Origin of the sequence: Bacillus sp. EB600 (assembly GCF_024494385.1) — a bacterium.
Taxonomy (GTDB): Bacteria; Bacillota; Bacilli; order Bacillales; family Cytobacillaceae; genus JAEVLT01.
The window spans coordinates 1-57,671 of sequence record NZ_JAEVLT010000026.1 but is presented as its reverse complement, the minus strand read 5'-3'; the positions used below and the strand labels follow the sequence as shown (position 1 = coordinate 57,671).

Annotated in this window: 55 protein-coding genes and 1 tRNA gene (1 of these 56 running past the window's edge); 4 read left to right on the top strand and 52 right to left on the bottom strand. The window is 38.0% G+C overall.

Annotated features, from left to right (window positions below; genetic code table 11):
- The 31 genes from JN080_RS20745 to groES form a co-directional block, all read right to left on the bottom strand.
- On the bottom strand, window positions 1-342 hold the 5' portion of the coding sequence (locus JN080_RS20745; RefSeq protein ID WP_256237885.1) for a Na-translocating system protein MpsC family protein. 24 nt of this gene lie to the left of the window's left edge; only the first 342 of its 366 coding nucleotides appear in the window; its start codon is at window positions 340-342; its stop codon lies off the left edge, out of view.
- Window positions 343-393: 51 nt separating this feature from the next.
- On the bottom strand, window positions 394-549 hold the full coding sequence (locus JN080_RS20740) for an FbpB family small basic protein (RefSeq protein ID WP_256237884.1): 156 nt from the start codon (window positions 547-549) through the stop codon (window positions 394-396).
- 135 nt (window positions 550-684) lie between these two features.
- A complete protein-coding gene (locus JN080_RS20735; protein WP_256237883.1) occupies window positions 685-1,524 on the bottom strand; it encodes an FAD synthetase family protein in 840 nt (279 codons plus the stop codon).
- Window positions 1,525-1,638: 114 nt separating this feature from the next.
- Entirely contained in the window at window positions 1,639-1,770 is a 132-nt protein-coding gene (sda, locus tag JN080_RS20730; protein WP_256237882.1) for a sporulation histidine kinase inhibitor Sda, read from the bottom strand.
- Window positions 1,771-2,248: 478 nt separating this feature from the next.
- On the bottom strand, window positions 2,249-4,003 hold the full coding sequence (locus JN080_RS20725) for an adenine deaminase C-terminal domain-containing protein (protein ID WP_256237881.1): 1,755 nt from the start codon (window positions 4,001-4,003) through the stop codon (window positions 2,249-2,251).
- Window positions 4,004-4,118: 115 nt separating this feature from the next.
- Window positions 4,119-4,220, bottom strand: a complete 102-nt coding sequence (gene sda, locus JN080_RS29955) for a sporulation histidine kinase inhibitor Sda (protein ID WP_375141718.1) — start codon at window positions 4,218-4,220, stop codon at window positions 4,119-4,121.
- Window positions 4,221-4,338: 118 nt separating this feature from the next.
- Complete coding sequence (locus tag JN080_RS20720; protein ID WP_256237880.1) at window positions 4,339-4,872, bottom strand: acyl-CoA thioesterase; 534 nt, start codon at window positions 4,870-4,872, stop codon at window positions 4,339-4,341.
- Window positions 4,873-5,392: 520 nt separating this feature from the next.
- Entirely contained in the window at window positions 5,393-6,334 is a 942-nt protein-coding gene (gene glaH / locus JN080_RS20715) for a glutarate dioxygenase GlaH (protein WP_375141717.1), read from the bottom strand.
- A gap of 381 nt (window positions 6,335-6,715) precedes the next feature.
- Window positions 6,716-7,936, bottom strand: a complete 1,221-nt coding sequence (gene lhgO / locus JN080_RS20710) for an L-2-hydroxyglutarate oxidase (RefSeq protein WP_256237879.1) — start codon at window positions 7,934-7,936, stop codon at window positions 6,716-6,718.
- Between the two features lie 274 nt (window positions 7,937-8,210).
- Window positions 8,211-10,163 (bottom strand): AMP-binding protein, encoded by a 1,953-nt coding sequence (locus JN080_RS20705; protein ID WP_256237878.1) that lies wholly within the window; start codon window positions 10,161-10,163, stop codon window positions 8,211-8,213.
- A 389-nt stretch (window positions 10,164-10,552) separates the two neighbouring features.
- A complete protein-coding gene (locus JN080_RS20700; protein ID WP_256237877.1) occupies window positions 10,553-10,888 on the bottom strand; it encodes a DUF3870 domain-containing protein in 336 nt (111 codons plus the stop codon).
- Between the two features lie 126 nt (window positions 10,889-11,014).
- A complete protein-coding gene (locus tag JN080_RS20695; protein ID WP_256237876.1) occupies window positions 11,015-11,773 on the bottom strand; it encodes an SDR family NAD(P)-dependent oxidoreductase in 759 nt (252 codons plus the stop codon).
- A gap of 111 nt (window positions 11,774-11,884) precedes the next feature.
- On the bottom strand, window positions 11,885-13,033 hold the full coding sequence (locus JN080_RS20690; RefSeq protein ID WP_256237875.1) for an acyl-CoA dehydrogenase family protein: 1,149 nt from the start codon (window positions 13,031-13,033) through the stop codon (window positions 11,885-11,887).
- 42 nt (window positions 13,034-13,075) lie between these two features.
- Window positions 13,076-13,927, bottom strand: a complete 852-nt coding sequence (locus JN080_RS20685; RefSeq protein ID WP_256237874.1) for a 3-hydroxyacyl-CoA dehydrogenase — start codon at window positions 13,925-13,927, stop codon at window positions 13,076-13,078.
- A gap of 15 nt (window positions 13,928-13,942) precedes the next feature.
- A complete protein-coding gene (locus JN080_RS20680) occupies window positions 13,943-15,136 on the bottom strand; it encodes a thiolase family protein (protein ID WP_256237873.1) in 1,194 nt (397 codons plus the stop codon).
- Between the two features lie 126 nt (window positions 15,137-15,262).
- Window positions 15,263-16,444, bottom strand: coding sequence for an acyl-CoA dehydrogenase family protein (locus JN080_RS20675; protein ID WP_256237872.1), 1,182 nt, complete (start codon window positions 16,442-16,444; stop codon window positions 15,263-15,265).
- A 216-nt stretch (window positions 16,445-16,660) separates the two neighbouring features.
- Complete coding sequence (locus JN080_RS20670; RefSeq protein ID WP_256237871.1) at window positions 16,661-18,739, bottom strand: (Fe-S)-binding protein; 2,079 nt, start codon at window positions 18,737-18,739, stop codon at window positions 16,661-16,663.
- Window positions 18,740-18,869: 130 nt separating this feature from the next.
- On the bottom strand, window positions 18,870-19,301 hold the full coding sequence (locus JN080_RS20665) for a MaoC family dehydratase (protein ID WP_256237870.1): 432 nt from the start codon (window positions 19,299-19,301) through the stop codon (window positions 18,870-18,872).
- 78 nt (window positions 19,302-19,379) lie between these two features.
- Window positions 19,380-20,135 carry an SDR family NAD(P)-dependent oxidoreductase gene (locus JN080_RS20660; RefSeq protein WP_256237869.1) on the bottom strand — a complete coding sequence of 252 codons (756 nt, stop codon included), beginning with the start codon at window positions 20,133-20,135 and terminating at the stop codon, window positions 19,380-19,382.
- Between the two features lie 72 nt (window positions 20,136-20,207).
- Window positions 20,208-20,987, bottom strand: a complete 780-nt coding sequence (locus tag JN080_RS20655; protein ID WP_256237868.1) for an enoyl-CoA hydratase/isomerase family protein — start codon at window positions 20,985-20,987, stop codon at window positions 20,208-20,210.
- 218 nt (window positions 20,988-21,205) lie between these two features.
- Complete coding sequence (locus JN080_RS20650; protein WP_256237867.1) at window positions 21,206-21,952, bottom strand: SDR family NAD(P)-dependent oxidoreductase; 747 nt, start codon at window positions 21,950-21,952, stop codon at window positions 21,206-21,208.
- Window positions 21,953-22,017: 65 nt separating this feature from the next.
- The gene (locus tag JN080_RS20645) at window positions 22,018-23,661 is read right to left on the bottom strand and encodes an AMP-binding protein (protein WP_256237866.1); all 1,644 of its coding nucleotides are present in this window, start codon (window positions 23,659-23,661) and stop codon (window positions 22,018-22,020) included.
- A gap of 19 nt (window positions 23,662-23,680) precedes the next feature.
- On the bottom strand, window positions 23,681-24,481 hold the full coding sequence (gene menB / locus JN080_RS20640) for a 1,4-dihydroxy-2-naphthoyl-CoA synthase (RefSeq protein WP_256237865.1): 801 nt from the start codon (window positions 24,479-24,481) through the stop codon (window positions 23,681-23,683).
- Window positions 24,482-25,043: 562 nt separating this feature from the next.
- Complete coding sequence (locus JN080_RS20635) at window positions 25,044-26,504, bottom strand: GntP family permease (protein ID WP_256237864.1); 1,461 nt, start codon at window positions 26,502-26,504, stop codon at window positions 25,044-25,046.
- 542 nt (window positions 26,505-27,046) lie between these two features.
- Window positions 27,047-28,351, bottom strand: a complete 1,305-nt coding sequence (locus JN080_RS20630; RefSeq protein WP_256237863.1) for a sigma-54 interaction domain-containing protein — start codon at window positions 28,349-28,351, stop codon at window positions 27,047-27,049.
- A gap of 1 nt (window position 28,352) precedes the next feature.
- Window positions 28,353-28,775, bottom strand: coding sequence for a hotdog family protein (locus tag JN080_RS20625; RefSeq protein WP_256237862.1), 423 nt, complete (start codon window positions 28,773-28,775; stop codon window positions 28,353-28,355).
- Between the two features lie 255 nt (window positions 28,776-29,030).
- Window positions 29,031-30,239, bottom strand: a complete 1,209-nt coding sequence (locus tag JN080_RS20620) for an acyl-CoA dehydrogenase family protein (protein WP_256237889.1) — start codon at window positions 30,237-30,239, stop codon at window positions 29,031-29,033.
- A 58-nt stretch (window positions 30,240-30,297) separates the two neighbouring features.
- Window positions 30,298-31,272 carry an electron transfer flavoprotein subunit alpha/FixB family protein gene (locus JN080_RS20615; protein WP_256237861.1) on the bottom strand — a complete coding sequence of 325 codons (975 nt, stop codon included), beginning with the start codon at window positions 31,270-31,272 and terminating at the stop codon, window positions 30,298-30,300.
- Window positions 31,273-31,288: 16 nt separating this feature from the next.
- A complete protein-coding gene (locus JN080_RS20610) occupies window positions 31,289-32,059 on the bottom strand; it encodes an electron transfer flavoprotein subunit beta/FixA family protein (protein WP_256237860.1) in 771 nt (256 codons plus the stop codon).
- A 482-nt stretch (window positions 32,060-32,541) separates the two neighbouring features.
- Complete coding sequence (gene groL, locus JN080_RS20605) at window positions 32,542-34,179, bottom strand: chaperonin GroEL (RefSeq protein ID WP_256237859.1); 1,638 nt, start codon at window positions 34,177-34,179, stop codon at window positions 32,542-32,544.
- Window positions 34,180-34,228: 49 nt separating this feature from the next.
- Window positions 34,229-34,516: a co-chaperone GroES gene (groES, locus tag JN080_RS20600; RefSeq protein WP_256237858.1), complete on the bottom strand. Its 288-nt coding sequence runs from the start codon at window positions 34,514-34,516 to the stop codon at window positions 34,229-34,231.
- A 297-nt stretch (window positions 34,517-34,813) separates the two neighbouring features.
- On the opposite strand from groES, the gene JN080_RS20595 reads away from it, so the two are divergent.
- Window positions 34,814-35,536, top strand: a complete 723-nt coding sequence (locus JN080_RS20595) for a CPBP family intramembrane glutamic endopeptidase (RefSeq protein ID WP_256237857.1) — start codon at window positions 34,814-34,816, stop codon at window positions 35,534-35,536.
- Window positions 35,533-35,733: a YdiK family protein gene (locus JN080_RS20590; protein ID WP_256237856.1), complete on the top strand. Its 201-nt coding sequence runs from the start codon at window positions 35,533-35,535 to the stop codon at window positions 35,731-35,733. The genes JN080_RS20595 and JN080_RS20590 overlap by 4 nt, the downstream gene beginning before the upstream one ends.
- Before the next feature lie 55 nt (window positions 35,734-35,788).
- Here JN080_RS20590 and JN080_RS20585 read toward each other — a convergent pair whose 3' ends face one another.
- The 5 genes from JN080_RS20585 to moaC form a co-directional block, all read right to left on the bottom strand.
- Complete coding sequence (locus JN080_RS20585; RefSeq protein WP_256237855.1) at window positions 35,789-36,499, bottom strand: cytoplasmic protein; 711 nt, start codon at window positions 36,497-36,499, stop codon at window positions 35,789-35,791.
- A gap of 16 nt (window positions 36,500-36,515) precedes the next feature.
- A complete protein-coding gene (locus JN080_RS20580; RefSeq protein WP_256237854.1) occupies window positions 36,516-37,235 on the bottom strand; it encodes a polymer-forming cytoskeletal protein in 720 nt (239 codons plus the stop codon).
- 17 nt (window positions 37,236-37,252) lie between these two features.
- Window positions 37,253-37,879: a YhbD family protein gene (locus JN080_RS20575; protein ID WP_256237853.1), complete on the bottom strand. Its 627-nt coding sequence runs from the start codon at window positions 37,877-37,879 to the stop codon at window positions 37,253-37,255.
- Between the two features lie 168 nt (window positions 37,880-38,047).
- Window positions 38,048-38,752 carry a redox-sensing transcriptional repressor Rex gene (locus tag JN080_RS20570; RefSeq protein ID WP_256237852.1) on the bottom strand — a complete coding sequence of 235 codons (705 nt, stop codon included), beginning with the start codon at window positions 38,750-38,752 and terminating at the stop codon, window positions 38,048-38,050.
- A gap of 40 nt (window positions 38,753-38,792) precedes the next feature.
- The gene (gene moaC / locus JN080_RS20565; protein ID WP_256237851.1) at window positions 38,793-39,287 is read right to left on the bottom strand and encodes a cyclic pyranopterin monophosphate synthase MoaC; all 495 of its coding nucleotides are present in this window, start codon (window positions 39,285-39,287) and stop codon (window positions 38,793-38,795) included.
- A gap of 176 nt (window positions 39,288-39,463) precedes the next feature.
- Here moaC and JN080_RS20560 point away from each other — a divergent pair, with 176 nt between their 5' ends.
- Window positions 39,464-41,383 (top strand): ABC-F family ATP-binding cassette domain-containing protein, encoded by a 1,920-nt coding sequence (locus JN080_RS20560; protein ID WP_256237850.1) that lies wholly within the window; start codon window positions 39,464-39,466, stop codon window positions 41,381-41,383.
- Between the two features lie 390 nt (window positions 41,384-41,773).
- Here JN080_RS20560 and tsaD read toward each other — a convergent pair whose 3' ends face one another.
- Genes tsaD through tsaE form a run of 4 tightly spaced genes read right to left on the bottom strand, consistent with a single transcriptional unit; the run spans window position 41,774 to window position 44,418 of the window.
- On the bottom strand, window positions 41,774-42,799 hold the full coding sequence (tsaD, locus tag JN080_RS20555; RefSeq protein ID WP_256237849.1) for a tRNA (adenosine(37)-N6)-threonylcarbamoyltransferase complex transferase subunit TsaD: 1,026 nt from the start codon (window positions 42,797-42,799) through the stop codon (window positions 41,774-41,776).
- A complete protein-coding gene (rimI, locus tag JN080_RS20550) occupies window positions 42,796-43,245 on the bottom strand; it encodes a ribosomal protein S18-alanine N-acetyltransferase (protein ID WP_256237848.1) in 450 nt (149 codons plus the stop codon). The genes tsaD and rimI overlap by 4 nt, the downstream gene beginning before the upstream one ends.
- A gap of 22 nt (window positions 43,246-43,267) precedes the next feature.
- Entirely contained in the window at window positions 43,268-43,966 is a 699-nt protein-coding gene (gene tsaB / locus JN080_RS20545) for a tRNA (adenosine(37)-N6)-threonylcarbamoyltransferase complex dimerization subunit type 1 TsaB (RefSeq protein WP_256237847.1), read from the bottom strand.
- Complete coding sequence (tsaE, locus tag JN080_RS20540; protein ID WP_256237846.1) at window positions 43,963-44,418, bottom strand: tRNA (adenosine(37)-N6)-threonylcarbamoyltransferase complex ATPase subunit type 1 TsaE; 456 nt, start codon at window positions 44,416-44,418, stop codon at window positions 43,963-43,965. Before tsaE ends, tsaB begins: the two co-directional genes overlap by 4 nt.
- Window positions 44,419-44,836: 418 nt before the next feature.
- On the opposite strand from tsaE, the gene JN080_RS20535 reads away from it, so the two are divergent.
- Entirely contained in the window at window positions 44,837-45,949 is a 1,113-nt protein-coding gene (locus JN080_RS20535) for an ABC transporter ATP-binding protein (protein WP_256237845.1), read from the top strand.
- A gap of 143 nt (window positions 45,950-46,092) precedes the next feature.
- Here JN080_RS20535 and nagB read toward each other — a convergent pair whose 3' ends face one another.
- From nagB to JN080_RS20475, 12 genes are all read right to left on the bottom strand, one after another.
- Window positions 46,093-46,830, bottom strand: a complete 738-nt coding sequence (gene nagB / locus JN080_RS20530) for a glucosamine-6-phosphate deaminase (protein WP_256237844.1) — start codon at window positions 46,828-46,830, stop codon at window positions 46,093-46,095.
- Between the two features lies 1 nt (window position 46,831).
- A complete protein-coding gene (nagA, locus tag JN080_RS20525) occupies window positions 46,832-48,025 on the bottom strand; it encodes an N-acetylglucosamine-6-phosphate deacetylase (RefSeq protein ID WP_256237843.1) in 1,194 nt (397 codons plus the stop codon).
- Between the two features lie 84 nt (window positions 48,026-48,109).
- Window positions 48,110-48,964 carry a MurR/RpiR family transcriptional regulator gene (locus JN080_RS20520; protein ID WP_256237842.1) on the bottom strand — a complete coding sequence of 285 codons (855 nt, stop codon included), beginning with the start codon at window positions 48,962-48,964 and terminating at the stop codon, window positions 48,110-48,112.
- Window positions 48,965-48,979: 15 nt separating this feature from the next.
- The gene (locus tag JN080_RS20515) at window positions 48,980-49,861 is read right to left on the bottom strand and encodes an ROK family protein (protein ID WP_256237841.1); all 882 of its coding nucleotides are present in this window, start codon (window positions 49,859-49,861) and stop codon (window positions 48,980-48,982) included.
- A 106-nt stretch (window positions 49,862-49,967) separates the two neighbouring features.
- Window positions 49,968-50,657, bottom strand: a complete 690-nt coding sequence (locus tag JN080_RS20510) for an N-acetylmannosamine-6-phosphate 2-epimerase (RefSeq protein ID WP_256237840.1) — start codon at window positions 50,655-50,657, stop codon at window positions 49,968-49,970.
- A gap of 24 nt (window positions 50,658-50,681) precedes the next feature.
- Window positions 50,682-51,524: a carbohydrate ABC transporter permease gene (locus tag JN080_RS20505; protein ID WP_256237839.1), complete on the bottom strand. Its 843-nt coding sequence runs from the start codon at window positions 51,522-51,524 to the stop codon at window positions 50,682-50,684.
- A gap of 12 nt (window positions 51,525-51,536) precedes the next feature.
- Window positions 51,537-52,412 (bottom strand): carbohydrate ABC transporter permease, encoded by an 876-nt coding sequence (locus JN080_RS20500; RefSeq protein ID WP_256237838.1) that lies wholly within the window; start codon window positions 52,410-52,412, stop codon window positions 51,537-51,539.
- Between the two features lie 73 nt (window positions 52,413-52,485).
- Window positions 52,486-53,883: an ABC transporter substrate-binding protein gene (locus JN080_RS20495; RefSeq protein WP_256237837.1), complete on the bottom strand. Its 1,398-nt coding sequence runs from the start codon at window positions 53,881-53,883 to the stop codon at window positions 52,486-52,488.
- Between the two features lie 101 nt (window positions 53,884-53,984).
- The gene (locus tag JN080_RS20490) at window positions 53,985-54,896 is read right to left on the bottom strand and encodes a dihydrodipicolinate synthase family protein (protein ID WP_256237836.1); all 912 of its coding nucleotides are present in this window, start codon (window positions 54,894-54,896) and stop codon (window positions 53,985-53,987) included.
- Between the two features lie 223 nt (window positions 54,897-55,119).
- Window positions 55,120-56,787: an FAD-binding protein gene (locus JN080_RS20485; RefSeq protein ID WP_256237835.1), complete on the bottom strand. Its 1,668-nt coding sequence runs from the start codon at window positions 56,785-56,787 to the stop codon at window positions 55,120-55,122.
- A 10-nt stretch (window positions 56,788-56,797) separates the two neighbouring features.
- A complete protein-coding gene (locus JN080_RS20480; RefSeq protein WP_256237834.1) occupies window positions 56,798-57,250 on the bottom strand; it encodes a NanQ anomerase/TabA/YiaL family protein in 453 nt (150 codons plus the stop codon).
- Between the two features lie 248 nt (window positions 57,251-57,498).
- Window positions 57,499-57,572: transfer RNA gene (locus JN080_RS20475), tRNA-Met, on the bottom strand.
- Between the last annotated feature and the right edge of the window lie 99 nt (window positions 57,573-57,671).

Here is a 57,671-nt window from a genome sequence, read left to right as displayed (position 1 = left end):
ACTTGAAAGTTTAAAGACCATAACTCGTTCTCCTGAGGTTGTACTAATATCTGTGTGAAAACTCACTACCTCTTGATTTGTTAGAGTAAAGATAATCTTCTTTAAGTCTTCCGCACCTGATTCTACCAAACTATTTCGGTTCCTTTTTAGGGATAACAATCCCTCTTTATCTCTACATAGTGAATATACAGCAGGAGTTAGTATACGATGTAATGTAACTATAACCATGTCTCGTAAGATATCTGATTTAACTGATATTGATCCGCGTCCAAGATAGTTTTTCTCCCAATGAGTTAAAGTCTTACTTATTTCGGCTTCAAGAATTCCTTTTGACCTATCCAAAATGATTCCCCTCTCTTATTAAAAGTTAGTTAACTACCTAATAGACAACACTCATTTCACCGTTTTCATTTCTTTAGATAATTTTTCAATATGCTTTATTTCAATTCTTTTTTCAATCTGCTCAAGTAATTTCGGATTGTTTTCTAAATTTTTTATATTACTCTTTATTAATTCATCTAGATTTCTTCTATTTAAAGATTTTCTCATCAGATAACCTCCTTAAAAAATTTTCCTATTTTCTCTTTACAGCGGTAGCTTCTAAGGGCAGTAAATGATAAATAATAATTCAAAAAGAAGCTGTTTGATCTCTTGGCGACCATTTGTGTAATTAATAGTTATTCACTAGGATATTAATATTTTTTCATTATAGTGTTGTACATTGTCTTCCACGATGTGGCGATACCAGACAATCGATAACCTCCCTTTCAGGTTAGGTGGAATCTCTGTCGTACATTTTAGTGACGGACCAACCTGTGTTTGGATGACAATCACTTCTGTATCCTTAGCACATGTTTCATTTTTTACCGTAACAGCATAACGCCCTGGTGCAGGAAGTGTATAGTAGGGATGCGGCTTTAAAATCTCCCCATCCCAATCACACTTGACCTCATAGTAGTGACCAAGAAAATGGGGCAGTTCTTCGACATTTCCCGTTAACAGTCTTTCGCGAATACTAGTAGAACTTATTTTCTCCCCGTGGTATCCTACTTTTCCTAAATTTGTAATATTTATACGTCCTTCTGAATCACGATTTAACCGATCCATATTTCCTGAACCCCGGCATCCATAACAAAAATCAAAACCAGCGACTGCATGGACGACACCTAGTTGAATTAAATATTTGGCAACAAACTGTTCTGGGGGAAGAGCAGCAAATTCTTTATCGAATTCAACAATGTAGAATGTATCAACACCTAAGCTTTGCAGCCTCTCCTCTTTTTCGGATAGCGGCATTAAATAGTGCACTTGTTTTTTACCGTTTGTTATTACCGTTTTAGGATGGGGAAAGAAGCTCATCACGGCTAATTGTACATTTTTTTCTTTCGCCTTTTCGTAAGCAGTGTTAATCACTTTACAATGCCCAATGTGGAGACCGTCAAAACAGCCAAGTGCACAAACACACGGTTTTGCTTTTTCCTGCCAAGCTCGTAAGTTTTCTCGATTCAAATAAATCGTTTCCATAAAGTCTCCTTTCAGCCACCTACAATGTGGCAGGCTATTCTTCTATTAATGAACGGTAATGGCCGCTGTAAAAAACAAGTGATTCTGCATCTTCAATTTGATAAAAACAAAACTCTAAAATTTGAAAAATAAACTCCTGTTCATTAATTCTTCTTTTAAAAGGTTAATAAATTCTTTAGCAATATTATCTATTTTTAGTGCTACCATGTATGCCTCGATCAATTCTTTGTCACTAAGTTTCTTCATTTCTTACCCCTTTCTAATTTAATTTCAACAAATTTAAATTTTCCTATGGAAGAAAAATACAATATAAATGGATTCCTAAAGTTAGGAAACTCTGATTAATACTCTTCAAGTCAGAAGTTTTCTAGTATATGACTATTTACATCATTTTGAAATACACGGTTTGTTCGGATAAGATTCCTATCCTATCTCCCTAAATCTATGTTTATTTCTATTTAATTTGATAGTTGCAATTTCCGTACCAACTTTTTATTCTTATAAAACTTTATTTCTTCACCGTGTGGATTCGTAAAGATGATAATATTCGCAAATTTGCGAAACACCCTTGCAAAATTAACAAATTGCAAACATTTTCTATAACGAAATATGCTTTCTAAAAAGTACCTAGTAGTCTATTTGAGGCAGCATCAGGATTTTGACAATTTACCAAGAAAAAAACAAATTCATTTTCCAAACCGAAGTCAGGAAAATGAATTTGTCTTTACTGATTTTTTCTCCTTATTGTTGGAGGTACTAAAACCTTCCTTTTTTTTACATCATATAAACCACTTGGAGTCAATCGAATAAACGGTAAATGCGTTGCTGGAAGAAATAATAGAGTGAAAGCAGGATCTTTATATTTATAGCCTCTGTTTTTTAATAACTGTATCATTTTTTTCTCTTCCTTTATTAAAAGGCCCATTTCTAGATTAGACATAATCCCACATAAAGGTAAAGGAATCTCATGAATAATATGATTGTCTTCCACCAAAACCATTCCCCCGCCAATTGCTTGCATACGTTCGAAAGCCATTCGCATATCCGTTTTATTTTTTCCTATAATGATGATGTTGCCTGCACTCGAATACGAACTGGCAAATCCGCCCAAATATTGGCCAAACCCTTTTAATAATGTATTGACTCTCCATGATCCGTCTCTGGCCACCATCATTAGGAAGCATTCATCATGGTCAAGGGATAATTCTTCACTACTTACATCAATGTTACTTTCATATGGTATGGTAATCACATTATTTCTTAAGAGGATGCCCGTTGTTGTTGAAAAAGTCAAATCATCTTCTTGTAAAGTCCATTTTAAGTCCAGGGGTGAAAGCTGATATGTTTCCCAATCAATGGATGGCGAATCATATTGATCTTTCCCATCCCTCTTAATCCATTTTCCCTTTGCTAATACACTGGCTGGTGTAGGGTTTTCTTTGCTCTCTATAATATTTATATTCGCTATTCTCCCTGTAGCGATGGATCCATGTAAATGTTCCAGATTATAATAACGAGCAATATTATAACTTGCCATCAGATAAGCATCTATTAATGGGATTCCATGATAAATAGCTTTTTTGATTAATTCATCTGTCATTCCGTTTTCATAAAAGGAAGGATGGGATCCATCGTTGGTATAGAAAAACCGATCAAATTTTTGAACACCTAACCCAATTAATTCTTTTAAAAGGATATCTAAATCTGGTCGAATTGATGAATGTCTTAGGGATACCGTATAGCCCTGCAGGAGCCGTGTCATGGCTTCTTTACCTGTCATGGCTTCATGATCACAATCTGCTCCCATTACCATTAATTTTGCTAAAGTCCGTTCGGAGGCGCCTGGGAAATGCCCTTCTACCTTCTTGGTTAACCTCTTTGTTTCTTGTAACCAGGTTAACATGTCGTTATCGCCATTGACTAATTTCGGCCACTCTGTTAGCTCTCCACCTTGCAGCACAGATGGATGTTGGATCCATGGCATGATCTCTTCATGATTAAAAATTTCATGCTGATTCAACAGCTCGGTATTTCCATCAAACCGGCACCACCAGTACATGCTTGATGGTAGGTTATTAAAATCATTTATTAACTCAAAAGCTTCTTCATTCGTGAGCTGAAGAAAAAAGGTTAAATTGTCGCTAATTAACGTCGTTGTCCCAAAGAATCCCGCATGTTTTGCTAATGTAAGAGGGTTGTATAGTTGACAGGGGTGGGCATGTGGTTCAATATATCCAGGAACTAAAAATTGATCCTGACAATCTATTACTTCGCATCCATCAATGTGTTCAGGAAAGTTCTCTCCAACATAAACAATCCGATCTTCATAGATCCAAATATTCGCTACTAACCATTGTTGTAAATACGTATTTAAATAGGTTGCGTTTTTAAAGATTATATGAGGATGGATGACTCCATCAAGGACCCCTACTTGTTTTCTAATTTGATTGTTGCTCCATCTGTAGCTTTTATTATCCATTCTATAACCCCCAAATGGTTACTTAAAATCAGGTTTATTGGTAACATTTTTTCACATCCCGCAATAACTAAAATGATGAATTCCCAGCAATAAAAAGTAAACGTCTATTCATTAATTATTCTCTTAAAAGGTCTACAAAGTCCTTTGACATTTTATCTATTTTAAGTGCGACGGTATATGATTCTATCAAATCTATATCACTTAGTTTCTTTATCATTTTCCTACTCTTTTCATACGAACGGAAAATACAAGGTTTAATGAATTTGTGACGAACCTATGATGGATCCCCTGTAGGATTTGAACTTCCCGTAGGGTTAGGAGATAAATACCGACTATCATAAAGAAATCTCTACAGGATCCACTCCAGGAATCGCTGTTGAATAAAACTTGAACCATTCTTTGCTTTTTTCTTTTCTTTCTATTCGGATTCTAGCTCGCTCTGGTGCGGTTTCATTTAATTTTTTTTCTTCCTCTGTTTCAGGAATAACGTCAGGAACCCTTGCTGGACGTTTATCTCCATCTACTCCGACAAAAGTTAAAAAGGCAGTCGCCGCTATTTTACATTCTCCGCTTTTTAAATCTTCTGCTATTACCTTCACAAATATTTCCATGGATGATGAACCCGCCCAAGTTACATATGATTCATAACAGACTGCATCGGTCGTTCGAATCGGTGTTAAAAAGTCAACAGAATCCGTTGAAGCGGTTACACAATTGGTGCGGCAATGTCGTAATGCCGAAATGGAAGCCACTTCATCAATATCACTCATGACTCGCCCACCGAATAAGGTTTGATGACTATTTACATCACTTTGAAAGACACGGCTTGTTTGGATCACTCTTGATTCTCTACAATACTTTGCATTCATGGTACTAACCTCCTCATCTTAACTCTTAATATCTAATGATTTGCTTCTATGTTTGATCATTTTTACTAGAACGCTATTTTTCGATTTTCGTTTTTAAATTTCTACATACTATGTATAATGCAATTTCCATACCAACTTTTTATCCCTTCTAACGTAACTATTTACACGATGTATTTCGCACAGGAGATAATACTCGCAGAAATGTGAAACATGATTGCAAAATAAGAAAATTCACCTAGAAAATCTTTTTGAAAAGAAGCTTTTAATAAGACCCATAGTCTATATATGGTATGAACAGAATCTTGACCATTAAAATAAGACAAATTCATTTTCCATAGCTGAGTCAGGAAAATGAACTTGTCTTTTATGAATTCCATTATTTTATCAATGGGCTCAGTTAAAGTTTAATGTTGAAAATAAACCATTTGTATGCATGCGAATGGGTTTTATTATAACGAATAACGTAATAAGCATGTGTACGAATGGAGAATTTATTATCAACACTAATGTTTAACACAGCCTATGAATTAAATCGTCCTCGTTGGCGTAACAATTCACGGTTTAAATTCGGATCCTTTTCAAAGGCTGCACGTCCGTGTAACCAAAAAATATTATTAATGACTACAAGATCTCCCACAGGAAGCTCTAATTCGATTACACTTTCATCCTTTTCCATAGAGTTGGAAAGGTCATATAAATATCTAGCTTGTTCAATATTTTCAGGATTGACAAATTGATCAATAAAACAAATTCCTGGCTTGTTATGATGATTAAAGAATGTCAATCTTTCAATTTCTTGACTTACATTTTTACTGCTAGGTGCTTTATAAAGAAATTTATGATGGCCTAATGGATGATTCGCATATTTGTCTAAATCTTTCCAATCGTCAAGATGCAGTAATCTTGATTCTCCACCACGTGCATGTTGTTCTACCATTTTCATCATTAACAGCCAGTCAGTTGGCTCATCTACAAACGTTCCATCCGTATGGAGTGTAAATAAACGATAGGCCTGACGTAAATAAGAATCACTATTATCTGTATCTTTCACAGTGAACCGTGCATAATATTTTCCAGACATTGCATCAAAGTTTGGGCTGCCAATTAAATGAGAAATCGCCGTTGCGAAAATCACATATTCATCGGTATTTTCTGTCACTCCCTGCAAGCCTAGAGTAAAGCCCCCTGTTTCTCTATCATGAAGAATACTGCTAAGCAGCTCTCCAAACTCTTCTCCGACCTGATCTAATAAATAAGAAGCAGTGAGATGGCGTGCATATGGTGTATATTCCAAGTGTTGAACGGAAAAACCCTTCTGACTTACTGTATCTAGAAAATTGGTAATACTCTCTTTTGACAATTCAATGTGATACAAACGATTTGTTTGCGGATGAAAATTAACTTGATAATTTGGTGTAACCTTTTCAAATTTCGCTTTCTGCTTTTCTGCAATACCCATCATTCATTCCTCCCGTTTTTGTAAAAAGTAATGTGGTAAACAGGAAAGATAAAAAGCCAGTTGTAAAAGGATACCTAAAACATTAGGAATCTAGCTTTTACAACTGGCTTATATTCACTTCCCTGCTCTATGGGAATAGAGTCACAGCGAATATGACAGTTTTCTGGTTTTTTACTTTCCCGTTCCTCGTATTTATTCCTGTTTACGATTTTGAAATGGTCTATTTCAAAAGGTAACCATGTAATAAATATTAATTATCCCTAATATAGCACCTATTTATATAGTTGTCAAATTATTTTCACTATTCAATATATTCTATAGATAATTTACGTTATACTAAAAAAATTCATTTACAACATTGAATCTACACCGTTCGAAAATAATTTAAATGACGGTGCTGATTCGATTCGTTAAATTCGACTGAACTGGAATACGTCTTACTACTTCTTTACCTATTTCAATAGAGGCTGTTGCTGCAGGGGACGGTGCATTACAAACATGAATGGAGCGTTTTCCCATAATAATATGAAAATCGTCTACCATATTCCCATCATCCTTCAATGCTTGTGCACGGACACCTGCAGGTGCTGGGATTAGATCATCTTCCTGTATTTCAGGAATTAATTCTTGAAGACTTTTTGTAAATTGCTTTTTGCTAAAAGAACGAACATATTCATCCAAGCCTTCTTTCGCAAATTTACCAGCCATCTTCCATAATCCAGGAAAGCTTAACGATTCCATTAAATCCTTCACATTAATATCAGTCTTTTTATAGCCCTCCCGTTTAAAACTTAATACAGCATTTGGACCTGCATCCACTTCCCCACTAACCATTCGGGTAAAATGAACTCCCAAGAATGGAAATTTAGGATTTGGTACAGGATAGATCAAATGTTTAACAAGATTTCGTTTTTCTGGCTTTAATTTATAATATTCGCCACGGAATGGTAAAATTTTCATATCTATTTTATACCCTGCCTTCGTTGCTACACGATCACTATGCAACCCAGCACAGTTGATGATCATACTGGCTTTTACCGTTCCACGATTCGTTTCAATCGTAACTTGGTCTGATTCTTCATGAATTTTCTCTACTTTTGTGTTTAATAGAATGACACCATCTTGTTCCTTTATAATCTCAGCAAATTTTTCACTAACTTGACGGTAATTCACGATACCTGCCATTGGAACCCGAATGGCACCAAGACCATTAACATGTGGTTCAATTTCCTTTAATTCATCTGAACCAATTCGATGAATGTTTAAACCGTTATCTAAGCCTCGTTTGTATAAATTTTCAAGCAAAGGTATTTCTTCCATTTTTGTTGCCACAATCACTTTCCCGCAAATTTCATGTTGTATCTCGTATGCTTGGCAAAATTCTCTCATTGATTGGCTTCCTTGTTTAGCAAAGCGTGCCTTAAAACTCCCTGGTTTATAATAAATGCCTGAATGAATAACCCCGCTATTATGACCAGTTTGATGTTGAGCAACTGACGACTCCTTTTCAATGACAACAACCTTTGCATTTGGGAACCTCTCATAAATAGCCATTCCTGTTGAAAGACCTACAATTCCTCCCCCTATAATTGCAAAATCATACATAATCATATCCCTCCTTTTATTATAGATGCAGCTAGATTCCACAGAAACTTCACTTATTTATAATTGCAAGTTCCGTGCCAAGCTTTTACTCCTAATAACGTTATTTCTCCACAAAGCAGATTCGCAAAGATGATAATACTCGCATAATTGAGAAACATAATAGCAAAACATCCTCTTAGGAGTACTTTTAGGAGTTTGTCCATTAAATAATTCTTGGATTTGTAAAACTCGTTTATTATCAGCATCTATACGCTGTCTATCAGGTTAAGTATTTTTAATTTTCAACAATAGTAAGGCTTCGAATTTGTTCAAGTGCATTGGGATTTTCCAATGACGACAAATCACCAATATCTGTACTAAGGTACGATGCTCGAATAGCCCGTCGCAAAACCTTTCCATTTTTTGTTTTTGGAAGATCAGACACGAAATGAATCGCTTTCGGACGCATAGATTTTCCCATTTTGATCAAGATTAAATTTAGAAGTTCTTTTTCTAGTACACTACTATCATATTCTTCTATCTTCTTTACTACAAAACAGACTGGTGCTTCCCCTTTCATTTTATCAGGTACACCAATTACGGCTGCCTCTAAAACACATTCATCTTCGATCAAAACCGACTCGATCTCTGATGGTCCTAAGCGCTTTCCTGCCACATTTAATGTATCATCTGAACGGCCTGTAATGGTCCAAAAACCATTTTCATCAATTATCGCCCAGTCACCATGAACCCATGTTTCAGGCCAACGATTCCAATAAGCTTCTTCATACCGCTCAGGCTCTTGCCAGAAACTTTTTGTCATACCAACCCACGGCCTTTTTAACACTAATTCTCCCAATGATTGACGTACTGCTTTTCCATTTTCCGTTAATACCTGTACATCCATACCAGGCACTGGGGAGTTAAACGTGATAGGTGAAATTGGTTTCACTAACACATTCATGAGAATCCCTCCGCCTATTTCTGTCCCTCCTGCATAATTGATAATAGGAATTTTGCCCTTTCCTAGTTGTTCAAAGAGCCATAACCACGGTTCAGGGTTCCAAGGTTCTCCTGTTGAGGATATCACTCTTAGCTTTTCAAGTTGATGATTCTCTAAAACTTCGTCACCGTATCTCATTAGGGAACGGATGAGTGTAGGTGAAACTCCTAAATGTGTCACTCTATGATCACTTGCTAGTTTCCAGATTCGATCATGTGAAGGGAAATCTGGCGCACCTTCATAAAAGACAGCTGTAGCACCGTTTATTAAGGCACCAAATAAAACAACTGGTCCTGTCAACCACCCCATATCGGCAATCCATAAAAACCTATCACTTCGTTTTAAATCCATTCCAATTCCTAAATCCAATGCTGCTTTAAGAGGGAACCCGGAATGAGTGTGCACGGCCCCCTTAGGTTTTCCAGATGTACCCGAAGTATATATCAACATCATAGGATCTTGGCTTTCCATTACTTCAGCTTCAGTTTCAAAATTCCCCACCGTTTCCAAGTCTGTCCATTCCATGTCGACTCCTTCTTTCCATGGAATGTCACGATTCAGTCGACGAACGACGACGACTCTTTCAATCGAAGAGGACGTATAAACGGCTCGGTCTACCTCTTCTTTCATCTTTATTTCTTTCCCTTTTCTTAAGAAACCGTCTGCTGTTATAATCATTTTAGCCTGTGCAGCCTCTAACCGGACTGCTAACGCATCGGCCCCATAGCCTGAAAAAGCTGGAGAAAATATAGCCCCTATTTTGACTGCAGCCAGAATAGCTACAGCTGTCTCTGGAATCATTGGCATATAGATCGCGATTCGATCGCCTTTCTTAATACCATGGTTTCTGAACCCTTGTGCTACTTTATTTACCCAATTATTCAATTCCGAATACGTATATTTCTTAACCTCTCCATCTTCTCCCTCCCATACTAATGCTAGTTGGCAGGAGGTATAAGGATCTTTTGCCCATTTATCGATCATACTGTGAATGATATTAATTTTTCCTTTTGTATACCAATTTGGATGCTTTATACCATTTGAAAGATCAAGGACTTGTTCATAAGGAGTGATCCAATCAATCCCCAGTTCTTGTTCCACCTCTCCCCAATACCATTCAATATCATTTACTGAAGCATTTAAAAAAGTTTCATAATCAGAGAATCCTAGTTTTTTCATCCAATTGTAAAGTCTAGTGGATTCCCTATATTCTTGACTAGGTTCCCATACAACCTGATTATTCATATGTTCACTCCTATTATAGATTTAGTTCTACGCCTTTCAATTCCAGGAATATTAATAAAATAACACTGCAATGATTAGAGCTGGAACGGCTGCTAATAAGCAAATCTGTAAACATGAAATATAAAAAGCCAGTTGAAAAATGCTACCTAATTATTAGGCACCACTATACCAACTGGCTTATATTCACTTCCCTGCTCTTTGAAAATAGAGTCACAGTGAAAATAACAGTCTTCAGGATTTTTTACTTTCCCATTTCTCCTATTTTAACTGTTTACGTTTTTGAAAAGGCTAGTCTTCAAAAGATAAGCACGTTATAATAGTTTACGATTTATACACTATATAAACATCGTTTTTTAGACTATTATTCTTCTTAATAAAATACATATGATCTAGAGAATTTTACTTTCAATTACCTTTATTTTTTGATAATGGAGAGCAAGGTCCTTTAGTGAGGCTACCAATGCATTCGTACCCTTACCTTGATAATAGGTTTGGATCGCATCGATCGCTTCATCCACTCCATCTTTGATACTGAACCCCTTCAATAGCTGTCCAATAAACTGACGTCCATGCTCGGTAGCCAATGTACAAGATGCTTCCAGTATCACTCCATACTTTCTATCTATTTCGGCTGTAATCGTCAAAGTTTCAAAGACACTTTTCGCTGCCATTCCCTGAGGTAGACGTGCATGCCCCGCAATAAACATCGTTTTTTCATTAAACATTGAAATCTACCCCCTCTCTCTAATAATTCCATGATCAACCCGAGCCTATTTGTTAAAAATTTCCTGAACTAGAATACGTCTTACTACCTCTTTTCCAATTTCAATAGACGGTGCTGCCGCATGCGTTTAGAGATGTGGCCAAATTCCACCAGATACAGGCATAATATGTCCTGTGATATAAGCTGACTCATCACTGGCTAAAAATAGCGCCGCATTGGCTATATCTTTTGGATCCCCTAACCTTCCCAATAATGTCTTAGAACGATATTCCTTAAGGGTTTCACTATCCATTCGGTCTACAATGGAGGTTTGAATTAACCCTGGTGCAATACAATTCACATTAATCGTTGGACTTAGCTCCTTAGCAGCCGTTCTAGTAAAGGAGGCTACTCCCGCCTTCGCTGCCCCATAATCAGCGTACCCTTTTTCACCGTCAAAATGAATGGTAGAAATGTTGATCATTTTTCCGTAACCACGCTGAAGCATCATAGGGGCAATTAATTTTGTACAATTAAAAGTTCCCTTTAAATTAAGCTCCATTGTTTGATCCCAGCGCTCTCCCTCTATTTCAAATAGAGATTTAATCATGTTCGCATCACGGATACCTCCCACAACATTCACTAGAATATCGATTTTATCAAACCTTTTATTTGCTTCATCCACGACTTCCTTTACTTCATCAAAATCTAGTACACTTGCTCTTATGGCTAAAATCTGATCAGCATCCATATATTCTAGCAATTTCTCTTTCGTTCGATTTAATCGATTCTCCGAAATATCCGTGATAACTAAGTTAGCACCCTCCTGGGCAAAACGTAACGCGATCGCTTCCCCCATTGGGCCCCCAGCACCGGTTATGAAGGCCACTTTATCTTTAATCCGCAAAAGAATCCCCCTTTTTTAGTTTTAAAGCTTTATAATTGAAACTTCCCACAGCGGGGGTTCCTTTCATTCCCACTGTGGGTTAGTTGATTATGTGAATCTAGTTAGCTTCCCTTATTGATATTTTCGATGCAATTGAGCTGCGATAATATTCTTTTGAATTTCAGATGTCCCTTCGTATATTCTCGTAATTCGGGCATCACGGTAATAACGTTCGATCGGGTATTCTGAAATATAACCCATTCCTCCGTGAATTTGAACGGCTTTATCCGCAACTCGACCATATGTTTCTGAACCAAGCAATTTGACCATTGCCGCTTCTTTAATTACATTCTTACCTTGATCAACCAGATTGGCTACATGATAAGTAAAGGCACGAAGCGCTTCAATTTCTGTCGCCATTTCAGCTAAGTAGTGTTGAATAATTTGTTGTTCAAAAATCGGTTTGCCAAACTGTATGCGCATATGAGCATAATCAAGTGACATATCTAATAATTTATCAGCGGATCCAAGATTTCTTGCCGCCATTGCTGCCCGTCCGTTTGCTAAGATTTTCAGCGCGTTGACATAGCCTTGCCCTTCTTCACCTAACACGTTCTCAACTGGAACTTCACAATCTTCAAAGAAAATCTCCCATGTGTGTGATCCATGAAGACCCATTTTCTTTTCTTTGTTTCCTAACTTAAATCCTGGGAAATCCTTTTCAACGATGAATGACGTAATCCCCTTTGGTCCTTTAGATGAATCTGTAACCGCCATTACTGTGAATACATCTGCAAGTCCAGCATTGGTAATATAGCACTTAGAGCCATTAAGAATGTAATGATCACCCTTTTTTACCGCTGTTGTTTTTAAATTATGTGCGTGAGATCCCGCACTTGGCTCAGTTAAAGCAAAGGCACCAATGTATTCCCCGCTAGCCATTCTCGGTAGATATTTTTGTTTTTGTTCTTCATTTGCCAATTCTACAATACCAACACTACCAATCCCTGTATGACCACCAATGACAGTTGTATATCCATTAATGGTTCTGCCAACTTCCTCTAACACAGCACATTTTCCAAGCATTCCAATCCCTAAGCCGCCATACTCTTCTGGAATACTAAGAGCAAATAAACCCATTTCCTTCGATTTCTCTAAAATGCTTTGAGGAATTTCATCTGTTTCTTCAATTAAATTTGCATGCGGTTCTACTTCATTCTCGATAAAGTCACGAATTCCCTGCTTTAAATATTGAATATCCTTTGATAGAACTTGTTCCATTTGTCTCACGTTCCTTCCATTCAATTATTTTTTTCGTTCTAATTATTGATAAGTGTAAAAACCTTGTCCCGATTTCCTACCTAATCTTCCTGCCTTCACATATTTAACCAGTAATGGAGATGGACGATATTTCTCACCCAGAGCGTGGTAGAGATACTCCATATTGCGAAGTCGGCTGTCCAAACCAACGAGATCAGCCATTTCCAGTGGACCCATTGGATGATTTAAGCCAAGTTTAATGGCTTTATCAATATCTTCAGCTGATGCCACACCTTCCATCAACATATTCATGGCCTCATTTCCGATAATGCAATTCATTCGACTCGTGACAAAGCCTGGAAATTCATTGACCTCAACCGTTTCTTTTCCCATTTTTTCAGAAACTTGACGGACGATCTCTACCGTTTTGTCTGAAGTATCAATTCCGCGAATAATTTCAATTAATTTCATACGGTGAACGGGATTGAAGAAGTGCATCGCTACAAATTGATCTGGTTTTTTCGTTGCCGCCCCAATTTCAGTTGGGCTCATCGTAGACGTGTTGGTTGCTAAAATGGCATGGTCAGGGGCAAATTCCTCAACCCTCTTAAAGGTTTCAATCTTTAATTCCATAATTTCAAGAATGGCCTCAATAACCAAATCCGCACTTTCCACTGCTTCCTGCAACCCTGTTGTATAGGTTAAATTTTGTTGTACATCATCACGTTGTTCACTTGTGATATATCCTTTTTCAACACTTGAATTAGCAAGTGATCCGTTATAATCTTTTGCTCTTTCGAGAGCTTCGGACGATATATCCTGAAGGGATACTTTAAAACCTGATAATGCAGCAGTATAAGCAATCCCACGCCCCATCGTTCCACTACCAATGACCGCAATCTTTTTGACTTCCATTTCGTTTCCTCCTATTTAAACTAAGCAATTTTCAAAAATGGTTGTAATTCCCTGTCCGCCGCCAATACACAATGTCACCAATCCATACTTCACGCCTCTTCGTTCCATTTCATGAAGGAGTTTTGTCGTAAGAACAGATCCGGTTGCTCCTAATGGATGACCTAATGCAATCGCGCCACCGTTTACGTTTACTTTATCTACATTAAGATTTAGTTCTCTGATTACGGCAATCGATTGAGCAGCAAAAGCTTCATTTAACTCAATTAATCCAATCTCTTCCAATGTTAAATGGGCTCTTTGTAAGGCAAGTTTTGTAGATGTAACCGGTCCAATTCCCATAATTTCAGGGGACACACCTGAAACAGCTTGTGAAAGGATCTTGGCCTTTGGCTGTACTCCATATTGATTCACTGCATCTTCAGACATCAACACAACGGCTGATGCTCCATCATTACGACCACTACTGTTACCAGGTGTAACAGATCCATTTTCTTTAAAAACGGGTTTTAAGGTAGCCAACTTTTCTAAACTTGTTAAACGTGGATGCTCATCCACCGCAAACGCTTTCACGCTTTTACGCTCCCGAACTTCATAAGGAACAATTTCTTTTTCAAACTTGCCAGAAGAAATCGCATCATGCGCAAGTTGTTGACTTCTCATCGCAAATTCATCTTGCTCTTCTCGAGAAATCCCATATTGCTCAGCTAAATTTTCCGCTGTTAAGCCCATCGTTAAATTCCCATACTTCTCAAAGGGTTGAGAACGTAATTGGCTTTCCGTATTCGAATCGACAAGAACATTATTTCCTGTACCTACTCCATAACGGGCATTACGAATATAAAATGGCGCTAAACTCATCGATTCCACTCCGCCTGCAACGATGACATCATTCAACCCGCATGATATTTGCAATGCTCCATTATTGATCGCTTGAAGGGACGAACCACACTGTCTATGAACCGTGTACCCTGGGACTTCTACAGGAAGTCCTGCACGCAGCGCAGCAAGCCGGCCAATATTGGGCTGATCTGACGTTTGTTTTGTCTGGCCAAGTATGACTTCTCCAACAGCACTTTTATCTATGTTCGCTCTACTAACGACTTCTTCAATCACTTTTGCGGCAAGAAAATCAGATGGAACATCCTTTAACGTCCCCCCCATTTTCCCAATAGCCGTACGTACTGTTTCAACTACATATACTGGTTTCATTTACTCCTCCTATAGAAATGAATAGATTTAAGGAGCCATAAACTCCTATAAATCTATTACTGTATTTGAATACTTATTTTAACGGATCTACCAATCACTAAATTATTTGAATCGGCATGTTCAGCTTCAATTTTTGGACGTTACTAATTGATGATTCGTAGATTTGTATTCTTTACCGATGATATCCTTCGCGATGACCATCATATTGGCTTGTGCCGTTCCATCCCCGATTTCCAAACCAATGACATCACGTAAACGCTGTTCATGAGGCATTTCCTTTGTATAAGCATAGTGACCGTTAAACAACAGACATTCATGAATCGCGTCTGCACCATATTTTGGACCTAGCCATTTGACAGATGCGGATTCCTTCGAGTGATTTAATCCTTGGTCACGAAGCCAAAGGCCACGATATGCCTGCCATTTGACAAACTCTAATTGCGTATAGTGAGTGACAATTGGGAAGGCTACCCCTTGATAAGTTGCTAGAGGTTTGCCAAAAGAAGTTCTCATTTTGACGTGTTCAATCGTCTCATCGATACTTTGCGAAGCGGCCCCTACACATTGAAGACCAATTAATAGACGGCTGAGATCAAACCCATTCATAACCTGGGAAAACCCTTTGTTTTCAAGGCCAATCAAATTTTCCTCTGGTACCACTACATCGGTTAAATAAACCGAACCACGTCCTACTGGAATGTTCCCCATATCCTCGTAACCTTTACATTCCACGCCTGGAAGATCAGAAGGAACGATAAAGCAACTAATCCCACGGTTCCCCAGTTCAGGATCTGTTTTAGCAAAAATGAGAAACGCATCAGCGACGGTTGCCACACTAATTCCGGACTTTTCACCGTTTAAAACATACCCATTTCCTTGACGGACAGCCGTTGTTTTAATTCCGCCAGCATCTGTTCCTGCAGTAGGCTCTGTAATCGCAATCCCGACGATTCTATCGCCACTTGCGATTTTTGGAAGCCACTCTTGCTTTAATTCCTCAGGTGCATGTTTATTGATAATTTCACCGATTAAAGCGTTCAACATAACGGCATAGGTAAGATTGAAATCGCCTCGACCAATTTCTTCAGCCGCAATCCCAGTGGTGACACAATCAGCACCACTTCCGCCATATTCGACCGGAATTCGAAGACCATTTACACCAAGTTCGCCTAACTTCTTCCACAAATGTCTTGGCGTGATCCCTTCTCTATCCCACTTCGTATAGTTTGGTAACAGCTCCTCTTTTGCAAAGTCTTTTAACATCTTACGAAAAAATTCCTGTTCTTCTGTGAATGAAAAATTTAACATTTTAATTCCCCCTATTGGTTATAGTTATTATTTATATTGCAAATTTCGTGCCAACCTATATCCTCGATATACAAGCACTAAAATCTAAGATTCTCGCAGAATTGATAATTTTTCGCAAAATTAAGAATCAATTTTGCAAGATTAAGAATTTTTCAAATAAGGTATAGCTTTCATCAATTGGGTTTTGATCATACTGATGGTGGTTATTCTTTTTAGTTACAGTGCTTTTTCTACAATTTCAACGATATCAAAGTTTCCTATCGTTTCTTCTAATTCTTTGGCTTTAACACCATCACTGATCATCGTTAAACAATATGGACATCCCGTACCAATCATGGTTGGTTTTGCCTCAAGAAGCTGTTCTGTTCTTGCCACATTAACTCTTTTTCCCGTCTTCTCCTCTGTCCACATCATCCCGCCGCCAGCTCCACAGCACATGCCGTTTTCACGGTTGCGTTCAGCCTCAACCAATTTTACCCCTGGTATTGCTTTTAATATTTCACGAGGTGGATCATAGACCGTATTGTAGCGACCTAAATAACAAGAGTCATGATACGTAATCACTTCATTTAGTTCTTTTGTAAAAGTTATTCTTCCTTCTTTGATCCATTGATACAGCAATTCTGTATGGTGATAGACTTCAGCCTCAAGACCAAATTCCGGATATTCATTTTTAAAGGAGTTATAAGCATGTGGATCAATGGTTACAATTTTCTTCACGTTATGCTTTTGAAAGGTGTCAATATTGGCAGATGCTAATTCCTGGAATAAGAACTCATTTCCAATTCGTCGAGGTGTATCACCTGAATTTTTCTCTTTATTACCAAGGATCGCAAATTTAATTCCTGCTACATTCATCACATGGGCAAATGACTGGGCAATCTTTTGACTGCGGTTATCATAGGATCCCATGGAACCAACGAAGAATAAATATTCGAATTCTTGTTCAGATTTTTCCATTTCTTTAACCGTTGGAACTTGAATATCTTCTCGGCCATCACGCCAATTTTCACGCTCTTTTTTATTAATTCCCCATGGATTTCCTTGTCGCTCGATATTTGTGATCGCGCGCTGAGCATCTGAATTCATTTTCCCCTCAGTTAAGACAAGGTAACGTCGCAAATCGATAATTTTATCGACATGCTCATTCATGACTGGACATTGGTCTTCACAGTTTCGGCAAGTTGTACATGCCCAGATTTCTTCTTCTGTAATGACATCTCCAATTAAGCTAATATTTTCGATTGTCGCTGCAGTTTCGCGAGCTCCGACACCCGCTATTGCCAATTGATATCCCTTTGTGTTTTTAAAGGCAAAGGTAGGTACCCATGGCTGTCTAGAAGTAATCGCTGCTCCTTTTTCTGTCAAATGATCCCTCATTTTCACAATAAGGTCCATTGGAGATAACACTTTTCCGGTTCCTGAAGCTGGACACATATTGGTACATCGTCCACACTCTGCACAGGCATAAAGATCAATTAACTGATTCTGTGCAAAATCCTCAATTTTCCCAACACCAAATGTTTCAGCTGACTCATCCTCAAAGTCAATCTTTTTTAGTTTCCCAACAGGGCCTTGTTTTTTAAAAAAGATATTGACCATGGCAAATAATTCATGAAATTGCTTGGACTGCGGTACAAACACTAGGAATGTGAATACAGTAAACATATGAACCCACCAAAATGCATAAAACAACACAGTGCCAACTGTTGTACCGATTCCAGAGAACAACATCGCAATAGAACCAGAGAATGGAGCATATACAAGGTTTGGTTCATGTCCTACCATAATTGCTTCAAATCCCAATGTAAGCAGGATGGATGAAGTTAAAGTAATTAAGGCGATATAGACAAAAGCTGCTTTGCCATCTCGCTTCCATTGTAATCGCTTTAACTTTTCTCCATAACGGCGGTAAAATCCATATATCACAGCCAACAACATAAGGAATGTAGCCCACTCCTGCAGAAGACTGAAATATTTATGGGCCTCACCAAAAGGAAATTCATACCCTGTAATAAATCCTTTTATGATGAGCTCTATAAGTCCAATTTGAATGATAAAAAAGGTATAAAATAGTATAAGATGCATCAAACCGCTTTTCTTGTCTTTGAATAATTTCTTTTGACCGAAGCCATTGATCAAGATCAGATTAATTCGTTCTTTCAGGTTTGGTTCAAATTCTGCTTTTTTACCAAGCTTTATAAATAAAATCCGGGTATATAGAAGATTGACAAATAAGTACACGGCATATCCTGCCACAGTTAGGTAAGCAAGTAAATTCAGTAATGAGAACATCCTTTTCATCCCCCTTCGATTACATCTATTTCGATATTTTAGTAGAGGAAGTAAACGCAAATATGTATTCATATTTGGGTTCTTTAGCAAGCGGAAATTTCGATTCCTTACCCTATTTCCTCTTTACAACCTATAGTTTCATGACTACCGCTTCCCCATCTACTACTATCTCCATATGTTGATTCATCACATGTGTTTTTAACTTAATGATTTTCTTATCATCCCTCTTTTCCACTACCTCGACATTGGCCTTTATCGTATCTCCAATTTTTACAGGTGCAAGAAACTTAAAGTTTTGGGACAAATAGATCGTGTTCGTCCCAGGAAGCCTCATTCCAAGTACAGTAGAAATAATACTACCTGATAAAATACCATGGGCAATTCTTTCTTTAAAAGGTGTATTTTTAGCATATTCTGGATCAAGGTGTACCGGATTAAAATCACCCGTTAGCCTAGCAAATTGAACAATATCATACTCAGTAATTGTTTTAGTAAATGAATCCGTATCTCCTATTTGAATATCTTCGTATAGGAGTTCTTTTTTAATCAGTCTAACTTCCATTTAGTCAACACCCCTTTTTTTGGTTAAACTTTTTACGAATCGAACTGTTTCTCCTGTAGGCTGCCTCGCAATAAGCAATTATCCTAGCATACTATAGCCGCCATTTACCGGTATCACTTGCCCTGTTATCCAGTCAGCATGATTAGATAGTAAAAATAAAATGATTCCTGTTACATCATCCACTTTTCCAAGCCGCTTCAAAGGATATTGTCTTACCATTTTTTCTAATGTTGCCTCGTTAAAATTTAGTGAACGGCTGTCGACCATTCCAAGTGCTACTGTGTTACATTGGACATTGCTTTTCCCTACATCCTGTGCTAATGATTTGATGAAACTAATGGCACCATTCCTGGCAGCTGCGGATAGAATTAAATGTTTGTCCCCAGTCCGAGCTGAATCACCTACAATATTAATCAACTTCCCTTGCTTCTTTTCCATCATTTCAGGGATAAAAGTATGGACTAAATTCAAAACTCCATAAAAGCAAACATCAACTTCTCGTTTCCACTCATCTGGTTGATATTGAAAAAACGTTCTCATCTGGTCAAAACCAGCATTGTTTACGATACAATCAATCCCGCCTAACCCTTGATACAGTTCCTCCTTCATCCTTATGACATCTTCAATGTTTGCGATATCCCCTTTAACAAGGTGAACGTTCACACCAAAAGCACTTTTGATTTTGTTAGCCGTATGAACGGCTTCCTCTTCAGAGCTAAGATAGTGTAAAGCAATATTCGCTCCCTCAGCAGCTGCTGCGAATGCAATTCCTCTGCCAATCCCTTTAGCTGCACCGGTTATGAAGACATTCTTTCCTTTCAAATCAAGTTCCATCTAACTTCTCCTCCTAAAGTGGAAACTGGACTTCTTATTTACAAAATATTAATAAGAAATCAGTTTCTTCATTTAATTTCCTGAAAAGGATGGCTGTCTTTTTTCAAGAAAAGCTTTCGTTCCTTCTACCTTATCTTCTGTTGTATAAAGAAAAGCTTGTGCCAAGCTTTCAATCAATAATCCAGTATCCATATCCACCTCAAAGCCTCGATTCACCACAAGCTTTGCCATTTGAATAGCAAGAGGGCCTTTAGCTAAGATTTTTTCGGCCTTTTCGATCACAGCATCCATTAATACCTCTAGCGGAACTACATCAGTTACTAGGCCGATCGCCTTTGCCTCACTCGCAGAGATCAATTCTCCTGTTAAAATCATATTCATCGCACGGCCTTTTCCAATGATTCGAGTTAACCGCTGTGTTCCTCCTGCACCAGGAATGACTGCTAAGTTTAACTCAGGCAATCCGAATTTTGCATTGTCGGACGCCATCCGAATATCACAGCTCATTGCCAGTTCAGATCCACCGCCAAGAGCAAACCCATTAATAGCTGCAATCGTTGCTTTTTTACTATTTTCAATGCGGCGATACACATCGCTCATACTTCCCGTTTTAAATGCTTCAGTTGCTTTCCTTGTTGTTAGCTGGTTTATATCTGCTCCTGCTGCAAATGCCTTTTCACCCACTCCGGTAAATACAATCACACCGATTTCCTGATCATTCTCTAACTCTTCAAAAGCAGATAAAATTTCTGTTACTGTTTCATTATTCAAGGCATTTCTCACTTCGGGGCGATTGATTTTAATAAATCCAATGTGATTTCCTTTTTCAACAATTAAATTTTCATAGATCATGATGAACTCCTCCTTTAATGATATTTCCGTTGTAACCTGAGCTGCGATATATTCTTTTGAATGTCAGATAGAATCCGACCTCTTTTTTATGAGCTGCATGGGTAGCATTTTCCAATAAATTGAAGTTAGCTACCTAATGCAGCTTGTGAGAAGAGGGACAAATAATTTTTCCCAAACTATTCATCTATTCGAATATCTATTTTTTTGAATTTTCAAAATTAAACCATCGCTAATCCGCCATTGACTGAAAGGGTTTGACCTGTTACATAATCTGCTTCTTCTGACACAAGGAAAGCGACCCCATTTGCAATATCACTTGGTTGTGCTAAACGTCTAAATGGAATAGCTTTTTCAAGTGCTGTTGCAATCCCTTCATTATAAGAACCAATTTCTTCAAAAAGAGGGGTATTACTAGGTCCTGGGGAAATACAATTTACATTGATCTTATGTCTTGCCATTTCTCGTGCCATCGTTTTGGTAAAAGCAATGACGCCTCCTTTAGCAGCCGAGTAGACTGCCTCACCGCTTGAACCCACTCTACCCGAATCAGAAGCAATATTAACTACCTTGCCGCAACCATTTTCAATCATAATAGGTAAAATTTCTTTACAAGTATGAATTTGCCCCATCAAATTAATATCCATAATCAGCTTCCATGTGGTTGGTTCACTTTTTAAAAATGGTTCAACCTTATCCCATCCTGCATTGTTCACGAGTACATCAATTTTTCCAAAATGGGCAAGTGAGGCTCCTACTGCTTCCTGGACACTCTCAAGCTTTGTTACGTCGCAATAAACTGCAACTGCCTTTCCTCCTTCTTTTTCGACAATAGAGACCGTTTCATTTGCATTATCAATATTGACATCGGTTACAATAATATCCATTCCTCGAGAAGCTAATGTTTTCGCAATCTCTCTTCCTATTCCACGTCCTGCTCCAGTAATAAAGGCTACTTTTTTTGTCATTATATTTCCCTCCGGTTTCTTAGTTAAATGATTAAATTTGAATAAACTATTACTCTATCACTCTATTAATTTAATTTCTGTTCACTTAATTGCTGAAGAATCTTTTCTCTCAAGTGGAACTTTTGAATTTTTCCACTGGCAGTTCTAGGGTATTCCTCAACAATTTCCAGATACTCTGGCCAATATTGCTTAGCAACCCCTTTTAGCTTTAGGTATTCTTGCAATAATGGTAGATTCAGAGGCGTCCTTTCAGGTTTCATGCTAATGACTGCGCACGCCTTCTCTTGCAGCCTTGGATCAGGCAGTGCGATAAGCTGCGCATCCATGATGTCCTCATGTTCGTACAATACATTTTCAACATAGGCAACAGGGATATTTTCACCACCACGAATGATAATATCTTTATTTCGCCCCGTAATTCGAATGTAACCATCTTCATCCATAAACGCACGATCCCCTGTGAGAAACCATCCATCCTGAAACTCAGACATGGTACCTTCGAAATTATTCAAATAGCCAACAAATAGGGCTGGTCCTCTGCTAAGAAGGGCTCCTTCTTGATTAGGTGGACAAGGGTCTCCGTTTGAATCAATGACCTTTACTTCCATACTATCAAGCGCTATACCGTCAGTACCTGTCAGTTTTTCTTCAGAATCTTCAATCTTTGTCAAAGTAACGAGACCACATTCCGTTGAACCCCAACCGGCAAGAATGGCAAAACTCACTTTTTTAGAAGCTTCTTTTACCAACGCCATTGGAATCGGTGCACCCATAGCTGCAAATACTCTTAGTGAATCAATGTTTCGACTTTCAACTCCTTCCAATTGCATGATGTCCTGCAGGAATGGAGTCGCACTGGCTGTAAAAGTAATTCCTTCCTCCTCAATTAGTTCAATAAATTCTAACGGGTTCCAAATATCTTGATAAACACCTGTTCCTCCGATCGTAGTCGGAAGGCGCACACCATACCCAAACCCAGTTTGGTGGGCAAAGGTTGAGGCCATGAACATGACATCGTCAGAGGTTAATTGCAAATGATCAATCCAGTAATTGGTTGAGACACAAATGGTATTATGTGTATGCATAACCCCTTTTGGATTTCCTGTTGTACCAGACGTAAAAATAATTTCGGTTACATCATTTGGATCATGAGTGATTTCATCTAATAGGGCCCGATCGTGAATTTCTTCCCAAGGTTTATCAAACAATGATGCGAGCGGCTTCATGTGAGCAGGTACATTCTCGCCAATGACATACACATGCTCAAGTAACGGCCATTGGTGAGACAATCTATCAATCATGGCTGGATAATCAAATCCGCGAAATTCATCGGGAACGACAATCATCTTCGACTCAGCCATTCCAACCATATAACCAATTTCCCGATCTCGATAAATCGGAATCAATGGATTCGTAATGGCACCAATTCTCGTTGCCGCATAGTGAAGAATAATAAATTCATTCCAGTTTGGCAGTTGAATCGAAATGACATCGCCTTTTCCTAAGCCTAATTCCAGCATTCCTAAGGCAACACGGTCGACCATTTTCCCGAGTTCACGGAACGTATAACGGCTCTTTTTATCGATTATCGCCACTTTGTCTGGAAATTTTGCAATAGCATCATTAAGATAATCGAGAATCGTTTTATTTGGCCAATCGGACTGATATTTTTCAATATATTCAGGACTCAAAATCGTTTCAAATTTCACGAACCTCACCATCTCCTAGTTATTTTCTAAACTTACTAAAATCTGCAGATCTTCTTTCAAGAAACGCATTCATTCCTTCAGCAGACTCGTTTGTGTTGTAGAACATGGCTAGACTGCCCATTGCAAGTTGAGAAATCCCTTGGATGTGGGCGCTATCAGCATTAAATGAATATTTAAGCATTTTAAGCGCTGTCGGACTTTTCGCAAGAATCTTAGTAGCCCATTCTTCTGCAGCCGCTTGAAGCTCTTCCGCTGGAACCACTTTATTCACAAGGCCCATTTCCTTAGCTTCTTGTGCAGTATACTGCTCACATAAGTACCAAATTTCTCTCGCTTTCTTTTCCCCAACTACTCTTGCTAAATAAGTAGATCCGAAACCAGCATCATAGCTTCCTACTTTCGGTCCGGCTTGTCCAAACTTGGCTGTTTCTGAAGCAATCGTCATATCACAAATGACATGTAGGACATGCCCTCCGCCAATCGCATATCCATTTACTGCCGCAATCACAGGCTTTGGAATATTCCGAATGGTTTGATGCAAGGTCTCAATTTCAAGGCCGATGCCACCACCTAATCCTCCGTTATAATCGTAACCCCCCTCATCTCCCTTTTCCTTCTGATCCCCACCTGTACAAAATGCTTTCTCGCCAGCACCCGTTAAAATAACAACACCAACCTGGTTATCATCCCAAGCATCGCGGAAAGACCAAATTAATTCTCTAATCGTACGTCCTGTAAAAGCATTGTAAGCCTGAGGTCGATTAATTGTGATCTTTGCTATTCCATTCGTTTTTTCATACAATACTTCCATTAATTCCATTTTTCATTCCTCCATTTTCTTTGTTTCGTTTTCTTTATTAGTTTTTTTCAGTAATGCTGAGTTTCCACTCTTTGCTTCAAATTACGGTCGTTACTTGTTTTCTGTAAAAGAAAAATTAAATAATGTTTTCCCTCCTTTCACTTATTTAATGTTGCAAGTTCTGTGCCAACGTATATTCTTGTTAAAATAAGCATCATAATCTTATAAATATCGCAAACTTAATAATTTTCTCAAAATTAAGAATCATTTGTGCAAAAATGCAAAAATGAGAGACTTATAAGAGTACTCTTGTAGTAGACCTACTAATTCAGATACAAAAAAATACACACTACTAATGTAATGTGCAAATAGTTTTTGAATCTAATGACAGACTGTTCTGCTATTATCCGTATTTGGTTTAATCGCTCCAATATAGTAACAAACTACTCCGGTAATTGGGTTCATTTTGCAACTTTAACAGTAATACTCTTGATTTTAACCTCTGTCCCCTTAATGTCACCATTTTGTATCATTACATAATCCATATCGCGAATCCTTGGTCAGGTGTCCCTATCATTCATACTTATACAATTCCAGTTAGGCTATAAACCCCGATCACAAAGAAACATGCTAAGATTTTTAACACCGTAATAGCAAAAATATCGCGATAGGCCTGTTTATGGGTTAATCCTGTTACGGCAAGAAGGGTAATAATCCCGCCGTTATGGGGCAAAGTATCCATCCCCCCCGAGGCCATTGAAATAACACGATGCATAACTTCTGGGGGAATATTATACTTCACTGCAGCCTCAAGATATTTTTCAGACATGGCACTTAAGGCAATCCCCATTCCCCCTGAAGCGGAACCCGTAATTCCTGCTAGAACATTGGTTGTAATTGCTCCGTTTACAAGGGGATTGGTAAACGTTTGTGAAATGCCATCACGAACAATGCTAAAACCAGGAAGTGCCGCAATTACTGCTCCAAACCCATACTCCGCACCTGTGTTCATTGCAGCAAGTGTTGCTCCTCCAATGCTGGCGTTTATTCCGGATTGGAATTTTGTAATTACCTCTTTCCAATTAAATGCAATGGCTGATATAATCCCAATTACAAGCGCCATTTCCACTGCCCATATTCCGACGACCCCAGAAAGCTGCACTTTACCAAACGATTCCAACCCAATGATGGAAAAGTCAAAGCCATTTGGATACCACTTCGGAATAGACTTGGTAAAAAGCTTGTTTGTTGCCCCTACAAGAATTAGGGGCAAGAAGGCCAATAATTGACGAACCACACTAGACGGAACTTCCATCGTTCTCTCAGCTTGCAATGTCATTGTTTCCGCAGCCGCAGACATTTCCTTTTCGGCTAAAGCAGCGTCCAACCGAGCGTCCCCAAATCCGTAGTAGTTCTCACCATTTGCTTGCGCTTTCTTTCGACGTGATTCCAAATAAAGCATCCCTACAATAAATACAAATATAGAACCAATGATTCCGAGGGTAGGAGCCGCATAAATATCAGTCTTGAAGAATGTCGTAGGAATGACATTTTGAATTTGCGGTGTTCCAGGTAAAGCATCCATTGTAAAGGAAAAAGCTCCTAAAGCGATCGTTCCTGGAATAAGTCTTTTAGGTATATTCGCTTCTCGGAATAAGTTTACAGAAAATGGATAAACTGCAAACACCACAACGAACACGCTTACTCCACTATAAGTCATGATCGCAGACATCAAGACAATCGCTAATATTGCCTGCTTTTCCCCAACCATTTGCACGATTGTTTTAGCAATAGACTGAGCCACACCAGCCATTTCAACTACTTTTCCAAAAATGGCTCCCAGAAGGAAAACTGGAAAGTAAAGCTTAAGAAAGCCAACCATTTTTTCCATAAATACATTAGAGAAAAAAGGTAAAACGTAATTTGGTTCTGTCAACAAAACAGCAAGCAATGCACAAAGTGGAGCGAATAAAATAACAGAGAAACCGCGATAGGCAATGAGCATAAGAAGCCCTAGAGCTAGTAGTATAACGAGAAGATCCATTGATTAACACCCTCTTAATATTTAAGTAAAATCAAATTTTTTTAACAAATTGGAGGTACTACCTCTATCAATTACACGTTCGCTCTTGATCAATTGATACTTGATCCGAAATCAGTCTTAGTCCACCCCCTTTACATCCTTTGTTAATAAAAAAGAGCCAGTAAAAACAACAATGCTCTCACATTGATTGTTTTACTGACTCCTCCAAGGCTCGTCTTCCTGCTAAGGGGATCGAGTGAACAAAGTCTATTAAATAGAATGATCTTCACCAATTCAAACCGGTCATGCAGCAATGCTGTTGCTGTCATCGGATAATAATATAAGTATAGAATAATAGTTTGAATTTTTCAACAATTTAATTTATCGAAAATAAATCAAAGCCATGATCATCACGTCATTAAGTTAACAGTCAATTTCCTTAATAATTACGAATTATTAGTACGAAAAAGGAAAAATGATTTTACTTTTTTAACCTTACTTTTGTGGTCCTACAAATTCTGATACAAAAAATACACACTACTAAGTAGTGTGTATTTTTTGTATTATTTCAGGTTGTACTTAGCTATTTTTCTATACAAGCTCGCAATATGAATTTTTAGCTTTTGAGCAGCTAGAGATCGATCCCCATCCGCTTCTTGTAATGCTCGTTGAATTGCGTTTATCTCTGCGGCTCTTACTTCTTCCTCTAAACTTTGCAGAGGCACGGTTTTCCTATTTGTTGGATTAGTAGACACCTGAGTTGAAAAATAGAGATCATTCATCGATAGGGTGTCTCCCTCCACAATATTCATTCCCCGTTCAATAACAGCCTTTAATTCACGAACATTTCCAGGCCAATCATAATTCAGCATCCAATTATGAAGCTTGGAATCGATATGTTTCACTTCAAGATCAAACTGCAGATTAAAATAATCGATAAAATAAAAAGCTAATGGAAGAATGTCATCTACCCTTTCACGCAGTGAGGGGATCGTTAAATCAAAGACATATAGACGATAAAATAAATCCTGTCTAAACTTCCCTTCCTCTACAAGTTGTCCTAAGTCACGATTTGTTGCGGCAATAATACGGATATCAATGTGTTTACTAACTGTTCCCCCAACCCGTTCAACTTCTTTTTCCTGCAAGACTCGAAGCAGCTTTCCTTGTGCCTCATAAGGGAGTTCAGAAATTTCATCAAGAAAAAGGGTTCCATTCATGGCTAATTCAATTTTTCCAGGCTTTCCTTCTTTTTTGGCTCCACTAAACGCTCCTGGTTCATAGCCAAAAAGCTCTGATTCAAATAATTCCCCAGGGATCGCGGCACAATTCACTGCAATAAAAGGATTATTTTTCCTAGTGCTTATACCATGAATCGCTTGAGCGAATAATTCCTTACCTGTCCCACTTTCCCCTGTCAGCAGCACTGTTGAATTACTAGTAGCGATTCGAGTAGCTAATTCTTTAGCGTTGTTAATCGCCTGACTATTGCCAATTATTTCTTCAAAACTATATTTATTTTGGTGTGGCTTTTTTTTGTTCATTTTTTCTAAATCAATCGTATGCATGAAAGATACCATTTCATAATGCTCGATATCCCCATCGCGGACTAATACCCGATAAATTTCCCGATGCCCTTTTTTCGTTACTCTTATGATACAATTAATCCCAGAGATCACACCAAAGAAGACCCTTTTACGCTTTCGACCATACATCCCATGGATTACATCATGAATCGAACCGCCTAAGATATCATTCCTATTAATTGAAAAGTGTTCACAAAAGTCTAGACTAACGTAAATCAATCTCCCACTGTCATCAACTTCAAGATATCCCCAATCTTCTATTAAATGAATTGCTTTTTCCAATTTATATCACCTTCCCGGTAACATAAATGACAACTTGTCCCTTAATAACCTCAGTTCCATTTTGATTAAAGCATATCACCTTTTGCGTAACCCAGTCTCTTTCATGATTAATATCAATAATCGTCAATTCGGCGGTTATCTCATCTCCAATATACACCGGATGATAATAAATCATTTCTTTTTGTAGTAATACGCAAGCACATCCCGGTAGTTTATCGGTAATCACTTGTGAGATTAAGCCCTCCACCAATAGCGCAGGAATAATTGCCTGAGAATACCCATTCTTCAAACCAACATCATGTCGTTGATAGATTGGATTAAAATCTTTTGTTAATTCATTGCATTGTTGAAGATCATCTTCTGTATAAATCCGCTGTAAACGGGCTATTTGCCCGATAAGCAATTCTGAATTGGTTAAACTCATCAAGAATCCCCCTTTTTGACAAAATTTCTAAAATATCAATATATCAAAATATTTTTTGACAAAATTTTCTCAATTATTAGTATATAACAAATAATAAAAAAATAAAAGTAATCGTTTCCATTTCTAGGAGCAAGTAAACTTTGTCATTTTTATTAAAATAATTAAATAGTATGCTAGTTTTAAAACTGACAAAAAAAGACCATACACCAAAACTTGGGAGTATGGTCCTTTTTCGTATAAAATTGTCTACTTTTTTTATTTTTGTAGAGAAACCTCCTCAAAAGGCCATGCAGGAAGCATTTTTCGAAGTGGCTTATCTTCACGATACCCCAACGCATATTCACCCTGCATAATTGTATGAATCTCTCTTGTTCCCTCGTAAATCACTGGCGCTTTAGAGTTTCGAAGAAAACGCTCAACTGGATATTCATCGGAGTAACCGTATGCACCGTGGACTTGAACCGCGTTATTTGCTGCCTCAAACGCTGCATTACACGCAATCCATTTCGCTAATGACGTTTCTTTTGTATTACGTTTCCCTTGATTTTTCAAAAAGCCAGCCTTATAAACCAGCAAACTGGAAATCTCAAGATCAGCACTCATTTTCGCAATCATCTGTTGAACAAGCTGGTGTTTCCCGATCTCTTTTCCAAATGTTTTTCTCTCATGGCAATATTTCACGCTAGCTTCAAGGCTGGCTTCAATTAAACCAACAGCCCCTGCAGCAACGGTAAAACGTCCATTATCTAGTGCAGCCATAGCAATTTTAAAACCTTCTCCTTCTTCACCGAGCCTATTTTCTACAGGTACTCTTACATCAGATAAAAAGACTTCGCCTGTATTCCCTGCACGGATACCTAATTTACCCTTAAATCCCTTTGTTGATACTCCAGGAAATGTACGTTCAACGATGAAAGCAGTAATCCCTTTATGTGCTGTGTCACGATCTGTTTTCGCAAAAATCAAAAAATTATCTGCATAATCACATAGGGAAATCCATGTTTTTGAACCATTAAGAATATAAGCATCCCCGTCTCTTCGTGCTATTGTTTTCATTGCGGCTACATCACTTCCGGCATCTGGTTCCGTCAAACCAAACGCACCAATCTTTTCTCCTTTTGCCTGAGGTACCAAGTACTTTTGTTTTTGCTCTTCATTGCCCCATTGTAATAATGTCATACTGTTTAAACCGGTATGAACAGAAACAGCTGTACGATATGCCGTATCGCCACGTTCTAATTCTGCACAAACAATGGCAAGTGTATTATAATCCATGCCGGCTCCGCCGTATTCCTCTGGAATACAAACACCCATTAGCTGCAATTCAGACAATTTTTTCATAATAGAAGGTTGAAATTCATGATTGCGATCCCACTCTTGAATGTACGGGATAATTTCTTTATCAACAAACTTCCTCACCATTTTTTGCACACTTTGTTGTTCTTCAGTTAATTCAAAATTCATCATCAAAAACTCCTCCTAATTTCAATTTATATAGAATATATTGCGTCTGGTACCTATCTTAGCTAACAACTACACTTTTCATTTCTTCAATAAACAATGGAATAACCTCGAATAAATCCCCAACAATACCATAATCAGCTACATCAAAAATAGGTGCTTCCGGATCCTTATTGATCGCGACAATAACTTTTGAATTGGACATCCCTGCTAAATGTTGAATTGCTCCCGATATCCCCACTGCAATATAGAGATCCGGAGTGACAACCTTACCGGTTTGTCCGATTTGTAAAGAATAATCGCAATAACCTGCATCACAAGCACCGCGTGAAGCACCCACTGCAGCACCCAGTACATTGGCAAGTTCCTCCAAAAGTTGAAAGTTCTCTGCAGCCTTCACACCACGGCCGCCGGAAACAATAATTTTTGCTTCAGACAAATCGATTCCACCTGTTGATTTTCGCACAATATCCTTAATTGTTGTACGTAAATCTTTAATGTCCGCTTTGACATTACTTACATCACCGGAACGTGATTCATCTTTTTCGAGTGGAGTAATATTATTCGGACGCACCGTTGCGACAATCATGCCATCTTTAATTTTAACCTTTTCAAAGGCTTTACCCGAATAAATTGGGGTTGTGAAAATAGCCTCTTCATCAACAACTTCGATATTGACCGCATCTGATACAAGTCCGGCATTTAATTTTGTCGCAATTCTAGGTGATAAGTCTTTTCCTTGTGCTGTATGTCCCATAATAAGTCCATCTGGCTTTTCTGTATCGATTACTTGAAATAACGCTTGTTGGTATGCATCAGTTGTATACACTTTTAATTCCGGATGCTCTACCTTTACCACGCGGTCTGCTCCATAGTGAAGCAACGTTAAAATTTCATCACCTATTGATTCTCCAAATAAGGCTGCAACTACTTCTCCGCCATCTGTAATGAGTTTCGCTGCTGCAACAGCTTCAAATGAGACATTTCTCAAAACACCCTCGCGAATATCACCTAAAACTAATATTTTTCTTTTCATAATTTACCTCCTCAAGTTAAATAACTTTTGCCTCAGATTTTAATAATGACACTAGCTCTTGAACTTGATTATTTAATTCACCCTCCAAGACTTTACCCTGTTGTTTCCTTGGCGGCAGGAAGCGGTCAATCTTTACCGTTTTAGCCTCTATATCATCTTCTTCTATATCTAAGTCATCTAACTCAAGTGTCTCCAATGGTTTCTTTTTTGCTTTCATAATCCCAGGTAAGGATGGATATCGAGGTTCGTTCAAACCCTGTTGAGTGGTCACCAAAACAGGAAGTGATACTTCGATTGTTTCTTCGTCTCCTTCCACATCATGTACGATGATGGCTTTTCGACCATCAATCTCAAGGTTGGTAATCGACGTGACCTGCGGGATTCCCAGAATTTCGGCTACACGCGGCCCTACTTGACCCGAACCTCCATCAACAGCTACGTTACCTGCGAGGATAATATCTGCCTCTTTATCTTTTAAATAGGTTGACAGAATGGTAGCAGTGGAGAATTGATCAATATCTTCCAAACTTTCACTATCAATTAACACAGCTTTGTCAGCTCCCATTGCAAGAGCGGTACGAAGCTCCTTTTCTGCTTCCTCTTCTCCAAAGGTTAGAACAGTCACTTCACCGCCGTGTTTTTCCTTGAGAGCGATCGCTTCTTCGATGGCGTACTCGTCATAAGGATTAATGATAAATTCAACACCATTGCTCTTGATGTTACCGTTTTCAATCATGATTTTTTCTTCGGTATCAAAGGTACGTTTCATAATCACATAAATGTTCACTTATGTCTCTCCTTTTTCGATTTATTATTTTTATCCAATATTGGATACTAACTAACGTAAAAAAATCATGTAGTTCTGTAAATCAAATATTCCTCCTCTCACTACTAATAACGTTGCAAGTTTCATGCCAACAGTTGTTCCTTATAAACAAAGACCTAGGTCTATGCCTTCTCGCAAAATTGAGAATTTTCGCATAATTGTTAATCACTTTTGCAAAAGGCGTTTCATCGAGTAGGAGGCACGTTACTGTGCCGATCTCTTACACCACCGAATGTGAGTTTGAATAACAAAGTCGATATTTTTTGTTTAACCAAATTCATTCAGCTATATTTGATATGCAAATTTTAACAACACAAAAAGGACTACCCCCCTAATAATAGGAAGTAGTCCTTGGTATTGAATAAAGTTATTACTGTGAGTAGTTCTCAGTTTGGGCGAAAAATAGCTGTAACTATTTCTCAAATGCAAGGCTTTTAAAAGCCTTACATCATGCCGCCCATTCCGCCCATTCCACCCATGCCGCCCATGTCAGGCATTCCAGCACCAGCAGGTTCTGGTTTGTCAGCAACAACTGCTTCAGTTGTTAAGAACATAGCAGCAACAGATGCAGCGTTTTGAAGAGCAGAACGTGTTACTTTTGTTGGGTCAACGATACCAGCATCGATCATGTTTACCCATTGGCCAGTAGCAGCGTTGAAGCCTGTGCCAATTTGTTCATTTTTTAAGCGTTCAACGATAACGGATCCTTCAAGACCAGCGTTCGCAGCAATTGTGCGGACTGGTTCTTCAATTGCACGTAGAACGATGTTAACGCCTGTAGCTTCGTCACCTTCAGCTTGAACTGCAGCTACTTTTTTGTATACGTTTAGAAGAGCAACGCCACCACCGGATACGATACCTTCTTCAACTGCAGCACGAGTTGAGTTCAAAGCATCTTCAATGCGAAGCTTGCGTTCTTTTAATTCTGTTTCAGTAGCAGCTCCAACTTTAATAACTGCTACACCACCTGCTAATTTAGCAAGGCGCTCTTGTAATTTTTCCCGGTCAAATTCAGAAGTAGTTTCTTCTAATTGAACACGGATTTGGTTTACGCGTCCTGCAATTGCAGCAGAATCGCCTGCACCTTCAACGATTGTTGTATTTTCTTTTGTTACAACAACTTTGTTAGCACGGCCTAAAGAAGCAATTGTTGCAGATTTAAGGTCACGGCCAAGTTCTTCTGTAATCACTTCAGCGCCAGTTAAAGCAGCGATATCTTCAAGCATTGCTTTACGACGGTCGCCAAAACCAGGTGCTTTAACAGCTACAGCATTGAATGTTCCGCGAAGCTTATTAACTACTAAAGTAGCAAGTGCTTCACCTTCAACATCTTCAGCAATCAACAATAATGGTTTACCTTGTTGAACGACTTGCTCAAGAACAGGAAGGATTTCTTGAATGCTTGCGATTTTTTTATCAGTAATTAAAATGTATGGATTGTCTAAAATAGCTTCCATTTTGTCAGTATTGGTTACCATATAAGGAGATGCATAACCACGGTCGAATTGCATACCTTCTACTACGTCCAATTCAGTTGTGAAGCCTTTTGATTCTTCAATGGTAATAACGCCATCATTACCAACGCGTTCCATTGCTTCAGCAATCAATTGACCTACTTCTTCGTCACCGGAAGAAATAGCTGCTACTTGAGCGATAGAAGCTTTGTTTTCAACTGGTTTTGAAATTGCTTTTAATTCTTCAATAGCTGTTGCGACAGCTTTTTCAATCCCTTTGCGGATTACCATTGGATTTGCACCAGCTGTTACGTTCTTTAAGCCTTCACGAATAATTGCTTGGGCAAGAACAGTTGCAGTTGTTGTACCGTCACCAGCTACATCATTTGTTTTGCTTGCAACTTCAGCAACAAGCTTTGCACCCATGTTTTCGAATGCATCTTCTAATTCAATTTCTTTCGCAATTGTTACACCATCATTTGTAATAAGAGGTGAACCGAATTTTTTCTCAAGAACCACGTTGCGTCCTTTAGGTCCTAAAGTTACTTTTACTGCATTTGCTAAGGCATCTACACCGCGAAGCATTGCGCGACGAGCGTCTTCACTAAATTTAATTTCTTTAGCCATTGTATAAAAACCTCCTCATAATTTTTATTTATAATTTGTTCGGATCTAATTACTTACCAATTACAGCAAGAATATCGTTTTCACGGACAACTAAGTATTCAGTACCCTCGTATTTTACTTCTGTACCAGCATATTTTGAGAAGATAATGCGGTCACCTACAGAAACTTCAAGTGCTACACGTTCACCGCTATCAAGAACACGACCTGTACCAACGGCAACAACTTTACCTTCTTGAGGTTTTTCCTTTGCAGTGTCTGGTAATACAATACCGCTTGCAGTTTTTTCTTCTAATTCAACAAGCTCAATGACAACACGATCACCTAATGGTCTTAACAAATCTAACAACCTCCTCAAATATTTAAGATATTTTCTGTCATTATTAGCACTCACTCATCATGAGTGCTAACACAATTATTATAATAATTAATCTAACCAATTTTTGCAAGTGAGAAGCAAAAAAATTTATAAAGAAAATTAATGATTCTTTATGCAACCTTAAAAGTATGTAACTCCCAGTTGATAATCATACATCCTATTTTTAAAAAAATGCTCTAATTTGAAAGAGGGGCTTTAGTAAGAGTAAAATAAATAATAGTGTAGAAAATATCGTTGAATTTGAAGGAGATTGCAATTTTGAAAAGGGAGTATTGGTTTGTCCTACTTGTCTATATTGTCATGCAGCTGTCGAGCTTTATCGGAGTCCCCCTTATGATCAAATTCCTAGATATTTTAGGAAAAGATCAAACAGATGCGATTCCGTATTGGCTGATCTTAAGCTTTTCGATCGCTCTTATTATGGTCCTGTTTATCCTTAGAAAAGAAATAAGCTTATCAGGTTTTGAACGAAAGGGAAGCTCATTAGGGGTATCCGTTATATGGGCCATTTTCGGGATTTTTCTGGCTTTGTTTGCCCAAACACTGGCAGCCAATATTGAACGGTTTTTTGGAGTCCCAGTCGGGTCGGAAAACACAAAACAAATTCTGAAAATCATTCAAACATTCCCATTGGCCATTCTTGTCAGCTCCATTATTGGGCCAATATTAGAAGAGATCATTTTTCGTAAAATACTTTTTGGCGGACTGTATGGACGCTTTAACTTCTTCGTCTCTGCTCTCATTAGTTCACTCATCTTTGCGTTGGCGCATACCGAACCGCAGCACATCCTTTTGTACGCTTCCATGGGATTTACATTTGCCTTTCTTTATGTAAAAACAAAGCATATTTTAGTGCCAATATTTGCTCACACAGCAATGAATACCATTGTTGTTTTAATCCAATTTGTTTATCAAGACGATATTGAAAGACTAAGCAGAACAGCACATGGTATTCAAAATTTTATCGGAGGATTCTTATGAAAAAGTCACCTTTGTTTTCCGGCTTCATTTATCTGTTTTTAGGCTTATTATTTACGTATTTTGCTATCCAGAATGTCCAAGATAGCGGTTGGAGCATTTTCGCGATTTTGCTCGTCATATTGGCAACCTTTGATTGTGGTTCAGGATTAAAAATACTTCTTTCCTCATTTCAATTAAAAAAAAATAAGCAGAAATAAGTAAAGGGTCTTTTCACTTTTTCGTGAAAAGCCCTATTTTTGTTCCTCATATTCGTTATCCCCGTTTTGTCTTTACTTTTACGTTTGAATCTGTGTCTTGGCTAAAGCTGTCTGAGTATTCCACCTGTCCAATCGTACAGCCTGGTCCGATCTTGACTGTATTCCCTCTAACAATTTCAGCTTCGGTATTCTCAAGATAAATATCGTCTCCTTCGATTATCTTAGCTATTAGAAGCCCTTCATCCTTTAAAAATGGAATCAGTAAGGATTTTCTTTTTACAGTAATGTTTCCGCCGCCAATTTCCTCTGCAGAACTACGGCAATGCCTCAGTCTTACTGTAATCGTATCAGCACTTAACAGTCCATTCACTTCAAAGCTTCCAATCGAATGAAACGTATCAAATTCAACATCGCCATCCACAGATAAGCTTCCCTTTATGTCTGCCTTTGCGCCGTTTAAATACTCGCCGGCATCCAGCATTCCGCGGACTTTTAATTCCTTTATCTCCGCTTGGCTTTCAATCGACATTGTTCCCATAACGAGGCATTTCTGAGCTGTCATCCGGCCTTTTATTTCAGCTTCCCCAAAAACCCTCATTGACTCCACTTTTACATTTGCCAGCGCTTCGCTTGTTCCATATGTCTTAAAAACCGAACCTTCGATATCACTTACAATCGTGCCTTCGCCCCTAATGACCACTTTATCGTAACTGCCACCGGAATAACTTCCAGAGCCATTAATAACCAGGTTTTGACCTTTCACCATAACTGCTCCTCCTCCCTTATAGTTTTTTGCTGTCAGTTACAATTGCTTTTTTATCTCTATGAAAAGTGTCCGTGTATTCAACCAGCCCAATAGTACAATTTGGTCCAATCTTTACATGATTCCCGCGGACAATCTTGGCCTTTGTGTTTTCAATTTCAATATGATCGCCTTCGATTAAGTCTGCTTCAAGTATATTTTGAAAAAAAGGCTTAAATATAGTCCCGAAGAACGATGTTTTCTGTTTTACCGTGATCGTCTGCCCGCCAATTTCTTCTGCCTTGCATTCCCCGTAGATTTTTACATCAATTTGATCGGCATTTAGAAGACCACCGATGGTAAACTGACATTCTGATTTAAAAACTTCCGCTTCACAGTCTTCTCCGACAGTGAAACGGCCTCTCACTTTGATTTCTTCACTTTTCAAGGAGCCGTTAACCGTTACACTCCCCGATATTTTCAATTTTTTGACAACAGCGTTTTTTTCAATCTTACCTCTGCCCTCAATACTCAAAAATTGACTCTCTACATTCCCGGCAACCTTCCCATTACCGCTTATTCTTGCCGTTTTGGAGTGAAGGCTTCCATTTACAAATCCAGTTCCATTGCATTCAAAATCAACGCAGTCGATATCACTGTTAACCGTCCCTTTTCCATTTAAAACAACGCGATTGAACGCTCCGCCGTTTGATGCTCCAAAACCATTAATTGTTAGGTCGCCCCTATTTTCCGTTTCCATTTCCATTCACCTCAATCCTATTCGACTAATTTCGCTTTTATTTCCTCCATAAGGTAAAGAAAAGATAGCTGCGCAATGACTTTTGTTCCCTTTTCAAAATGGATTTCTTCCCCATTGATCAGTAAAAGACAGCTGGAAATCCCTAACTTACGGATTACCACCAATTCACATTTTTTTTGCTTACTAACTGTTTCATTATCTTTTAACATTTGAAGAATCATTTTTCCTTCTTCCAGATTGATTTCTCCGGATTGAAGTAATTTATCGAGAATAAATACTTCTAATATTCTCGATAAATTAAGTTGGGCACCACGCACATCATTTTCTAGATAAAAATGAATTACTTGATCCGAAACAATGTTACGTTTTATTAATTCATCTTTATGTAAATTTAATTCTGTCAAATTAGGTGAAAACATTTCCGCTAATTCATCTAGAGAAAGGTTTTCCTTCATTGTTTGAATTTTATTGATTCTATCTAGAATCTTTTCTTTTGGAAAAAATGTTTCTTGCCCGGTAAAAGTTGATTTTCTTACAAACCACTCCTCAGGAATTAAATCTTTTCTTTTCCACCGATACAGCTGTCCATAGGAGATTCCCGTCAACTCCAACAAATCCTTTTTTGAAATTAATTCTTCGTTCATTTCGAAAACTCCTTCCTATCTCCAACATAACATAACACTGTTACGTTGTAAAGTAGGTCTCTTCTGTACAACATAAAAATGGTTGACTTCTAATGTAAAGTACAAGCGGACGCTTCTTTACGCTAAAAAAGACCCATTCACGTATTAGTGAATAGGCCTTCTCATTACTTATATTTCTTCTTCAACTTCGACTTCTTTTTCAACCTCAACTTCTACTTCTGCTGCAACTTCACTTGCGTTTGAATAGTGCTTTAGGAAATAAACAAGTGATTGGAGCTCTACTGCTAAGTCAATATGATGGACTCTAATTGTAGAAGGGACGTTTAATCTTGCTGGAGTAAAGTTTAAAATGCCTTTAACCTTCGCTTTTACGAGACTATCCGTAATTTGTTGGGCAACCGGTGCTGGAACCGTTAAGATTGCGACGGAAATATTCTCTTCTAGTAAGTGCTTTTCTAGGTCATCCATATGGAAGACTGTTACATCCCCGATCTTGGTTCCAACCTTTCCAGGGGAAACATCAAAAGCACAATCTATTTTTGTATTATTATTTTTCATAAAGTTGTAATTTAAGAATGCTGTACCCAGGTTCCCGACCCCAATTAAGGCCACTTTTGTTAACTCATCCTGGTCAAGAGTCTTTCGAAAGAAAGATAACAAGTAGTTTACATTATAACCGTAACCCTTTTTTCCTAATGCTCCAAAATAAGAGAAGTCTCTGCGGATCGTTGCAGAATCTACTTTAACCGCTTCACTCAATTCTGCTGATGAAACCCTTTGTTTTCCGGAGGAATGTAAGGCATTTAAAAAACGATAATATAAGGGGAGCCGTTTTGCTGTTGCTTGTGGTATTTTCGTTGTTTCATTACTCATAAGTCTTCTTCACCCCGCTCGAATTAATTCATTCTCATTATTAAATTTGCTGAGTTCGCTTGAAATCACCATTTTTGCCGCCTGTTTTTTCTACCAAATAGGTTGGACCAATTACCATCCCTTTATCAACGGCTTTACACATATCATAAACAGTTAATGCACAAACGGACGCTGCCGTGAGCGCTTCCATTTCAACACCTGTATTCCCTTTTGTTTTAACTGCTGCAGCAATCATTAATGTATATGCCTCGGAATCAGTTTTTTCCCAAGCGAATGAAATGTTTATTCCTTTTAGAGGAATTGGATGACACATAGGAATAATATCCCATGTTTTCTTTGCTGCCATAACTGCTGCAACTTGGGCTACGGCTAATACATCACCCTTTTTTATTTCATTATTTGTAATCTTGTCAAATATTTCTTTATTTACAGTAATACTTGAATGGGCAAGCGCGGTTCTGGCTGTTTCAGGCTTATCACTTACGTCTACCATCTTTGCTCTGCCTTCTTCATTGAAGTGTGTGAATTCTGCCATAAATATTCCTCCCTACAAATCATACACTATTTTATCCTAAATGTGTGTGAAACTTTGAACGTTTAGTCATAAAAAATAGTTCTCCCGGCTTATTTTCTTATTTCTCTGGTCAACAGCTTTATTGCCGACCTCTCCGGAATACGGTAAACTATTCCTAGTACTTGAGGTGAAAAAAAATGATTTTATTACAAGTAAATCAACTGTCAAAATATTATGGTGCTGATCTTATTTTATCGAATATAAAGCTTGAATTACAAACTAGGGACCGTGTTGCACTTGTTGGACGTAACGGTGCTGGAAAATCGACCTTACTCAAGATGATAGCTGGACAGCTATCCCATGATGATGGTGAAATAATCAAACCAAAAGAAGTCGCAATTGGCTATTTAGCACAAAATACTGGTTTAGAATCTAGGTTATCGATTTGGGACGAAATGCTGACGGTTTTTGAGTCTGTTCAAATGATGGAAAAGAACCTGAGGAAATTAGAGGGACAAATGGCTGATCCCGATGTTTTCAACGATCAGGCTAAATATGAAAGAGTTCTTAAAGAATATGATCAATTGCAGGTGAAATTTAAGGAGATTGGCGGCTACCAGTACGAAGCAGATATTCGCTCTGTCCTGCATGGCCTAAACTTCCACGATCCTTCTACACTGATATCAAGTCTAAGCGGCGGACAAAAAACACGGCTTGCCTTAGGGAAACTCTTATTAACAAAGCCTGACATTCTCATTTTAGACGAGCCTACGAACCATTTAGACATCGATACCCTCTCTTGGCTGGAGCAATACCTCCAAGGCTATGACGGTGCTATTTTAATTGTTTCTCATGACCGTTACTTTCTTGATAAGGTGGTTAACCAGGTTTATGAGGTATCCCGCCACCATATCAAGAAATACACAGGCAACTACAGTACTTATTTAGACCAAAAAGCAGCTAATTATGAACGTGACATGAAACTTTTTGAAAAACAACAGCAAGAAATTGCTAATTTAGAGGACTTTGTCCAACGGAATTTGGCTCGGGCATCAACCACAAAGAGAGCCCAAAGCCGCCGTAAACAGCTTGAAAAGATGGACAGAATGGACCGTCCTCTTGGTGATGAAAAATCAGCCTCCTTTTCGTTTGAGATTGAAAAACAAAGCGGAAATGACGTGTTGAAGGTAAATTCACTAACTGTTGGTTATTCCGGTAAAAAGGTTTCCGAAGGCATCTCTTTTCGCGTTTCCAGAGGTGAAAGCATTGCCCTTGTTGGTCCTAATGGGATTGGAAAGTCAACCTTGCTGAAAACAATCATTAAAAAGCAGCCATCCCTTTCAGGCTCCGTTCAATATGGATCGAACTTATCAATTGGATACTACGACCAGGAGCAGGCTGAATTAACATCCAACAAACGAGTATTGAACGAACTTTGGGATGATTATCCATTAAAGCCGGAAAAAGAAATCCGCACCACTCTAGGTAACTTTTTATTCTCTGGTGACGATGTCTTAAAAATTGTTTCTACCTTAAGCGGTGGCGAGAAAGCTAGGCTTGCTTTGGCAAAGTTAATGTTGGAAAAGGCAAATTTATTAATTTTGGACGAGCCTACCAACCATCTTGATCTCGACAGCAAGGAAGTACTCGAAAATGCCTTAATTGATTACCCCGGTACAATTTTATTTGTTTCGCATGACCGGTATTTTATTAATCGAATTGCAACCAAGGTTATAGAATTGAGTAATGAAGGCAGCACAGAATTTCTCGGCGATTATGATTATTATGTTGAAAAGAAAACCGAGATAGAAGAACTCGTGCAGCTGGAAAAATTATCAACAAAAGCTGTGGCAATATCAGATCCGCAGGACAAGACCACCTATCAACAAGATAAAGAAAGTAAAAAGCAAGAAAGGCAGCGGAAACGAAAGCTTGAAGAACTTGAATTAAAAATTGAAGAGCTTGAAGAAATGATTGGCGAATACGAACAACAGCTTTGTGATCCGGGTGTTTTCCAAGATCACGAGAAAGTATTGGCGATTACTGAAATAAATGAACAATCCAAAGCAGACCTAGAGAAGCTCATGGACGAGTGGGCAGAGTTGGCGGAGGAATAAACGGGTAAGCTTTCGAAAGAGTATCAACTTTTTCCTTTATTACCTTCATTAAAAGTTATCCACAGGTTATTATTTTATAATTTCCTAGACAGTAACAAGGCGGGAAACAATTCCCGCCTTTTTTCCACAAAGTTATCCACAGTTAAAAAGGTAAATCTCCAACTTTCCAAAAGGTTTTCCACATTATCCACAGAAATCGTTAAAGTTATCCACATTGTCAACAGGACTAGTTCGGTTTATCAACATTATTCATTTGTTACCTCATTAAATTTTTTAAGTTATCCACAAAAAAAGAACCAAAGTTGTTATCGCTAACCATATTTAGCAATCAGTGAATTACCCTCATGCTATATATGGATGTTGAAACACATTGGCTCTTTTAAGGAAAAATCAGTCATTATATTTTTCAATTTCAAGTCCTGGATTAGCATTTAACGATAATTCAGCACGTTTTCCTTTGTCATACATAATACTTCCGGCAGCAGCAATCATAGCCGCGTTATCTGTACAAAACGATATAGGAGGAATAACCAATTCAATTTCTTCTTTATTGGCAAAAGCGGCACTTAAAGCGGTTCGTAAGCCTTTATTGGCAGCAACTCCTCCTGCTAACAATACTTGCTTCACGCCGTATTCTGCTACTGCCTTTTCTGTTTTCGTTACGAGTACTTCCACCACACTTGCTTGAAAGCTGGCAGCCAAATCTTCTGGTGCAATTTTTTCACCGCGTTGTTCTGCATTATGAACCGTATTAATAACGGCTGATTTTAAACCGCTAAAGCTGAAATCATAGGAATTCTCCTCTAACCACGCTCTTGGCAAATCGATTGTAGGTTTTCCTTCCTGTGCTAAACGGTCAATCTGCGGACCACCCGGATACGTCAAATTTAATGTCCTGGCAACCTTATCATAAGCTTCACCAGCAGCATCGTCTCTTGTTTCCCCAATTACTTCAAAGTGACCATGCTCCTTCATATAAACCAACTCTGTATGGCCTCCTGACACCACAAGGGCGATAAGCGGAAACTTCATTTCTGAGACTAATCGGTTCGCATAAATATGTCCAGCAATATGATGGACAGCGACAAGCGGAATATCATGGGCAAATGCCAGCGCTTTTGCAGCATTTACGCCAATTAATAAAGCCCCGACTAACCCTGGTCCTTCCGTAACGGCAATCGCATCAAGGTCAGCAAAGGTAAGACCTGATTGGTTCATCGCTTCCTCTAACACGATTGTTATTTGCTCAACATGGTGGCGGGAGGCAATTTCAGGAACGACCCCGCCAAAGCGCTTATGACTTTCAATTTGAGAGGCGACAACATTTGCAACGATTTCCCGGCCGTTTTTAATAATCGCTACCGCTGTTTCATCACAGCTTGATTCGACTCCCATTACCAATTGGTCTTTTTTCATAATCTCACCCACATTACTAATGCATCTTCATGATTATCTGTATAATAATTCTTACGTAGACCGCCATTCTGAAAACCAAATTTCCGATATAGCGATTGGGCAATATAGTTCGTAACCCGCACTTCAAGTGTCATGCTTTTTGCCCCCATCGTTTTGGCAACCTCAAAGAGATTCTGCATTAAAGCGTCTCCCAGTTTTTTGCCTCTATAGTCTGGTAATATGGCGATGTTTGTTACATGCGCTTCATCAACCACTATCCAGACTCCACAGTACCCGACAACTTTTTTGTCAATTTCAAGTACAATATAAATTGCAAATTTATTCATGTTAAGTTCATTATAAAAAGCTTCACGGCTCCAAGGTGTTGCAAAGGAGGCATGCTCAATTTCTAACACCTGGTCAATATCCTCTTCCCTCATAAACCGAAAAACGATTGATTCATCCATTTCTCTCTATTCCTATCCCTGTTTATTTTTGTCCTTTTGCTTCTAACCATTTTGCCTCGGCTTCTGCTAACCGAATATAATTCGGAACAAAAGAGTGAATATCTTCACCTGGCTTATTTTTCCCCAATAAAGCAAGCTCAGACGGTCGAGGATTATTCTCTGTTATTTCCGCAAAAAGTGCTTGTCTACCTAGAATTCCTTCAATTGTCGGGCGATGAATAGCCAAATCACTTCCGATAAACAGAATTTGCTTCTCGATCGATTTTAATTTTTCAGCCCATTCTGCTACCATAACCAATTGATCACTCTGAATGGCTTCGAGTTGTCCATTTTGGAAATGATATACGCCAGTATAAACTTGTCCTCTGCGTGCATCGAATAGTGGCGTCACAACTCCATCAAAATAACGGCCTGCTCCAGCAGCGAGAACTTCCAGACTGGAAATTCCAACAAGCGGAAGATGTAACGACCAAGCCATTGTCTTCGCAATCGTTACCCCTATCCGTAAACCGGTATAGGAACCCGGCCCTCTTGCGACAACAATTTTGCTTAAATCCCTTGGAGTACGTTCACAGTCTTTCATTAACATTTGAATAGCCGGCATAATTCGAATTGAATGGTTCTTTTTCATATTCGTGATATACTCACCAATGATCTTATCTTCATCTAAAAGCGCCACTCCTAATGCTTGATTAGAAGTATCAATCGCTAAAACTGTCATGAGAAAATCTCCTTACATAATTGCTCATATCTTTTTCCAACCGGAACTAGTTCAATTTTTCGATTGTTATCTTCCTCGTGATAAAAGTAGATCGTCAACCGTTCCGCCGGCAGCTGCTCTTCAATTAAATGAGCCCATTCCACTACCGTAACGCCATCACCTTCAAAGTATTCATCAAATCCCAAGTCTTCAAAAGCATTTTCGACCCGGTATACATCCATATGATACAATGGGAGCCTTCCGTGATACTCTTTAATAATCGTAAATGTCGGACTATTAACGGTTCTTTTAATTTCAAGTCCTTTTGCCAGCCCTTTTGTAAAAGTCGTCTTACCGGCACCAAGATCTCCCTCCAGCGCAATTACATCACCTGGTTGAAGGAGGACGGCCAGCCGTTCCGCAAGTTGGGAAGTCTGAACTTCATCATTTGTATTGATTGTGTATGGATTCATTTTGATCACCTTTTAATTATAGCCTATACCCTTTTATTTCAAAATAAGCGTTTTTATAACGTGCAAAAAACCTTAGGTCGTGCCTAAGGAACCAATGGCTACCTGTAGTTTACATGATTTTCGGGATTTGAGCAAAAAGGCTTGATGATCGAAGTATCCTTTATTGAATGAAAAATGCTTGATCGTTTCAAAATTTCCCTTGAACAATACCTTCTTGACTAATTTCACTAAAAAAACCGGAATCCAATTTAAGGGCTTTTGTGAGGCTTTACTGTCTTTAGCATGCATTATTTTTGAGGAAAAGAATAAACAGTCGGTAAAACTGCACAAAGGAACTTTATGCAGTTTGTCCATACCATTAAGCGCTTACTTCTTGATAAACTACTATCATAAGCAAGTATTCAAGGAGGCTTTTCAAATGGCTGAATTAGTATTAGATCATATTTATAAAATCTATGATAATAAAGTTACGGCAGTAGAAGATTTTAACCTGCATATTGAGGATAAAGAATTTATCGTGTTTGTTGGACCATCAGGCTGTGGAAAATCGACAACTTTACGGATGATTGCAGGACTTGAAGAGATTTCTAAAGGTGATTTTTACATTGATGGAAATAGAGTCAACGATGTAGCTCCCAAAGACCGTGATATTGCAATGGTATTTCAAAACTATGCCCTTTATCCCCATATGACTGTATACGAAAACATGGCATTCGGATTAAAGCTCCGTAAATTTCCAAAGGACGAAATTGACCGTCGTGTAAATGAAGCAGCAAAAATCCTTGGCTTAGATCCGTACTTAACCCGGAAACCAAAAGCACTTTCAGGCGGACAAAGGCAACGTGTTGCTTTAGGACGTGCGATTGTTCGTGATGCTAAGGTATTCTTAATGGATGAACCACTTTCTAACCTTGATGCCAAACTACGTGTTGCGATGCGTACTGAAATTGCAAAGCTTCACCGCCGCCTGCAAACGACTACAATTTACGTTACCCACGACCAAACTGAGGCAATGACTATGGCAACCCGTTTAGTTGTCATGAAGGATGGAATTATTCAGCAGGTTGGAGCACCTAAAGAAGTATATGAAAAGCCGGAAAATGTTTTTGTAGGGGGATTTATTGGATCACCAGCCATGAACTTTTTTAAAGGGAAACTTGAAGATGGAAAGTTTATTATTGGAAATGCTTCGGTGTCCGTTCCAGAGGGTAAAATGAAAAATCTCCGTGGACTAGGCTATATTGATAAACCAATCATTTTAGGCGTACGACCAGAAGATATTCATGATGAGCCGCTTTTCATTGATGCATCTGTCGGATCTAAGTTTTCTGCCCATGTTGATGTTTCTGAATTGACAGGCGCGGAAACAATGATCTACTCCAACTTTGGCGGCCAAGACTTTGTCGCCCGGATTGATTCCCGTACAGATATCAAACCTGGCGATACATTAGAGCTCGCGTTTGATATGAACAAAGCACACTTCTTTGATGTTGATACTGAATTACGTATCAGGCATGCCGGTGAAAACTGATAATAGGAATCAAGGAACAACCTCGAGACTAACGGGGTTGTTCCTCTTTAAATCCGCCTCACTTTGATCGGCTGAGGAGTAATTAGTTTGCTTATACACATGATAGTGACAAAAAAAGGGTCACAAAAGGGACCATTTTAAAGTTAACATTGAATTTTTATATCTGCAACAGCAGCCTCATCTGCAATTATTGTCACGGATGGATGGTTTTTCAGAACAGAGGCTGGGAAACTTTCATTCACATCTCCATTTAAGAGTCTGAACAGAGCATCTCTTTTTGTTTCACCTGAAATCAACAATAAAATTTCTTTACTTTTCATAATCGTTGAAATCCCCATTGTAATTGCTTTAGTAGGAACTTCTTTCACCCGGTTAAAGAATCTTGCATTCGCTTGTATCGTCGAGGGGGTGAGATTCACAATATGGGTTTTAGATTCAAATGAAGTTCCAGGCTCATTGAAGCCAATATGGCCGTTACTGCCTATACCCAAAATTTGAAGATCAACGCCGCCGTGTTTAGCTAGTAATTCTTCATAATAAAGACATTCCTTTTGCACATCATCCACATCACCGCGAGGAACATAAGTCTTCGTTTTTTTTATATCAATATGATTAAACAGCTGTTCATTCATGAAATAACGATAGCTATTTTTATTTTCTCCTGAAAGTCCAATGTACTCATCTAAATTAAAGGTAGTAACCTTCTGATAGGAGGTTTCATTTTTTTGATGATCTTCAATTAATTTTCGGTAAGTTCCAATTGGTGTTCCGCCAGTAGCAAGACCAAGTGTAATGCTTGGATACTTAATAACCTTTTCAATGATATATTCAGCCGCCTTATTACTCATTTGCTGATAATTCTTGACTTCAATTATTTTCACTTCATTTCCCCTCCTTTTTAAAAGCCACTTCTCCCCGGCATACTGTCATAAAAACATCAAATTGATCATCAAGGATAACGATGTCTGCATCTTTTCCAACTGCAATGCTGCCTTTTCGGTCAAAAACATTTAGTTGCTTAGCAGGATTCACTGAAGCCATTTCAATTGCATCCTTAAGGGAACATCCTGTATAGGTTTGAACATTTTTAACCGCTGTGCCCAATCTCAATATGCTGCCTGCAAGGGTCCCGTCTTCAAGAATGGCTTTTCCATCCTCAACAGTGACATCTTGGCCTCCGAGGTCATAATGACCGTCTTTCAAGCACTTTGCCCGCATGGAATCGGTTATTAATAGTAATCCATCTTTCCCTTTTTGTTTGTAGGCAAGCTCTACCACCTCTGGTCGGACATGGACGCCATCAACAATCAGTTCCGCTATTAATTCATCCCTTAAAAATGCAGCACCGACGACACCCGGGTTACGGTGATGCAGCCCGCTCATTTGATTGAAAAGGTGTGTTACTTGATTGGAACCTGCTGCAATTGCTTCAATTACCTCTTCATACGTAGCATCCGTATGACCAATAGAAGCAGTGATCTTGTGCTCCTTTAAGTATTTGATCATTTCTAGTCCACCAGGTCTCTCAGGAGCTAAAGTAACTTGTTTAATCATTCCATTTGAAAGAGACTGCCACTTTTTAAAAACTTCAATGTCAGGATCAATAATATATTGTACCGGCTGCGCTCCTGCTCTTTTGCTGTTTACAAAGGGACCTTCAAGGTGGATCCCAAGTATTTCTGCATTACCCGGAGTTTGATTTTCATGGATATATTGTCCGGCATTTTTTAACGCTGCTTCAATCTGCTTAGCTTCCTGTGTCATCGTAGTGGCTAAGAAACTGGTTGTCCCTTCTTTCGGAAGTGCAGTAACCATTGTATCCAGCGCTTCCTGCGTTGCATCCATTACATCAGCCCCATTAACCCCGTGAATATGGACATCAATGAAACCAGGAACTGCTTTATAATATGGAGGAACCTGAACTACCTTATATTTATCCTCATTTGTAAGATTCTCAATTGATCCTAGATCTTCTATTTTTTGTTCTTTTATTTTTATATATCCACTATCAATTACTTTTCCTTCTGTATAAACTTGAATACCCTTAAGTAAAATAGGACTAACCTTCGGAACCATCAAATTTTACTTCCCTTCCGGTTAAACTCGTTTTTTCACAAATTCATCATTTGATATAGTAACAAATGTTTAGTACCATTATTATTAAAGCATCTTCTCAATAACTGCCTTTGCAGTTGTTTCTTTATTTAGAACAGACTCTTTGTATGTTCTTTTAAAATATTCAGCATAAAGTATATCTAATAGGTAAAGCTGCGATATCTTTGCAGACAGACTTCCACCTTGAAGAGGCCCTTCATTTGAACCACAAAGCAATGTGATATTCGAGCAATTTGTTAATGGTGATTTTGCAAATCTTGTGATCGAAATAATCTTTGCTCCTCTTTCTTTTGCTACCTTTGCGACTTCAATAGTATCTTTAGTTGAACCTGAGTAAGAAATAAGGATTGCAACATCCTCCTCTGTTAACAATGCAGCTGACATGATTTGAAGATGGGAATCTAGGGAACACTCCGTTTTATTCGTGATCCGCATAAACTTATTCTTTGCTTCCATCGCTGTCATTAAAGAAGCACCTACACCAAAGAAATGAATTCTTTTTGCATTTATCATACAATCGATGGCATTAGAAATGTCATTTTCATTAATAAGGTTAAACGTTTCTGTAAGCGCACCAATATTTGTAGATAATATCTTTGAAGATAGTTCCCCTATTGTATCTAGCATGGTAATCTCATTAGACAGTTGCGGGGTTTCTTCTTCTAGAGATAAACTATGAGCTAAAGCTATTTTAAACTCTTGGTATCCTTTAAGGTCCATGGTTTTACAAAATCTAAAAACGCTGGACTCTCCTACATTACAAGCGTCCGCTAAATCCGTAATCGACATGTAGATTACGTTCTTTATATTTTCAAGAATGTAGTCTGCAACCTTTTTTTCCGTATTTGTAAATGAATTGTATCTTGAACGAACGAGTGAACAAATGTCAATTTTTGCCATTTCACACCTCTTTTATTAATCCTTTACATGAAGAGATACTGCGCCAAGAACTCCAGCCTTATTTCCTAAAGAAGCCTTAATTATTTTAGTGTCAGAAAAGCTCTTCATGGTTAACTCTTTTACTCTTCTTGAAACCATCTCGACAAGTTTTTCCTGTTCCATTACTCCCCCGCCTACAATAATGGCTGGCGGGTTAAATATATGAATAAGGCAAGTTAGTCCCAAGGCCACCTCTGTTACCCAATCATGAAGCAGGCTTTCAAATCTACTATCTCCTTGATTAATTCTCTCAAAAATGGCTCTGCCATTAACACAATCTAAGTCTATTTCTTGCGCTTTTTTCACTAATGCTGTTGTTGAGGCATAGGTTTCATAGCATCCTTTATGACCACAGTTACATTGATTTCCAAAAGGATGGGTAATAATATGTCCAAATTCAGCTGCAACTCCATTATGTCCCCTATAAACTTCAGAGCCGATAATAATTGCACCGCCGATACCTGTACCATAAGTTAAACATAGAAAATCATCGAAACTCTTTCCAGCCCCATAATATTTTTCCCCTAAGGCTGCTGCATTAACGTCATTTTCAACTTTTACAGGGACCATAAATTTTTCTTCTAAAATAGATCTTAGCCTAGTACCTGTATAGCCTGGAATATTTTCATTGGCATAAATAATCGTTCCTTCATGACAATCAACCTGCCCAGCGGTGCTTATGCCTATCGCATCAAAACCTTGAAATTCAGTTATTATATTAATTAGTTTTTCAACTAAATGCTTTCCACCCTTTTTACTTTCTGAATCATATTCTTTGAATGTCTCTATCGTTCCTTCATGATCGGAGATGCCAAGCTTAATTGATGTTCCACCAATATCAGCCGCTAATATTTTCATACCATTCACCTTCTACGCAAATCATTAGTGCTGCATAAATCCCCTCTCAGGGGCCTAGGGATCTATGCTCTAAATGGTTATTATTTTTGGAATCTATTATTCTAAATTATTTTATCGCATTAAGAAACTTCTTTGTAATCTCCATTGGTCTGGTTATAGCTGTTCCAACGACTGCAGCGTGCACTCCTAGATCAAAGATATCCTTTAATTGCTCCGGAGTCCAGATTCCACCTTCAGCGATAATTGGAATATTGAAATCTCTTGTTAATCTTCCAATTAATCCTATGTCGGGCAAATTTTTACCTTTCGTATATTCGGTATATCCGCTTAAAGTTGTCCCTAAGTAATCAAATCCTAACTTATACGCCTCTTTTGCTTCTTCATAGGTAGAGCAATCTGCCATAAAGATTTGGTCTTTATACTCTTCTCTTATTTGAGGAAAGACTTCACTTATAGTCTTGCCGTCAGGCCTAATCCTTTTCGTAGCATCAAGGGCAATAATATCTACCCCCTCCCTATAAAGAAGATCTATTTCCTTTAAAGTGGGCGTAATAAATACTTCCGACCCTTCGTATACCTTTTTAATAATACCAATTATAGGCAACTGAACTGTTTTTTTAATTTCTTGGATATCTTCAACACTATTGGCTCTAATTCCACCTGCTCCGCCAAGCATTGCGGCATATGCCATTCTCCCCATGATATATGGACTATGAAGAGGCTCCTCAGGAAGGGCTTGACATGAAACGATTAATTTTCTTTTTATGAGTTCAAATACATTGTCTTTGTTATTCATCTGTATACATCTCCACGCTTGAATTTATCCCTTATCTGCTCCAATTGTTAATCCCTCTGTAAAATACTTTTGGAAGAAAATAAAAATTAGTATCATTGGAACTGCAGCTACTGTTGCCCCTGCCATCTTATAGGCAAAGTTCGGATTTAAATCCTGCATTAATGTTGCAATACCAACCATTAGGGTTTTCGAGTTCTCTTCTTGGCCAACGATTAACTGCCATAGATAGTCATTCCATACTTGAACGAAATTAAGGATAAATAAAGCGCCAATACCAGGTTTAACGATAGGCATGATAATTTTATAGAAAATATAAAATTCACTTGCACCATCCATTTTTGCTGCTTCCCTTAAAGAGTCCGGTATTGTATCAAAGAATCCTTTAAGCAGAAATACGCCAAAGGCAGTGGCTACGTTAGGCCAAATCATCCCATTAAGTGAATTAACCATTCCAAGGTTCTGGATAATCCTGAATAATGGAACGATCATAACCTCTTTTGGAACCATTAGGCTGGAAATAAAGATAATATAAATGACATTTTTACCTTTAAAATGTAGTTTTGAGAAGGCATAGGCTGCCAGCGAACTAACGATAATGACGGCCACAGTTGTCACTAGGGATACAACTATACTATTAAAGGTCCATCTTAATGCTGGATGGCTTTGAAAAACATCTACATAGTTACTTAGGGTAAAGGTTTTTGGAAACCAATCTGGCGGCATTTTTATAACGTCAGAGCTGTTCTTTAATGAGCTTGTTAACAGCCAATAAAGAGGAAATAAATTTAGCACTGCAAAGAATATAACGACAATATTGGCAATTATATCAACTTTTTCTCTCTTTTTTTTACTTTTATTCTTCAACATATTGAATCACCTCTAATTCTTCTTAAACATAGCCCTTAACTGTGGAACAGATAAAACCAATGTAATTAAGAACATAATGACACCTACAGCAGAAGCAACACCCAGTTGATTGTACTTAAAGGCATTATTATATAAGAAATACATTAATGTTGTTGATGCATTGTTTGGTCCACCACCAGTTAATAGCTGGATTACTACGAATATCTTTAATACAGCGATAATATTCATGATTGTAATATAGATTGTGGTTGGCTTAACCATTGGAATTAGAATTTTAAAGATAATAGTAAGTTTATTTGCACCATCAACCTCTGCTGCTTCAAATAGGTCTTTTGGCACACCAATCATCGAGGCAATATACAAAATGATCGCTTGACCAACGTTAGTGGCGAATGTTACAAATATAATAACCGGTAAAACTGTCTTTGTATTACCTAAGAAGTTAATATTTGAAAACTCCAGCTGTTTTGCAACATATGGAATAAGTCCATTTGCAGGATTTAACAAAAAGCTCCATACCATACTCATTACTACCATAGAAACCATTACAGGAATATAATAGCTTCCTCTAATAAATGATACATATTTAGCATTTTTATCAAAAATTGCAGCAGCCACAAAAAGAGCAAAGATTACGGTTAACGCAACAATACAGACAACAAAAATGACTGTGTTAAGCGTTGACTTAATAAAAACTGGATCTTGAAATAAAGTTCGATAGTTATCCAATCCAACAAAGATTTGATTTTGATAATTTATCCTAAATAAGCTTAACCTTATTCCTTCTATTATTGGATAAACGAGAAAGACTAGAAAGAGTAAAAGCTGCGGTGCTATAAATAAGTATCCCGTCATATTGGCTTTTAAAGAATGCTTATTAGATTTCATGGGTATCCATTACCTTTCTAAAACTAAAGCCCCAAATCGGGGCTCTAGCTTTTAAAGTCATTTACCTTGAAGGTTATTTATTACTAATTACTGAGTTTGCTTTTGCATCTTTAATGATCTTATTACCATTTGTCTGGTAATCTTTTACTGCCTGTGCAGGAGTCTTTTGTCCAGTGTAAATTGCTTGAAGTTCTGGATAAAGTGCTTGTCTTAATTGGCTATATCCTGGTACGTTTCCAGTAAAGTTAAACAGGTATTTAGCGTTCGCATCATATGCAGCAAATAAAGGATTTTGCGCCTTGAACTCTTTTGCAACAGAAGTTCTTACAGGAACACCATTTTTCGAGGCTTTCACAAGCTCTGGGTCAGTGGAGAAGAATTTTACAAAATCCTTACTAACCTTGATTCTTGTTTTGTCTTTTGTATCAAATACAGCAGCACCAGACACGTAAGTAAATGTTAGTGGTTTTCCACTTTCAGATGGAATATTTGCTAGTCTTATATCAAACTTAGGAGCTTTTCCACTTGCCATGTCAGCTTTTGCATTGTTAAATAAAACTGAATTTGTAAAGCTTATTGCCAGCTTTTGATTCTGGAACATTGCAAGAGTATCATTTGAAGAAACTGATTCTGCACCAGGGTTCGTTAAACCTTCATCATGGATCTTCTTTAACCACTTTGCAGCTTTAACACCTTTGGAATCATCAAAGGCAATATTTCCTTTACTATCAAAGAATTTATTCCCAAACATTCTTAAATAAGCCAAATTCCATGTGTCTCCCTGATTATTTAGTGCATACAGAGCCATTGGATAGGCATTTGGATATTTATCTTTAGGTAAATTTGTCTTTAGCGTATTAAGAATTTTTTCATAATCAGCTAAGGTCCAAGTCTTAATTTCATTCTCTCCACCAACATACTGATCAAGCCCTGCAGCCTTAAACATGTCTGCGTTATAAACTAACGTACCTGGCATATGTGAGAATGGATAGAAATATATGTCCTTCCCAAAGGTAACGCTATCCCAATAGCTCTTAGCGATATCTTTCTTAGCAGAATCATCAACAATATCATTTAATGGTACTAATGCACCTCGATGTGCGTAATCTCCCATTGCGAAAGTATTTTCAAAGAAGATATCCGGAGGCGTTCCGCCATTTAGCTTCACATTAAGAAGCTCATCTCTTTGATCACTTGCAACAACCTGCACATTAACTTTCACATCATAATCCTTGTATTGCTTAGAAAACTTGTCTGCTGCATATTTAAAGAAGCTATCAAAGTCTGCTCCTTTTTCAGTAGGGCCCATAACTCCCTTCCACTGTGGAGTTAACCAAAGTGATAATGCTACTTTTTCTTTTGCTTTCGTTCCTTGATCAGATTTACTAGTGTCTTTAGCAGCACATCCTGCCAAGGCTGAGAGGGCAAGCACTCCAGATAAAGCGGTTGCAAGTATACGCTTTCTTATCATATATTTCTCCCCTTTATAAAATATTTTATAATTGATTAAAGTCAAGCTTTACTAAAAGCTGATGTCCTTTTTCATCAAGATGTGAAAGCTATTTTTATTGATTACTTTAAATATTTTTTTATAGCGCTTTCAATCATCTCTTTTATTTCACCAATTTTGTTTAGATCTTCTCCAGTTACCGGTTCTAATGGCCCTCTTACGCTTCCAACGTTTACTCCTTGTAATTTAAGTACCTCTTTAGCTACAGAGTACATATTACCGTTAAGCGAACATAAGGCGATAATGATATCATTAATATCTCTTTGAATTCTTCTTGCGTCATTAAAATTTCCTGTGGATACAAATGCCTCAGCCTGCAAAAGTAGTTCTGGCATCACTGCATAAGTTCCACCAATACCACTATCGGCACCAATTAATCTTCCAGAAACATACTGTTCATCTGGTCCATTAAAGATAATAATATTTTCCCCGCCAGCGGCTCTGAATCTTTCAATATCCATTACTGGCATCGAGGAATTTTTTACCCCGATAACTTTTTTATTTTCTAACATCTTCTTAAAAAGATTAATAGAAAGGCTGTAGCCAGTTGTTTGTGGAATATTGTAAATAATAAATGGCAGTTCAGTTGAATCTACAATCTCAGTCCAATACTTATAAACCGAGCTATCAGGAAGCTTATAATAAATTGGAGGAATAGCCGACAAGGCATCATATCCAAGTTCTTCAGCATACTTGGCCAAAATCACACTATCCCTTGTTGAAGGTGCACCAACATGTGCAATTAAAGTGAGTTTCCCTTTTAGGGCTTCTGAAACGTATTTCAGTGTGGCTTTTCTCTCCTCAATCGTTTGATATATACATTCTCCTGAGCTTCCGCCTACATAAAGGCCTTTCACTCCTTTGTTATATAAATAGGTACCAAGTTCTTTTGTTCGTTCCTCAGATACTTCTCCTTGATCATCGTAGCAAGCATAAAAAGCAGGAAATATACCTTTAAATTTTTCTAATGTCATTTTTTCTCTTCCCCACCTAAAAATAATTTTTGATAACGTTTACAAACAAAATATAGCATATTGAAATTATATTGTAAATAATTTTCTTCATTTTTATAAAATATGAAAAAAAAATCCACTAATCACGAGTTAATGTTACCCACCTATTAAGTCCTGTCTTTATTTTAAAAAAAGAACCTATTGAAAAACCTTATTACAAAATAATGTAATAAGGTTTTTTATCTTATTGAAATTTAAGTTTCGTTTCATGATCCTCTAAAGAAATAAACAATCTTTTGTTAAACCTTACATCTTCTTGTGGATAATCCTCTCGATAATGAGCTCCCCTGCTTTCCTTTCTTTCTAGCATTGCCATCAAAAGAAGTTTGGAAAGTAGCAAGAAATTTCTTGCCTTAAAGGCACTTTTGGGTTCCCCGTCCTTAGTAAAATAAAAACTCATATTAAAGGAGTAATGTAATTCATCTATTTTTTTAATGGCGGATGAGAGATTCTCTTCGTTCCTGATAATATTCCCGTGGTACCACATAATATCCCTAATAGCATCCATGATTTCATTAGGAGTTAACGATTCATGGACCCCGGTTGAAAAACAGGCTACCTGTTTATTTAATTTATCAATTTCTCCCTGTTCATCAATGTCCAGGTAATCGCTTTGCTTAACATATTCAGAACAATCCTCTGCAGTACGTTTGCCAAATACCATACAAGCCCCTGTGGAGTTTCCCCCCAGCCGATTTGCACCCTCAATACCGCCCGCCAATTCACCAACGGCATAGAGTCCTTCCACCCCTGCTCTACCAAAACTATCTATTTTTACTCCACCATTACTAGCATGGGCAAATGGGGCAATTTTCACCTTATCCTTTAAAAGGTTGATTCCCCTTTCATTTAACCAATTTAAATAGATGGAATAGAAATCCCGTTTATCCTCATAAATATCTTTATTATAAACAAGCTCAAAACCTGCTTCACTTTTTGTATTGATAATTTCTTTCATCATGGCGATATCAAAGTATTTAGAAACTAATGAGTTCGTAAAGGGACCATGTGTGCTTCTAACTGCCAAGCACTCTTGTTTTGACACCCCGTCGGGAAGAAATCGTTCTAAAATACTGTTCCCTTCTCCATCAACAAAATCTTTGCAGTACGTTAACGTATGCTCCCCAAATAATGTCTTATACTTTGGCGTTGTAAAGCCAGGAATAAATTGAATAAATTCCATATTAATCAGGCTTGCCCCAGCTTCAAGAGCAAGTATATGCCCAGACCCGTCCACATCATTTGGATTCAAATTGTGCTTATAAATGTTGCCAAATCCGCCCGATGCCAAAATCACTGCTTTGCATTGGATCAAAATGAGATTATCTTCTTTATCTAAAAGGAATGCTCCGGCGATTTTTCCATTTTTCTTTATTAAAGAAATAACCACTGATCTTTCCATAACAATTATATTTGGATGATCTAACAAAATTTCTTTGACATTTTCTCTTATCTTATTCCAGTCTTTCAGCATATAAATCTTTCTGCCATGTTTGGCAAAACAAGCTTTTCGATCATCTGAAAGTTTAGTTGGTTGAATCCCTATTTCCTCATATTCGTTTACCCGGCAAGCGATCTCCTCAACATAGATTTTGGCCATTTCTCTATCATGCATATTATGACTTACATCTTCGATATCTTGTAAAAATACGTTCTTGTCGTCATTGTCCTTTGTAACCTGTGTTCCCAGGGAGGCTTTTAACGGATAGAAGCTCGAACCAGAGCAAAGTTGTGTTTTTGTGGCCATTAAAACCTTATGCCCATCCTTCGATAGCTCCATACTTGTCTTTAAACCCGCAATGCCGCTGCCCACCACCAATACATCCACAGATAACCTTTCTTTTATCTTCACAATATCCCCTCTATATTTTGACTTTAAATACAATCTTCCTTACCTTTTCCGGTTCATCCACTTTAATTACTGTCATATGAACATCATTTGGAAAACAAATCATGAAATCCCCTTTTTGGAGCCGGACCTTTGAATGCAGGCTGCCTTCCAAAAGATAATAATCATCTGCAGTATTATATTCTTCTTTGATATTCATTCGTTCAAACTGTTCATAGCCGATAAATTCAGTGCCTTCCAATATATAGTGAAGATCGATATACTTTTTGTGGGATTCCCAAAAGCGGTTTTCTGCATCTTTCGTTTCATATTCCAAAAGATTGAAAAAGAGCTCTTCCCTATCAACCTTATACGTATTCTTGACTAAATTCTCAAAGTTTGTACTTTTTATATAGGCAATTGCTTGATCAACCTTTTCATTTATACCTTTATACAAATCGTAATTACTTATATGATCAGTTATCATTTAATCTATTCCCTTCTATATTCAGAATCTATAGTTAGCGGTTTCATGCGAAATATAGCATAATAAAAAATAAATGTAAATAATTTTCACCAATATTAATTTTCATGGAAAATATTTACTTCATTTTAGTTTCGAATAATATTTAAACAATCGATTGTTTAAATGGCAGAATACAAAGTAAACACGAAAAAAGCCACAGCAAGTATACTGAGGCTTTTTTTCGCATTCTTCGTTCAAAAAATGGTTTATTGCGGGGGCAGGATTTGAACCTGCGACCTTCGGGTTATGAGCCCGACGAGCTACCGGACTGCTCCACCCCGCGACAATAGAAATTAAAATGTTTTGCTCATATTAAGTAAAACAGCCTGGCAACGTCCTACTCTCACAGGGACTTGCGTCCCAACTACCATCGGCGCTGAGA

Bases quoted from the DNA above. Each gene is read 5' to 3' on its own strand.
- JN080_RS20735 (WP_256237883.1), bottom strand. From the start codon at position 1,524: ATGGAAACGATTTATTTGAATCGAGAAAACTTACGAGCTTGGCAGGAA.
- JN080_RS20675 (WP_256237872.1), bottom strand. From the start codon at position 16,444: ATGTTAAATTTTTCATTCACAGAAGAACAGGAATTTTTTCGTAAGATG.
- JN080_RS20660 (WP_256237869.1), bottom strand. From the start codon at position 20,135: ATGGAACTTGATTTGAAAGGAAAGAATGTCTTCATAACCGGTGCAGCT.
- nagA (WP_256237843.1), bottom strand. From the start codon at position 48,025: ATGGTTCCGAAGGTTAGTCCTATTTTACTTAAGGGTATTCAAGTTTAT.
- glaH (WP_375141717.1), bottom strand. From the start codon at position 6,334: ATGATGGGTATTGCAGAAAAGCAGAAAGCGAAATTTGAAAAGGTTACA.
- JN080_RS20480 (WP_256237834.1), bottom strand. From the start codon at position 57,250: ATGATAACTGATCATATAAGTAATTACGATTTGTATAAAGGTATAAAT.
- JN080_RS20575 (WP_256237853.1), bottom strand. From the start codon at position 37,879: ATGAACGAAGAATTAATTTCAAAAAAGGATTTGTTGGAGTTGACGGGA.
- JN080_RS20570 (WP_256237852.1), bottom strand. From the start codon at position 38,752: ATGAGTAATGAAACAACGAAAATACCACAAGCAACAGCAAAACGGCTC.
- JN080_RS20520 (WP_256237842.1), bottom strand. From the start codon at position 48,964: ATGGCAAAAATTGACATTTGTTCACTCGTTCGTTCAAGATACAATTCA.
- lhgO (WP_256237879.1), bottom strand. From the start codon at position 7,936: ATGTATGATTTTGCAATTATAGGGGGAGGAATTGTAGGTCTTTCAACA.
- JN080_RS20670 (WP_256237871.1), bottom strand. From the start codon at position 18,739: ATGTTCTCATTACTGAATTTACTTGCTTACCTAACTGTGGCAGGATAT.
- JN080_RS20680 (WP_256237873.1), bottom strand. From the start codon at position 15,136: ATGAAACCAGTATATGTAGTTGAAACAGTACGTACGGCTATTGGGAAA.
- JN080_RS20720 (WP_256237880.1), bottom strand. From the start codon at position 4,872: ATGAATGCAAAGTATTGTAGAGAATCAAGAGTGATCCAAACAAGCCGT.
- JN080_RS20620 (WP_256237889.1), bottom strand. From the start codon at position 30,239: ATGAATTTTGAATTAACTGAAGAACAACAAAGTGTGCAAAAAATGGTG.
- JN080_RS20685 (WP_256237874.1), bottom strand. From the start codon at position 13,927: ATGGAAGTCAAAAAGATTGCGGTCATTGGTAGTGGAACGATGGGGCGT.
- JN080_RS20490 (WP_256237836.1), bottom strand. From the start codon at position 54,896: ATGACATTAGAAAAATTTAAAGGTATATTTCCTGCTTTTTATGCTTGC.
- JN080_RS20635 (WP_256237864.1), bottom strand. From the start codon at position 26,504: ATGGATCTTCTCGTTATACTACTAGCTCTAGGGCTTCTTATGCTCATT.
- JN080_RS20725 (WP_256237881.1), bottom strand. From the start codon at position 4,003: ATGGATAATAAAAGCTACAGATGGAGCAACAATCAAATTAGAAAACAA.
- JN080_RS20580 (WP_256237854.1), bottom strand. From the start codon at position 37,235: ATGGAAACGGAAAATAGGGGCGACCTAACAATTAATGGTTTTGGAGCA.
- JN080_RS20665 (WP_256237870.1), bottom strand. From the start codon at position 19,301: ATGGAAGTTAGACTGATTAAAAAAGAACTCCTATACGAAGATATTCAA.
- JN080_RS20705 (WP_256237878.1), bottom strand. From the start codon at position 10,163: ATGAATAATCAGGTTGTATGGGAACCTAGTCAAGAATATAGGGAATCC.
- JN080_RS20590 (WP_256237856.1), top strand. From the start codon at position 35,533: ATGAAAAAGTCACCTTTGTTTTCCGGCTTCATTTATCTGTTTTTAGGC.
- JN080_RS20510 (WP_256237840.1), bottom strand. From the start codon at position 50,657: ATGAATAACAAAGACAATGTATTTGAACTCATAAAAAGAAAATTAATC.
- rimI (WP_256237848.1), bottom strand. From the start codon at position 43,245: ATGGATGAATCAATCGTTTTTCGGTTTATGAGGGAAGAGGATATTGAC.
- JN080_RS20560 (WP_256237850.1), top strand. From the start codon at position 39,464: ATGATTTTATTACAAGTAAATCAACTGTCAAAATATTATGGTGCTGAT.
- JN080_RS20515 (WP_256237841.1), bottom strand. From the start codon at position 49,861: ATGAAAATATTAGCGGCTGATATTGGTGGAACATCAATTAAGCTTGGC.
- JN080_RS20505 (WP_256237839.1), bottom strand. From the start codon at position 51,524: ATGTTGAAGAATAAAAGTAAAAAAAAGAGAGAAAAAGTTGATATAATT.
- JN080_RS20615 (WP_256237861.1), bottom strand. From the start codon at position 31,272: ATGAAAAGAAAAATATTAGTTTTAGGTGATATTCGCGAGGGTGTTTTG.
- menB (WP_256237865.1), bottom strand. From the start codon at position 24,481: ATGGAATTAATGGAAGTATTGTATGAAAAAACGAATGGAATAGCAAAG.
- groL (WP_256237859.1), bottom strand. From the start codon at position 34,179: ATGGCTAAAGAAATTAAATTTAGTGAAGACGCTCGTCGCGCAATGCTT.
- JN080_RS20535 (WP_256237845.1), top strand. From the start codon at position 44,837: ATGGCTGAATTAGTATTAGATCATATTTATAAAATCTATGATAATAAA.
- sda (WP_256237882.1), bottom strand. From the start codon at position 1,770: ATGAAGAAACTTAGTGACAAAGAATTGATCGAGGCATACATGGTAGCA.
- JN080_RS20585 (WP_256237855.1), bottom strand. From the start codon at position 36,499: ATGGTGAAAGGTCAAAACCTGGTTATTAATGGCTCTGGAAGTTATTCC.
- JN080_RS20700 (WP_256237877.1), bottom strand. From the start codon at position 10,888: ATGTTTAATGAAAAAACGATGTTTATTGCGGGGCATGCACGTCTACCT.
- JN080_RS20655 (WP_256237868.1), bottom strand. From the start codon at position 20,987: ATGATCTATGAAAATTTAATTGTTGAAAAAGGAAATCACATTGGATTT.
- sda (WP_375141718.1), bottom strand. From the start codon at position 4,220: ATGATAAAGAAACTAAGTGATATAGATTTGATAGAATCATATACCGTC.
- tsaE (WP_256237846.1), bottom strand. From the start codon at position 44,418: ATGAATCCATACACAATCAATACAAATGATGAAGTTCAGACTTCCCAA.
- tsaD (WP_256237849.1), bottom strand. From the start codon at position 42,799: ATGAAAAAAGACCAATTGGTAATGGGAGTCGAATCAAGCTGTGATGAA.
- JN080_RS20690 (WP_256237875.1), bottom strand. From the start codon at position 13,033: ATGGAACAAGTTCTATCAAAGGATATTCAATATTTAAAGCAGGGAATT.
- JN080_RS20500 (WP_256237838.1), bottom strand. From the start codon at position 52,412: ATGAAATCTAATAAGCATTCTTTAAAAGCCAATATGACGGGATACTTA.
- JN080_RS20495 (WP_256237837.1), bottom strand. From the start codon at position 53,883: ATGATAAGAAAGCGTATACTTGCAACCGCTTTATCTGGAGTGCTTGCC.
- JN080_RS20625 (WP_256237862.1), bottom strand. From the start codon at position 28,775: ATGAGTTTAACCAATTCAGAATTGCTTATCGGGCAAATAGCCCGTTTA.
- tsaB (WP_256237847.1), bottom strand. From the start codon at position 43,966: ATGACAGTTTTAGCGATTGATACTTCTAATCAAGCATTAGGAGTGGCG.
- JN080_RS20740 (WP_256237884.1), bottom strand. From the start codon at position 549: ATGAGAAAATCTTTAAATAGAAGAAATCTAGATGAATTAATAAAGAGT.
- moaC (WP_256237851.1), bottom strand. From the start codon at position 39,287: ATGGCAGAATTCACACACTTCAATGAAGAAGGCAGAGCAAAGATGGTA.
- JN080_RS20650 (WP_256237867.1), bottom strand. From the start codon at position 21,952: ATGACAAAAAAAGTAGCCTTTATTACTGGAGCAGGACGTGGAATAGGA.